This is a genomic window from Kribbella sancticallisti, from assembly GCF_039530625.1.
GTDB lineage: Bacteria > Actinomycetota > Actinomycetes > Propionibacteriales > Kribbellaceae > Kribbella > Kribbella sancticallisti.
Window position 1 is genome coordinate 170,636 of sequence record NZ_BAAAOS010000048.1, and the last position, 56,667, is coordinate 227,302.

General features: G+C 68.6%; 53 protein-coding genes, 1 tRNA gene and 2 pseudogenes (2 of these 56 only partly in view). 24 read left to right on the plus strand and 32 right to left on the minus strand.

Translation table 11 applies throughout. The features are described from left to right. Window positions 1–216: the start of a ThuA domain-containing protein gene (locus tag ABD255_RS30145; RefSeq protein ID WP_344219979.1), read on the minus strand. The gene continues 525 nt to the left of window position 1, outside the view; the window shows 216 of its 741 coding nt (coding positions 1–216); it begins with the start codon at window positions 214–216; its stop codon lies off the left edge, out of view. A gap of 102 nt (window positions 217–318) precedes the next feature. Between ABD255_RS30145 and ABD255_RS30150 the strand changes: the two genes are divergently transcribed. After that, window positions 319–1,302, plus strand: a complete 984-nt coding sequence (locus ABD255_RS30150) for a LacI family DNA-binding transcriptional regulator (protein WP_344219981.1) — start codon at window positions 319–321, stop codon at window positions 1,300–1,302. Between the two features lie 139 nt (window positions 1,303–1,441). On the opposite strand, the gene ABD255_RS30155 is transcribed toward ABD255_RS30150, so the two are convergent. Beyond that, entirely contained in the window at window positions 1,442–2,251 is an 810-nt protein-coding gene (locus ABD255_RS30155; RefSeq protein WP_344219983.1) for an SDR family NAD(P)-dependent oxidoreductase, read from the minus strand. Window positions 2,252–2,364: 113 nt separating this feature from the next. Beyond that, window positions 2,365–3,336 (minus strand): TerC/Alx family metal homeostasis membrane protein, encoded by a 972-nt coding sequence (locus ABD255_RS30160; protein WP_344219985.1) that lies wholly within the window; start codon window positions 3,334–3,336, stop codon window positions 2,365–2,367. Between the two features lie 174 nt (window positions 3,337–3,510). On the opposite strand from ABD255_RS30160, the gene ABD255_RS30165 reads away from it, so the two are divergent. The 3 genes from ABD255_RS30165 (at window position 3,511) to ABD255_RS30175 (ending at window position 7,102) form a co-directional block, all read left to right on the plus strand. Continuing rightward, window positions 3,511–3,741 (plus strand): DUF6458 family protein, encoded by a 231-nt coding sequence (locus tag ABD255_RS30165; RefSeq protein WP_344219987.1) that lies wholly within the window; start codon window positions 3,511–3,513, stop codon window positions 3,739–3,741. 121 nt (window positions 3,742–3,862) lie between these two features. Then, window positions 3,863–4,888: an NADPH:quinone reductase gene (locus tag ABD255_RS30170; RefSeq protein WP_344219989.1), complete on the plus strand. Its 1,026-nt coding sequence runs from the start codon at window positions 3,863–3,865 to the stop codon at window positions 4,886–4,888. 150 nt (window positions 4,889–5,038) lie between these two features. Further along, the gene (locus tag ABD255_RS30175; protein ID WP_344219991.1) at window positions 5,039–7,102 is read left to right on the plus strand and encodes a PQQ-dependent sugar dehydrogenase; all 2,064 of its coding nucleotides are present in this window, start codon (window positions 5,039–5,041) and stop codon (window positions 7,100–7,102) included. A gap of 93 nt (window positions 7,103–7,195) precedes the next feature. Here ABD255_RS30175 and ABD255_RS30180 read toward each other — a convergent pair whose 3' ends face one another. After that, entirely contained in the window at window positions 7,196–8,632 is a 1,437-nt protein-coding gene (locus tag ABD255_RS30180) for a GuaB1 family IMP dehydrogenase-related protein (RefSeq protein ID WP_344220397.1), read from the minus strand. 136 nt (window positions 8,633–8,768) lie between these two features. Between ABD255_RS30180 and ABD255_RS30185 the strand changes: the two genes are divergently transcribed. The 4 genes from ABD255_RS30185 (at window position 8,769) to ABD255_RS30200 (ending at window position 13,044) form a co-directional block, all read left to right on the plus strand. Next, the gene (locus ABD255_RS30185) at window positions 8,769–9,398 is read left to right on the plus strand and encodes a formylglycine-generating enzyme family protein (protein ID WP_344219993.1); all 630 of its coding nucleotides are present in this window, start codon (window positions 8,769–8,771) and stop codon (window positions 9,396–9,398) included. Between the two features lie 93 nt (window positions 9,399–9,491). Further along, window positions 9,492–9,836 carry a hypothetical protein gene (locus tag ABD255_RS30190; protein WP_344219995.1) on the plus strand — a complete coding sequence of 115 codons (345 nt, stop codon included), beginning with the start codon at window positions 9,492–9,494 and terminating at the stop codon, window positions 9,834–9,836. Between the two features lie 67 nt (window positions 9,837–9,903). Further along, window positions 9,904–12,771 carry an AfsR/SARP family transcriptional regulator gene (locus ABD255_RS30195; RefSeq protein WP_344219997.1) on the plus strand — a complete coding sequence of 956 codons (2,868 nt, stop codon included), beginning with the start codon at window positions 9,904–9,906 and terminating at the stop codon, window positions 12,769–12,771. Window positions 12,772–12,810: 39 nt separating this feature from the next. Beyond that, window positions 12,811–13,044 (plus strand): hypothetical protein, encoded by a 234-nt coding sequence (locus tag ABD255_RS30200; protein ID WP_344219999.1) that lies wholly within the window; start codon window positions 12,811–12,813, stop codon window positions 13,042–13,044. Here the strand turns inward: ABD255_RS30200 and ABD255_RS30205 are convergent. The 5 genes from ABD255_RS30205 to ABD255_RS30225 form a co-directional block, all read right to left on the minus strand. After that, the gene (locus ABD255_RS30205) at window positions 13,028–13,771 is read right to left on the minus strand and encodes an ABC transporter permease (protein WP_344220001.1); all 744 of its coding nucleotides are present in this window, start codon (window positions 13,769–13,771) and stop codon (window positions 13,028–13,030) included. The two genes, ABD255_RS30200 and ABD255_RS30205, sit on opposite strands and share 17 nt — an antisense overlap. Further along, on the minus strand, window positions 13,768–14,709 hold the full coding sequence (locus tag ABD255_RS30210; protein ID WP_344220003.1) for an ATP-binding cassette domain-containing protein: 942 nt from the start codon (window positions 14,707–14,709) through the stop codon (window positions 13,768–13,770). Before ABD255_RS30210 ends, ABD255_RS30205 begins: the two co-directional genes overlap by 4 nt. Before the next feature lie 93 nt (window positions 14,710–14,802). Further along, window positions 14,803–15,663 carry a glycosyltransferase family 2 protein gene (locus tag ABD255_RS30215; RefSeq protein WP_344220005.1) on the minus strand — a complete coding sequence of 287 codons (861 nt, stop codon included), beginning with the start codon at window positions 15,661–15,663 and terminating at the stop codon, window positions 14,803–14,805. Next, entirely contained in the window at window positions 15,660–16,673 is a 1,014-nt protein-coding gene (locus ABD255_RS30220; RefSeq protein WP_344220007.1) for an O-fucosyltransferase family protein, read from the minus strand. Before ABD255_RS30220 ends, ABD255_RS30215 begins: the two co-directional genes overlap by 4 nt. A gap of 39 nt (window positions 16,674–16,712) precedes the next feature. Continuing rightward, window positions 16,713–17,681, minus strand: coding sequence for an NAD-dependent epimerase/dehydratase family protein (locus tag ABD255_RS30225; RefSeq protein ID WP_344220009.1), 969 nt, complete (start codon window positions 17,679–17,681; stop codon window positions 16,713–16,715). Window positions 17,682–18,128: 447 nt separating this feature from the next. On the opposite strand from ABD255_RS30225, the gene qcrB reads away from it, so the two are divergent. Further along, window positions 18,129–19,550, plus strand: coding sequence for a cytochrome bc1 complex cytochrome b subunit (qcrB, locus tag ABD255_RS30230; protein ID WP_344220011.1), 1,422 nt, complete (start codon window positions 18,129–18,131; stop codon window positions 19,548–19,550). A 516-nt stretch (window positions 19,551–20,066) separates the two neighbouring features. Here the strand turns inward: qcrB and ABD255_RS30235 are convergent. From ABD255_RS30235 to ABD255_RS30260, 6 genes and pseudogenes are all read right to left on the minus strand, one after another. Further along, window positions 20,067–20,142 (minus strand) — tRNA-Ala (locus ABD255_RS30235). Window positions 20,143–20,415: 273 nt separating this feature from the next. Further along, a complete protein-coding gene (locus ABD255_RS30240) occupies window positions 20,416–21,060 on the minus strand; it encodes a histidine phosphatase family protein (protein WP_344220013.1) in 645 nt (214 codons plus the stop codon). 269 nt (window positions 21,061–21,329) lie between these two features. Then, window positions 21,330–21,692: pseudogene (gene rsfS, locus ABD255_RS43870) on the minus strand (ribosome silencing factor); the annotation flags it as partial. Between the two features lie 25 nt (window positions 21,693–21,717). Beyond that, window positions 21,718–22,338 (minus strand): nicotinate-nucleotide adenylyltransferase, encoded by a 621-nt coding sequence (gene nadD / locus ABD255_RS30250; protein ID WP_344220017.1) that lies wholly within the window; start codon window positions 22,336–22,338, stop codon window positions 21,718–21,720. A gap of 18 nt (window positions 22,339–22,356) precedes the next feature. Beyond that, a complete protein-coding gene (locus tag ABD255_RS30255; protein WP_344220019.1) occupies window positions 22,357–22,512 on the minus strand; it encodes a hypothetical protein in 156 nt (51 codons plus the stop codon). 78 nt (window positions 22,513–22,590) lie between these two features. After that, window positions 22,591–22,719 (minus strand): hypothetical protein, encoded by a 129-nt coding sequence (locus tag ABD255_RS30260; protein ID WP_344220021.1) that lies wholly within the window; start codon window positions 22,717–22,719, stop codon window positions 22,591–22,593. A 143-nt stretch (window positions 22,720–22,862) separates the two neighbouring features. Here ABD255_RS30260 and ABD255_RS30265 point away from each other — a divergent pair, with 143 nt between their 5' ends. Further along, window positions 22,863–23,312 (plus strand): Lrp/AsnC family transcriptional regulator, encoded by a 450-nt coding sequence (locus tag ABD255_RS30265; RefSeq protein WP_344220023.1) that lies wholly within the window; start codon window positions 22,863–22,865, stop codon window positions 23,310–23,312. Between the two features lie 212 nt (window positions 23,313–23,524). On the opposite strand, the gene ABD255_RS30270 is transcribed toward ABD255_RS30265, so the two are convergent. Beyond that, window positions 23,525–24,724 (minus strand): MFS transporter, encoded by a 1,200-nt coding sequence (locus ABD255_RS30270; RefSeq protein ID WP_344220025.1) that lies wholly within the window; start codon window positions 24,722–24,724, stop codon window positions 23,525–23,527. Window positions 24,725–24,780: 56 nt separating this feature from the next. On the opposite strand from ABD255_RS30270, the gene ABD255_RS30275 reads away from it, so the two are divergent. Both ABD255_RS30275 and ABD255_RS30280 read left to right on the plus strand, forming a co-directional pair. Further along, on the plus strand, window positions 24,781–25,680 hold the full coding sequence (locus tag ABD255_RS30275) for a winged helix-turn-helix transcriptional regulator (RefSeq protein WP_344220027.1): 900 nt from the start codon (window positions 24,781–24,783) through the stop codon (window positions 25,678–25,680). Then, the gene (locus ABD255_RS30280) at window positions 25,677–26,363 is read left to right on the plus strand and encodes a 4'-phosphopantetheinyl transferase family protein (protein WP_344220029.1); all 687 of its coding nucleotides are present in this window, start codon (window positions 25,677–25,679) and stop codon (window positions 26,361–26,363) included. The genes ABD255_RS30275 and ABD255_RS30280 overlap by 4 nt, the downstream gene beginning before the upstream one ends. A 27-nt stretch (window positions 26,364–26,390) precedes the next feature. Here ABD255_RS30280 and ABD255_RS30285 read toward each other — a convergent pair whose 3' ends face one another. From ABD255_RS30285 to ABD255_RS43875, 5 genes and pseudogenes are all read right to left on the minus strand, one after another. Further along, window positions 26,391–27,635, minus strand: coding sequence for a glutamate-5-semialdehyde dehydrogenase (locus tag ABD255_RS30285; RefSeq protein ID WP_344220031.1), 1,245 nt, complete (start codon window positions 27,633–27,635; stop codon window positions 26,391–26,393). Window positions 27,636–27,703: 68 nt separating this feature from the next. After that, entirely contained in the window at window positions 27,704–29,122 is a 1,419-nt protein-coding gene (locus tag ABD255_RS30290; RefSeq protein ID WP_344220033.1) for an aldehyde dehydrogenase family protein, read from the minus strand. Next, window positions 29,119–29,529: a cupin domain-containing protein gene (locus ABD255_RS30295; RefSeq protein ID WP_344220035.1), complete on the minus strand. Its 411-nt coding sequence runs from the start codon at window positions 29,527–29,529 to the stop codon at window positions 29,119–29,121. The genes ABD255_RS30290 and ABD255_RS30295 overlap by 4 nt, the downstream gene beginning before the upstream one ends. Next, window positions 29,526–29,846 (minus strand): putative quinol monooxygenase, encoded by a 321-nt coding sequence (locus ABD255_RS30300; RefSeq protein ID WP_344220037.1) that lies wholly within the window; start codon window positions 29,844–29,846, stop codon window positions 29,526–29,528. The genes ABD255_RS30295 and ABD255_RS30300 overlap by 4 nt, the downstream gene beginning before the upstream one ends. Continuing rightward, window positions 29,843–31,053, minus strand: a pseudogene (locus ABD255_RS43875) (Ldh family oxidoreductase). The gene ABD255_RS30300 and the pseudogene ABD255_RS43875 overlap by 4 nt, the downstream one beginning before the upstream one ends. Here ABD255_RS43875 and ABD255_RS30315 point away from each other — a divergent pair. Then, a complete protein-coding gene (locus tag ABD255_RS30315) occupies window positions 30,989–31,645 on the plus strand; it encodes a GntR family transcriptional regulator (protein WP_344220040.1) in 657 nt (218 codons plus the stop codon). The pseudogene ABD255_RS43875 and the gene ABD255_RS30315 sit on opposite strands and share 65 nt — an antisense overlap. Before the next feature lie 6 nt (window positions 31,646–31,651). On the opposite strand, the gene ABD255_RS30320 is transcribed toward ABD255_RS30315, so the two are convergent. Beyond that, window positions 31,652–32,329: a response regulator transcription factor gene (locus tag ABD255_RS30320; protein WP_344220042.1), complete on the minus strand. Its 678-nt coding sequence runs from the start codon at window positions 32,327–32,329 to the stop codon at window positions 31,652–31,654. After that, window positions 32,326–33,942: a sensor histidine kinase gene (locus tag ABD255_RS30325; RefSeq protein ID WP_344220044.1), complete on the minus strand. Its 1,617-nt coding sequence runs from the start codon at window positions 33,940–33,942 to the stop codon at window positions 32,326–32,328. The genes ABD255_RS30320 and ABD255_RS30325 overlap by 4 nt, the downstream gene beginning before the upstream one ends. Window positions 33,943–34,088: 146 nt before the next feature. Between ABD255_RS30325 and ABD255_RS30330 the strand changes: the two genes are divergently transcribed. From ABD255_RS30330 to ABD255_RS30345, 4 genes are read left to right on the plus strand one after another with little or no spacing between them, the layout of a single operon-like run. Then, on the plus strand, window positions 34,089–35,093 hold the full coding sequence (locus ABD255_RS30330; protein ID WP_344220046.1) for a Bug family tripartite tricarboxylate transporter substrate binding protein: 1,005 nt from the start codon (window positions 34,089–34,091) through the stop codon (window positions 35,091–35,093). Beyond that, on the plus strand, window positions 35,093–35,599 hold the full coding sequence (locus ABD255_RS30335; protein WP_344220048.1) for a tripartite tricarboxylate transporter TctB family protein: 507 nt from the start codon (window positions 35,093–35,095) through the stop codon (window positions 35,597–35,599). The genes ABD255_RS30330 and ABD255_RS30335 overlap by 1 nt, the downstream gene beginning before the upstream one ends. After that, entirely contained in the window at window positions 35,599–37,122 is a 1,524-nt protein-coding gene (locus ABD255_RS30340) for a tripartite tricarboxylate transporter permease (protein ID WP_344220050.1), read from the plus strand. The genes ABD255_RS30335 and ABD255_RS30340 overlap by 1 nt, the downstream gene beginning before the upstream one ends. Window position 37,123: 1 nt before the next feature. Continuing rightward, on the plus strand, window positions 37,124–37,531 hold the full coding sequence (locus tag ABD255_RS30345; RefSeq protein WP_344220052.1) for a universal stress protein: 408 nt from the start codon (window positions 37,124–37,126) through the stop codon (window positions 37,529–37,531). Here the strand turns inward: ABD255_RS30345 and proB are convergent. The 8 genes from proB to ABD255_RS30385 all read right to left on the minus strand — a co-directional run bounded on the left by proB (window position 37,517) and on the right by ABD255_RS30385 (window position 48,645). Continuing rightward, entirely contained in the window at window positions 37,517–38,629 is a 1,113-nt protein-coding gene (proB, locus tag ABD255_RS30350; RefSeq protein WP_344220054.1) for a glutamate 5-kinase, read from the minus strand. The two genes, ABD255_RS30345 and proB, sit on opposite strands and share 15 nt — an antisense overlap. A gap of 78 nt (window positions 38,630–38,707) precedes the next feature. Beyond that, a complete protein-coding gene (gene obgE, locus ABD255_RS30355) occupies window positions 38,708–40,351 on the minus strand; it encodes a GTPase ObgE (RefSeq protein WP_344220056.1) in 1,644 nt (547 codons plus the stop codon). Window positions 40,352–40,472: 121 nt separating this feature from the next. Next, window positions 40,473–40,733 carry a 50S ribosomal protein L27 gene (gene rpmA / locus ABD255_RS30360; RefSeq protein ID WP_020388387.1) on the minus strand — a complete coding sequence of 87 codons (261 nt, stop codon included), beginning with the start codon at window positions 40,731–40,733 and terminating at the stop codon, window positions 40,473–40,475. Window positions 40,734–40,740: 7 nt separating this feature from the next. Continuing rightward, window positions 40,741–41,106: a 50S ribosomal protein L21 gene (gene rplU / locus ABD255_RS30365; protein WP_344220399.1), complete on the minus strand. Its 366-nt coding sequence runs from the start codon at window positions 41,104–41,106 to the stop codon at window positions 40,741–40,743. A 132-nt stretch (window positions 41,107–41,238) separates the two neighbouring features. After that, the gene (locus ABD255_RS30370; RefSeq protein WP_344220058.1) at window positions 41,239–44,583 is read right to left on the minus strand and encodes an Rne/Rng family ribonuclease; all 3,345 of its coding nucleotides are present in this window, start codon (window positions 44,581–44,583) and stop codon (window positions 41,239–41,241) included. 146 nt (window positions 44,584–44,729) lie between these two features. Further along, entirely contained in the window at window positions 44,730–45,557 is an 828-nt protein-coding gene (locus ABD255_RS30375) for a TIGR03936 family radical SAM-associated protein (protein ID WP_344220060.1), read from the minus strand. Window positions 45,558–45,729: 172 nt separating this feature from the next. Beyond that, a complete protein-coding gene (locus ABD255_RS30380) occupies window positions 45,730–46,230 on the minus strand; it encodes an anthrone oxygenase family protein (RefSeq protein ID WP_344220062.1) in 501 nt (166 codons plus the stop codon). 81 nt (window positions 46,231–46,311) lie between these two features. Continuing rightward, the gene (locus tag ABD255_RS30385) at window positions 46,312–48,645 is read right to left on the minus strand and encodes a M64 family metallopeptidase (protein ID WP_344220064.1); all 2,334 of its coding nucleotides are present in this window, start codon (window positions 48,643–48,645) and stop codon (window positions 46,312–46,314) included. A gap of 188 nt (window positions 48,646–48,833) precedes the next feature. On the opposite strand from ABD255_RS30385, the gene ABD255_RS30390 reads away from it, so the two are divergent. The 3 genes from ABD255_RS30390 to ABD255_RS30400 are packed head-to-tail and all read left to right on the plus strand — an operon-like array spanning window position 48,834 to window position 51,585. Next, window positions 48,834–49,637 carry a lysophospholipid acyltransferase family protein gene (locus ABD255_RS30390; RefSeq protein WP_344220066.1) on the plus strand — a complete coding sequence of 268 codons (804 nt, stop codon included), beginning with the start codon at window positions 48,834–48,836 and terminating at the stop codon, window positions 49,635–49,637. Between the two features lie 36 nt (window positions 49,638–49,673). Beyond that, window positions 49,674–50,552: a prephenate dehydratase gene (locus ABD255_RS30395; RefSeq protein WP_344220068.1), complete on the plus strand. Its 879-nt coding sequence runs from the start codon at window positions 49,674–49,676 to the stop codon at window positions 50,550–50,552. Window positions 50,553–50,601: 49 nt separating this feature from the next. Next, window positions 50,602–51,585 carry a GNAT family N-acetyltransferase gene (locus ABD255_RS30400; RefSeq protein WP_344220070.1) on the plus strand — a complete coding sequence of 328 codons (984 nt, stop codon included), beginning with the start codon at window positions 50,602–50,604 and terminating at the stop codon, window positions 51,583–51,585. Here the strand turns inward: ABD255_RS30400 and ABD255_RS30405 are convergent. Then, a complete protein-coding gene (locus tag ABD255_RS30405) occupies window positions 51,582–52,139 on the minus strand; it encodes a hypothetical protein (protein WP_344220072.1) in 558 nt (185 codons plus the stop codon). The genes ABD255_RS30400 and ABD255_RS30405 overlap by 4 nt on opposite strands. 284 nt (window positions 52,140–52,423) lie before the next feature. Here ABD255_RS30405 and ABD255_RS30410 point away from each other — a divergent pair, with 284 nt between their 5' ends. The 4 genes in view from ABD255_RS30410 to ABD255_RS30425 are tightly spaced (at most 56 nt apart) and all read left to right on the plus strand, a layout consistent with a single transcriptional unit that may run on beyond the window. Further along, window positions 52,424–54,652, plus strand: coding sequence for a DUF8189 domain-containing protein (locus tag ABD255_RS30410; protein ID WP_344220074.1), 2,229 nt, complete (start codon window positions 52,424–52,426; stop codon window positions 54,650–54,652). A 56-nt stretch (window positions 54,653–54,708) separates the two neighbouring features. Continuing rightward, window positions 54,709–54,975, plus strand: a complete 267-nt coding sequence (locus tag ABD255_RS30415; protein WP_344220076.1) for a hypothetical protein — start codon at window positions 54,709–54,711, stop codon at window positions 54,973–54,975. Window position 54,976: 1 nt separating this feature from the next. After that, the gene (locus tag ABD255_RS30420) at window positions 54,977–56,311 is read left to right on the plus strand and encodes a M28 family metallopeptidase (protein ID WP_344220078.1); all 1,335 of its coding nucleotides are present in this window, start codon (window positions 54,977–54,979) and stop codon (window positions 56,309–56,311) included. Window positions 56,312–56,316: 5 nt separating this feature from the next. Then, window positions 56,317–56,667 carry the start of an HAD-IA family hydrolase gene (locus ABD255_RS30425; RefSeq protein ID WP_344220080.1) on the plus strand. It continues 1,029 nt past the right edge of the window, so only the first 351 of its 1,380 coding nucleotides appear in the window; its start codon is at window positions 56,317–56,319; its stop codon lies off the right edge, out of view.

The following is a 56,667-nucleotide window of genomic DNA, read 5'->3' on the forward strand; positions in this document are numbered from 1 at the left end:
GACGAGAACGTCGGTGGCCGCGAGCACCTCCTCGGTCAGACCGTGCTCCGGCTCGTCGAGGGTCGTCGTCCCGACCTCGGCCGCGGCGCCGAGATTCTCCTCGATGCCTTCCTTGATCGTCGTGTGCATGCCGTGCGGGTAGAGCTCGGCGACACTGGCGTCCCGCTGCTCGTGCCGGTTCTCGCCCCAGACGAGAACACGCAGTACATCAGCCATGAAAGGTCCGTTCGGTCGGCGCGATCGGGCGGTAAAGCGGTTAACCTGAGCCTAGCCGCGCCTGCGGCGACCATGTCAAGACGTAAACCGGGAGTACTGCGGATGGCCACGGTCCGAGATGTCGCCGAACGCGCGGGAGTGTCGATCGCCACCGTCTCGTTCGTCCTGAACGGGACCAAGCCGGTCACTCCCGCCACCCGCGAACGGGTCGAGACGGCGATGACCGAGCTCGGCTACCACCGCAACGTGCTCGCCCGCGCCCTGGCCAGCCGGCGGACCCGGATCATCGCGCTGGTCCATCCGCGGCTCGACCACCGGTTCGGCAGCGTGACGAGCGAGTTCATCACCAGCGCGTCCCGCGCCGCACGGGCCCGGGGCTATCACCTGGTGCTCTGGCCGGTCGACACCGACGGCGACGAACTCGGGGAACTCGTCAGCCAGGGGTTGGTGGACGGCGTCGTGTTGATGGAGGTGCTGCTGGACGACGCGCGGGTGGAGACACTGGCCGGCTCCGGTACGCCGTTCGCACTGATCGGGCGTACTGCGGATCCGGCCGGGCTGATCCATGTGGACATCGACTTCGACCAGAGCATGGCGGACGCGCTCGACCATCTGCAGGAGCTCGGGCATCGGGAGATCGCGCTGATCACAGCCCGCCAGCCGCTCCCGGAGTACGGGCCGAAGGTGCGGTCGGAAGCCGCCTATCACCGGTTGTGCTCGGAGCGCGGGCTGCGGCCGGTCCTGATCGACTGCGAGCCGACGGTGCCGGCGGGGCGATCGATTCAGTTGCCGGACGCAACCACCGCGGTGATCCTGATGAACGAACTGGCCGGCTTCGGCTTGCTGTCGGAACTGGCTCGGGCCGGCGTCGACGTACCGGCCGAGTTGTCGATCCTGTCCTTCGGTTCCCCTGAACTGGCCCAGATCGCGAGCCCGCCGCTGACCATCATGCGCGCCCCGGGCGCCACTCTCGGCGGCCTCGGCGTCGATGCCTTGATCGACCACCTCGAGAACCCCGAACTGACCCCACCACCCAGGCTGCACCCTTGCGTTCTGGAACCCGGCGGCTCGACCGCCAGGCGCTAACCGCCGTCAGCCGTCGCTGCGGCGTCTAGTTGGCGTTCGATCATCGGTACGTCGGAGCGGCCGGTGCGGTGGCCGGTCCAGAGTTATCCGAATGCTCTGCGTGTCCCGCACGGCGATAACCGCGAACCGACTCAGGACGCTAGTCCACGATCGCGCCGCAGGTGAGGTTGACGACGGCTCCGGTCATCGCGCCGGCGTGGTCGGAGGCGACGAAGGCGGCGGTGCCGGCCACCTCGGACAGCTTCGGCAACCGGCCTAGCGCGGTACCGGCGATCAGGGGTTTCAGGGTGTCGTCGCCGAGGTTCCACTCCGGATGGGTTTCCGGGGTGAAGTTCGGGCGCAACGCGACCACCCGTACGCCGTACCGGCCGACCTCGCCGGCCAGCGTGCGGGTCAAACACTCGATGGACGCGCAGGCGAGGCTGAAGCCGCCCATCTCGAAGCCGGACTCCCGCGCGGACGATGCCGACAGCATCAGGATCACGCCCCGGCCCTGCTCGATCATCCGGCGGGCGGCCGCGGTCGAGGTGAGGAAGTTGGTCCGCGCCGCGTCCTCGACGGGGCGGACGAAATCCTCCACCGACATCGACACCAACGCGATGTCCTGGGTCTCCCGGACGCTGACGCCGTTGAAGCAGACGTCGATCGGACCGTCGATCGATGCCAGGTGTGCCGCGATGGAATCGCTGTCATAGGCGTCGACCAGGGCTGTTGTCGCGCGACCACCATTGGTGGTGATGTCTTCGGCGACCTTCTGGAGCTTGGCGAGGGTGCGTCCGGCGAGGTGGACGGTGGCCCCTTCCCGAGCGAAGGCGCGGGCGACCGCGCCGCCCATCGCGCCACCGCCGCCGTACACGACGGCGGTCTTGTTCTCGAGCAACATGATGTTCCCTTCGTCGGCAGGTGCTTTCACCGAGACGACGAAGCCGGCGGACGGTTCTCTACACACCCGCTGACAGAAAAGACCCGACCCGACCATCACGGGGGAACGGCCGGGCCGGGCTAGTTCCGATGGTACCCCGGGGAGGGCGCCTCAACCGGAATATTCGCGGGCGGGGAGGCTCAGTCGGTCTCGGTGCGGCGGCGGTCCCAGCCGGTCTTGACCAGGCTGGCGGCCGTCGTCACCAGCAGGGTGCCGGCGATGAAGCCGAGCGAGGTGACGATGCCGATGTGCGGCAGGTGGATCGCGCCGATGTCGTCGATGTGCGAACCGTGCAGCGCCTCGATGATCAGCTTCACGCCGATGAAGGCGAGGATCACCGACAGGCCGACGTTCAGATAGATGACGCGCTCCAGCAGCCCGCCGATCAGGAAGTACAACTGGCGCAGGCCCATCAGCGCGAAGGCGTTCGCGGTCAGTACGACGTACGGGTCCTGGGTGAGACCGAAGATCGCCGGGATCGAGTCGAGCGCGAAGATCACGTTCGCCATCCCGATCGCCGCGATCACGATCACCAGTGGGGTGAGCATCGCGCGGCCGCCCGTCCTGGTGACCAGCCTCGCGCCGTCGTAGTCGTGCTGCAGCGGCAGGACGCGGCGCAGCCCACGCAGTACCGCGTTCTCCTGGAAGTCGCTCTCGTCGTTGTCGCCCTCGAGGGCGAGCCGGACCGCGGTGTAGACCAGGAAGGCGCCGAAGAGGTAGAACACCCAACTGGCCGCGGCGATCGCGGCGGCACCGGCCAGGATGAAGACCGCCCGCAACAGCATCGAGACGACGATGCCGATGTACAGCACCTTGTCCTGAGCCATCGAGGGAACGGCGAACCTCGCCATGATGATGACGAAGACGAACAGGTTGTCGACGCTGAGGCTGTACTCCGTGATGTAGCCGGCCACGAACTCCGAGCCGGAGGCGCCGGGGCTGAGGACGAACAGCAGGACGGCGAACACCGCGGCCAGGCCGACGTAGAACAGCACCCAGCGGGTGGCGTCCTTGATCGTGACCGCGTGGTCGCGCCGTGCGATCACGATCAGGTCGAAGGCGACGATCGCCAGCAGGGCGACCACGGTGACGATCCATACGTGAGCGGGCACGGCAGAGACCATGAGCTACCTCCGGGGCGTCGTGAGGCCGGCTTTCCGCCAAGCATCGCATACCGCATACAGACTTCGGTCCGAAGGTGGTGCCGTTTGCTGATTTGAGGGCTCGGGTACCCGAAGGAGGCATCGCCGGCAGGCCGGTGAGGCACAAACCTGTGGAGGTATCTGATGGGAATCGGTGCAGGAATCTTTCTGCTGGCGGTCGGCGGTGTGCTCGCGTTCGCCGTTTCCGACCGGATCAGCGGCGTCGACCTGACCATGGTCGGCTACATCCTGATGGGAGCCGGCGCGCTGGGCCTGGTCCTGGTCCTGCTGCTCAACAGCCAGCGTTCCCGCGGCACGTCCACCGTCGTCGAGGAGCACCGCGAGGTGCGCGACCCCCACGACCCGCGGTACTAGAGGTCAAGTTCCACAGCGGAGGGCCGACGGCAGTGGGCGCGCCGCCGTAGACCCAGACGGCCCCGAGATCGATCTCCTCGAGGTGGAATAAAGGCAGCACGCCGACGGGCTGTACGTCGGTATGAAGGCAATCGTGCATGACCAACTCGGCCCGGCCGACTCCGTACTTCGTCTGGTGGATCGCGAGGTCCCCGAGCCCACGACCGGCGAAGTACGGATTCGGGTGGCGGTTTCCGGTGTCAACCCGACCGACTGGAAGGCGCGTACCGGCCTCTACGGCGGCGGCGATCCGGTCGAGTCCGTGCCCAACCAGGACGGCGCCGGCGTCATCGACGCGGTCGGACCCGAGGTCGAGGGATTGGCCGTCGGGGACCGGGTGTGGGTGACGCTGGCCGCCTACGAGCGACCGGGCAGTGGGACGGCACAGGAGTACACGGTGGTCCCCGCCTCGCGCGCGTTCCCGCTCCCGGGCGACGCGTCCTTCGAGCTCGGCGCGAGCATCGGGATCCCGGCGATCACCGCGCATCGCGCGCTCACTGTCGCGGAAGGCGGACCCACCCGGCTGGCTCCGGGTGCCCTGGACGGCAAGGTCGTCCTGGTCGCCGGAGGAGCCGGCGCGGTCGGACACGCTGCGATCCAGCTCGCTCGCTGGGCCGGAGCCACCGTCATCGCGACCACCAGCCCTGCCAAGACGTCGTACGCGGAGACCGCCGGGGCGCACCACGTCGTGAGCTACCAGGACCCGGATGCCGCGGACCAGATCCGCGCGTTCGCTCCCGACGGCGTGGACATCGTCGTAGAGGTTGCCATCGGCACCAACAACGACCTCGACCTCGCCGTACTGCGTCCGCGCGGCACCATCGCCATCTACGCCAACAACGGCGACAAGCCGCTCACAGTGGACGTACGTCCGAACATGGGCCTGAACACCCGCTACCAGTTCGTCTTGCTCTACACCGTCGGCTGGGAGTTCCTGACGGCGGCCGCCGAAGACATCAACGCCGCCATCACGGCCGGCGCCCTCCCCGTCGGCGAGAACGCGGGGCTGCCGCTCCACTACTTCCCCCTCGACCAGACGGCCGCCGCCCATCAGTCCGTCGAGTCCGGCGCCACCGGGAAGGTTCTGGTCACCGTCGCCGACCTCTGAGCGGACGAACCCCCGGGGCAAGCGCATTCCTGAGGCCTTGACAGTGGTCTTCGGGCGGTGGTGTGATGCGACGGCTGGTTAGGAAAGGTTCCTAACTATCGAGTTGGTTCCCCTGCACTCCTTCCGCCCCCGGAATACCAGGAGACCCTCATGAACCCCCGAGCCCTTCGGCGTGCGCTGACCGGCGGCCTGGCGGCCATTGCCGTCACGCTCGCTCTCGCACCGCTGACTCCGACCGCGAGCGCGGCACCCACCGACTACCAGGCCGAGAACGCCACCATCTCCCAAGGCCTGGTGGAGTCCAACCACGCCGGCTACACCGGCAGCGGGTTCGTCAACTACGACAACCTGGTGGGTAGCTACGTCGAGTGGACGGTGACGGCGCCGGCCGGGCCGGCCGACGTGACGTTGCGGTACGCGAACGGGACCACCGCCTCCCGTCCGCTCGACTTCACCGTGAACGGCGTGGCCGGCGCGGTCGGGATCACCTTCCCCGGGACCGGCGCCTGGACCACCTGGCAGACGAAGACCGTCCGGCTGACGCTTGCCGCCGGCACCAACACGATCCGGGCCCGCGCGACCACCGCCGACGGCGGCCCGAACGCGGACAAGCTCACGGTCAACCCGACCAGCGACGACACCCAGCCGCCGTCGGCGCCCGGAAACCTTGCCGTCAGCAACATCAAGTCGAACGCCGCCACCTTCACCTGGACGGCCGCGTCGGACAACGTCGGCGTGGTCCGGTACGAGATCAACCGCGGCGGCAACGTGCTCAAGGTGGTCGACGGCAACACCTTGACGGCGACCGTCGACACGCTGACGGCGAACACCGGCTACGACGTGTCCATCGGCGCGTTCGATGCCGCAGGCAACGCCTCCCAGCAGAGCAACGTGGTCGCCTTCACCACGCCACCGAGCGGAGACGCCGAACCACCGACCGCACCCGGCAACCTCCGGACGACGAACGTGACGGCGAACAGCGTCAGCCTGGCCTGGAACGCGTCGACCGACAACAGCGGCAGCATCGCCGGCTACGACGTCTACCAGGGCGCCACGAGGGTGTCGACCACGAACTCCCTGACCGCCACGATCACCAACCTCGCGCCGAACACGCAGTACACGTTCACCGTCAAGGCTCGTGATCCCGACGGCAACGCGTCCGGCCCGAGCAACGCCGTGACAGTCCGTACTGCGACCACCGGCACCGGGGGCATTCCGGCGTACGAGCGGGACATCGCGAGGGTCGACCTCGGCTGGAGCGTGGCGTTCCTGCCGGACAACTCCGGATCGGCCCTTGTCACCGAGCGGGACCGGTTCGAACTGCTGCTGGTGACGGCGACTGGGCAGAAGACGACGCTGGGCAAGGTCCCGGGGGCTGCCACGACGACGGGCGAAGGCGGGCTGCTGGGGCTGGCGTTGTCGCCCAACTTCAGCGCCGACCACTGGGTGTACCTCTACCACACGGCCGCGAACGACAACCGGATCGTGCGGATGAAGTACGAGAACGGAGTCCTGGGAACCACGTCGGAGCCGGTCCTGACCGGGCTGGCGAAGAACCGGTACCACAACGGCGGGCGACTGCGGTTCGGCCCGGACGGCAAGCTCTACGCCGCCGTCGGCGATGCCAAGAACAGCGCCAACTCGCAGAACCGGAGCTCGCTGAACGGCAAGATCCTGCGGATCAACCCGGACGGTACTCCGCCCAGCGACAACCCGTTCTTCAGCACCGGTGGCAACGCGCGGTATGTGTGGGGCCTGGGCTTCCGCAACCCGCAGGGCCTGGCGTGGGACTCCCGCGGACAACTGTGGGCCGGGGAGTTCGGCGAGAACAGCCAGGACGAGCTCAATCTGATCCAGAAGGGCGGCAACTACGGCTGGCCCGCCTGTGAGGGCACCATCGGCGACTGCGGCGGCTACATCGCCCCGAAGCGCACCTGGGCGACCTCCCAGGCCGGCCCGAGCGGCGTGGAGATCGTCAACGACTGGATCTACATCGCCGGCGTTACCGGCCGCCAACTCTGGGTCACCCAGATCAACAGCACCGGCACCGGCGTAGGCACTCCCCAAGCCGTCTTCTCCGGCCGCTGGGGCCGCCTCCGCAGCGTCACCAAGACCCCCGACGGAGCCCTTTGGCTCAGCTCCACCAACAACGACATGAACGGCGGCACCCCCACCGTCCTCGACAACGTCATCGTCCGCCTGAAGTTCCAGTAGGCACCCAGCGCGGGCCCTTCCTCGATCCGGGAAGGGCCCGTCGGCCTGCACTCGCGTCTTCGGTTGCACGCCGGGCGGCGATCTCGTTGAGGTTCACCAACTGGTGTCGACCGGCTTGCCTTCCGTGTAGCCGGCCGCGCTCTGGATGCCGACCACCGCGCGCTCGTGGAACTCGCCGAGGTTGGTGGCGCCGACGTACGTGCAGGAGCTGCGGATACCGGACACGATCGAGTCGAGCACGTCCTCGACACTCGGCCGCTCGGGGTCGAGGTACATCCGGGCCGTCGAGATTCCCTCGCCGAAGAAGCTCTTGCGAGCACGCTGGAAGGGGGTGTCGTCCGCAGTACGGAGGCGTACTGCGCGGGCCGACGCCATCCCGAAGCTCTCCTTGTAGATCCGCCCCTTGCTGTCGCGATGCGGATCGCCGGGCGACTCGTAGGTGCCCGCGAACCAGGAGCCGATCATCACGCTGGAGGCCCCGGCGGCGAGCGCGAGCGCCACATCCCGCGGATGCCGCACACCGCCGTCGGCCCAGACGTGCTTGCCGAGCTGCCGGGCCCTCGTCGCGCACTCGAGAACGGCTGAGAACTGCGGCCGCCCGACGGCCGTCTGCATCCGGGTCGTGCACATCGCGCCCGGTCCGACCCCGACCTTCACGATGTCGGCACCGGCTTCCACCAGGTCTTCGACGCCCTCGGCGGTGACGACGTTACCCGCGACAACCGGCACTTGCGGGCCCAGCGCGCGGACGGTACGCAGTACTTCGAGCATGCGCTCCTGGTGACCGTGGGCGGTGTCGACCACCAGCGCGTCGATACCCGCGTCCAGCAGGGCCTTCGCCTTCTGCTCGGCGTCACCGTTGATCCCGATCGCCGCGGCGACCCGCAGCTTGCCTTGTGCATCGACGGCGGGCTCATAGAGTGTGGCGCGGAGGGCTCGCTGCCTGGTGAGGATGCCGACGATCCGGCCTTGGTCGTCAACCACGGGAGCCAGCCGGTGCCGCCCGTCGTGCAACTGGTCGAACGCCTCCTCGGCCGCGATCCCGGCCGGCAACGTGAGCAACTCGCGCGACATGATCCCGCCGAGTTGGGTGTACCGATCGACGCCCTCGCAGTCCGCGTCGGTCACCACCCCGACCGCGCGACCGTCCTCGACCACGATCACGGCGCCGTGCCCGCGCTTCGGCAGCAGGTTCAGCGCCTCACCGACCGTGCCGTTGGCGGGCATCGTGAGCGGGGTGTCGTAGATCGTGTGCCGCTCCTTGATCCACGAGACCACCTCGGCCACCACCTCGACCGGGATGTCCTGCGGGATCACCGCCAGCCCGCCACACCGCGCGATCGTCTCGGCCATCCGCCGGCCGGACACCGCGGTCATGTTCGCCGCGACGATCGGGATGGAAGCACCGGTCCCGTCACCGGCGGCAAGGTCGACGTCCAGCCGCGACGCCACCGCCGACCGGTTGGGCACCAGGAAAACGTCACTGAACGTGAGGTCCTGTTGCGGAACCAACTCTCCGAGAAAGCGCACGTCGACCACCTCACCAGCCGGACGGCGGTTGCGTCCGGCAAGGACTACGGACCCCTCGGAGCGTACGCCATCGACGGCAACGACGTGCTGGCGCGATCGTCCGGCCGTGCTCCGTACTCCGCGTACTGTCGCTGTCATGCTCGACGTTCCCGCCGCTGCGATCTTCCTCCGCGACGAAGGCACCAGAAACATCTGGAAGGCCGAGTTCCCGGCGTTTCGCTTGGCGCCGACACCCGTCACCCGCGGCCAGTACTTCGGCGCGTCGGCTGATGCCGGCCTGCCGGTGACCGATGTGTCGTGGCTGGACGCCATCAGGTTCTGCAACCAACTGTCGCTCGAGCAGGATCTGGAGCCCGTCTACACGATCGGGGACGATCCCGACGCCGAGGGCGTCGTCTGCAAGTGGGATGCGAAGGGTTACCGCCTGCCCTCCGAGGCCGAGTGGGAATACGCGTGCCGCGCGGGGAGCACCGCAGCGCAGTACGGGGAATTGGATGAGATCGCCTGGTATCGCGAGAACTCTTCGGAGCGCATCCACGAAGTCGGCGGTCGACTGCCGAACGCATGGGGTTTCCACGACATGCTCGGCAACGTGTGGGAATGGACCTGGGATCTCTACGACGCCGAGGTCTACGGCCCGTACCGGGTCTTCCGCGGCGGCGGCGCCTACGACCCGCCCCGCGCCTGCCGCGCCTCCTGCCGCCGCAAGAGCCACCCGACCTTCCACATCGACGACCTCGGCTTCCGCCTGGCGCGATCCGTCTAACCGGCCCCCCGGCGTACTGCTCGTCGTCATCCCTTGGCCCTCCTCATGGTCGGCGCCCACTCCGGGGACCACGTCTCCTGCATAGTTGCCCCCATGGGTCTCCTTCTCGGCCGCCGGCGCCACAACCCCGTCTGGTTCGCCGCGACAGCCCTACTACTCACCCTGGGGACGGCCATCACCTACCTAGCCGGCTCCCTGGCCGGTGCGAACCTCGACCCAGAAGAGTCCTGCCACGCCGCCGGTGAGCCCTACGACCGCGCCTACCGCCGAGCGAACTTCGACGAGTACACCCAGTGGTTCCCTCTCCACGACAGATGCCACGCGGGCTACGACCTGGTCCCAGCCTGGGTGAATCCAACCCTCGTCGCCCTACCGGTCCTAGCCATCGCCTGCCTCGCGTACGCAGTACGCCTGGCCGTTCTCCACCGACGCGCATGAGCGGACACCTTTTCGCGCTACGTCATCAGGCGGAGGCCTGCTGATCGCCCGTGGCAGAATGCGCCGGGTGCAGATCGGGATGCTGGGACCGTTCGAGGTTCGCACGGCCGACGGCGTCTTCGCCGATGTGCCGGGCGCCCGGCTGCGCGGGCTGTTGGTCGCCCTCGCGCTCCAACCGGGTCAGGTGGTCCCGAAGGCGACGCTGGTCGACTGGATCTGGGGCGAACAGCCGCCCGCCGACGCGGCGAATGCCTTGCAGCGCTTGGTTTCCCGGCTGCGGAAGGTGCTGCCGGAAGGGTCGGTCGAAGGGCAGCCGGACGGCTACCGGTTGAGGGTGGAACCCGACGCGGTCGACGCCGTACGGTTCGAACGCCTGGTCGCCCAGGCTCGCAACGACGCGGATCCACGGCGGGTACGGCTGCTGCGCGAGGCCCTCGCGGTGTGGCGCGGTGCGGCCCTGCAGGATGTCGGTTTGCAGGACAGCGCGGCGTTCGACGCTGCGGTCAGCCGGCTCGACCGGCTACGCCTGACAGCCATGGAGGATCGGTTCGACGCGGAGATCAGCCTCGGCCACGGCGGGCAACTGGTCACGGAACTGACCGACCTGGTGGCCGCGCATCCGGTACGGGAACGGCTGGTCGCCGCCCTGATGCGCGCCCTCGCCGCGACCGGTCGCGACAGCGAGGCGCTGCTCGTGTACCAGCGCACGAGAGAAGCCCTGGCGGACGCGCTGGGCGTCGACCCCTCACCGGAACTGTCCACGGTGCACGTCGCGCTGCTGCGAGGCGAGTTGGGACAGCGGGAGGAGACCCGGAAGACCAACCTGCGCGCCGAACTGACCAGCTTCGTCGGCAAGGACGCCGACGTCGCCGCGGTCCGCGAACTCATCGCCGACCATCGGCTCACCACCCTGATCGGGCCGGGCGGCGCCGGGAAGACCAGACTTGCCACGGAAACCGCGCGTACGCTGCTCGGCGACCTGCCGGACGGAGCCTGGCTGGTGGAGCTCGCGGCCATCGGCGCCGACGGCGACGTGGCGCAGGCGACGCTCACCGGGCTCGGCCTCCGGGATGCCCTGCTCGGCGAGACGCCGGACGCGGAGCCGACGGACCGTCTCATCGCGGCGATCCGCGAGCGGGAGGTGCTGCTGATCCTGGACAACTGCGAGCACGTGATCGAGTCGGCGGCGGCGTTCGCCCATCGAGTGCTCGGGGAGTGCCGGCGGCTGCGGATCCTGGCGACGAGCAGGGAACCGCTCGGCATCACCGGTGAGGTGCTCTGGCCGGTCGCGCCACTGGGCCTGCCGGACGCGAACGCCGGCCCCGGCGAGATCGAGTCCGCGCCGGCCGTCCGGCTGCTGCGGGACCGGGCGAGCGCGGTACGCAAGGATCTCGCGGCCGACGCCGGCACGTTGTCGACCATGGTGCGCGTCAGCCGGGCGCTGGACGGGATGCCGCTGGCGATCGAACTGGCCGCGGCCAGGTTGCGCACCATGTCCCTCGACCAGCTCGCCAACCGGCTCGACGACCGGTTCCGGCTGCTGACCGGCGGCAGCCGTACCGCGTTGCCCCGGCACCGGACGCTGCGTGCGATGGTCGACTGGAGCTGGGAGTTGCTGACCGACGCCGAGCGGGTGGTGCTGCGCAGGCTCTCGGTGTTCTCGGCCGGGGCGAGCCTGGAAGCGGCCGAGCGGGTCTGCGTCGGCGACGCGGTCGAGCCGAGCCAGGTGCTCGAGTTGCTGACCGCGCTGACCGAGAAATCGCTGCTGGTCGCCGAGGGCGACAGCGCGCCGCGGTACCGGATGCTCGGCACCATCAAGGAGTACGCCGAACAGCGTCTCGCGGAGGCGGGGGAATCGGAGCTGACCCGGCGTACGCATCTCGCGTACTTCACCGAACTCGCCGAGACCGCGGAGCCGCATCTTCGCCGCGCGGAGCAGCTGGAATGGCTTGCCGCGCTCGAGGTCGAGCACGACAACATCGCTGCCGCGATGCGCGGTGCGCTCGCGGCCGGCGAGGCGGCCGGGGCGATGCGGCTCGCCGCTGCCGCCGCCTGGTACTGGTGGCTCAGCGGGCACAAGGTGGAGGGCAACGAGCTGATCATGGCGGCCGCTGCCCTGCCCGGCGAGGTGGCCGACGACATCCAGGCCGTGGTCTACGCGTTCGTGACGGGGTTCATGACGTCTGGGCGCGGGCGTGACCAGTACCAGGCGGAAGAGTGGATCCGCGAGGCCTACGAGATCAGCCAACGTGTCCAGAGCCGTCACCCGGCGGTGAGATTGACCTCCGCACTGGAGCGCCTGTTGCAGGGTCCGGACGCGTACCTGTCCGCGTTCGAACCGTTGCTCGCCGACGAGGACCCCTGGGTTCGGGCTCTTGCCCGGCTGCAGCTCGGCAAGATGCGGATCCTGCTCGGCCACGGCAGCCCGGATGCGGACGCCAGTCTCGAGATGGCGCTCACCGAATTCCGCGCGCTCGGAGAGCGGTGGGGGATGTCGTTCGCCCTGACCGAACTGGCGGACCGCATCGCCATGCGCGGCGAGTTCGCCAGGGCGTGCGAGTACTACGAACAGGCGGTCGCAGTCGTCACCGAGGTCGGCGCCATCGAGGATGTCGTACGGATGCGGTCACGGCAGGCCCAGTTGTACTGGCTGCTGGGCGACGAGGACTCCACCGCGGCCGCGATGGCCGAGGCGCAGCAGTGCGCGGAACGGGTCGCCTGGCCGGAGGCGCTGGCCGAGCTGGCCCTGGCGAAGGCCGGGCTCGCCCGCTGGAGCGGCGATGCCGAGCAGGCACACCGGCAACTCGACATCACGACAGAGTTGCTGGGCGACGACGCCGACCGGGCCTACATCCGCGCGCTGAGACACGATGTGCTGGGCTACCTCGCCGAGGATCTCGACGAGGCCCGTGAACACCGCGTCGCGGCGTACTAGGCGGCGTGCGAGGGGGCGCCCGCGACCCAGATCGCCCAGGTGCTCGTCGGGATCGCGGATCTTGCCCTGCGCAACGAACAGTACGAGCAGGCCGCCCGGCTGCTCGCGGCGAGCGCCGGCGTACGGGGTCTGCCGGATCGTTCCCAACCGGACGTGACCCGGATCGAGGACGAAGCGCGGCGCCGCCTCGGTGACACGCGGTTCACCGAGGCGACGCAGGAGGGTGCACAGGCCAGTTGGCGGGAGTTGGTCGCGGTCACGCTCGCTTCATGAACGTCGAGGACGCCCACAGATACCCGACCAGAGCGATGCCGACGCACCAGCCGAGGGCGGGGATCACGTCGCCGGCGGCCGGCGCGCCGTTGAGCAGACCGCGCAGGGTCTCGATGATCGGCGTGAACGGCTGGTACTCCGCGAACTCCCGGAGTCCGGGCCCCATCTTGTCCGCCGGAACGATCGCGCTGCTGAAGAACGGGAGCATAACCAGCGGCACCGAGCCCATCCCGGCCGTTTCCGGGGATTTCGCCGCCAGTCCCAGGGCGACCGTGAGCCAGCCGGCCGCGACACCGAGCAGGACGACCAGGCCGATCACGCCGAGCCAGTCGAGGAAACTCGCCGAGGGACTGAATCCCAGCAGGAAGGCGACTCCGATGATCGCCGCGATGGCGATCAGGTTGGTCAGCACGCTGGCCACGACGTGGCCGGTCAGCACCGCGCTGCGCGGGACGTCCATGACCTTGAACCGGTTGATGATGCCCTTGGTCATGTCGGAGTTCACCGCCACCGCCACGGACCCCAGTCCGTAGCAGACGGCCAGCAGGAGCAGGCCCGGCGTCGCGTAGTCGACATAGTCGACACCCACGCTGAAGGCGTCTCCGAGCATGTACACGAACATCAACATGACCACGACCGGCATCAGGACCGCGTTGAACACCGACACCGGGTTCCGGGCGATGTGCTTGAGGTTGCGGCGCAGCATGACCATCGATGGGGACTTCATTTCGCGGCTACCTCCGTGCTGTGGCCCGTCAGGGCGAGGAAAACGTCGTCGAGATCAGGGGTGTGGACGGAGAACTCTTCGGCACTGATCGCGTACTCGTCGAGCCGGTCCAGCAGGGCCCGCAGCGATTTCGTGCCGCCATCGCTGGGAACCCGCAGGGCCAGTGCCTCGTCGTCCCGGGTGGCATCGGTGAGGATCCGCGCGGCCGCGTCGAGTTCCGCGGCGGTGGTGAACCGGAGCCGGACGTGCGTCCCGGGCACCAGGCGTTTGAGCTCCTCGGGAGTGCCCTGGGCGACCAGCCGGCCCTGATCGAGTACTGCGACGCGGTCGGCGAGCTGGTCGGCCTCCTCGAGGTACTGGGTGGTGAGGAAGATGGTCACGCCGTCGGCGACCAGACCGCGGATGATCGACCACATCGTGCGCCGGCTGCGCGGGTCCAGCCCCGTCGTCGGCTCGTCCAGGAAGATGATCCGCGGGTTGCCGACCAGCGTCATCGCCAGATCGAGCTTGCGGCGCATCCCACCGGAATAGGTCGACGCGGGCTTCTGCGCCGACTCCACCAGTTCGAAGCGTTCCAGCAGATCGGCGACGACCCGCCGGTCGTCGCCGGCTGAGCGCCGGTTCAGATCCACCATCAGCTGCAGGTTCTCCTGCCCCGTCAGCAGCTCGTCCACCGCCGCGAACTGACCGGTGACCCCGATCACCGAGCGCACCGCCTTGGCCTCGGTCGCCACATCATGCCCGGCAACCCGCGCCGTCCCACCATCGGCCGCCATCAACGTGGTCAGCACGTTCACCGTCGTCGTCTTACCCGCTCCGTTAGGCCCGAGCAGGGAGAAGACCGTGCCCGCGGGAACCTCCAGATCGATGCCCTCGAGCACCACCTTGTCCCCAAAAGCCTTCCGCAGCCCGGAAACCTCAATCGCAGAATCTGTCATGCGCCTACCCTCGGCGCCCGCCCTGACACCCGCCTGACACACCGCCTACACGGCCCCTGACACGGTGTCCGCCCTCGTCACGCAGGCGGAGCCTCACCCGGCAGACGGGCCCAGGGACGCGTTGGCGGCGGCCACGAGTTGGTCGATGTGGTCGGCCTGCGGGCCGTACATCGCGAAGATCGTGTCGGAGTTGCGGACCGAGTTCCTCACTCTGATCTCGTTCGAGAACAGGACGGTCCCTCCGTCGGGCTCGTAGTGTCCGGCGGGGCCCTTGAACGGGACGAACCGGTAGCCCACCTGGAAATCGTTCATCCAGGCGCGCAGGCAGAGCTCGTTGTCGAAGCAGATGCCTGGCTCGCCGACCTCGGAGAACGAGTAGTCCCAGCCGCCCAGGGTCTCGTAGCTGCGCCGGCGAACGAAGTACGGCCCGATGTTGACGTGCTGGACGAAACGGAACTCGTCGCCTCCCCAGATGCGCTTCGCCTTCGCGGGATCGGGATCGAAGCTCCCGAACCCCATGAACCCGCCGAGGATCGCCAGCCGGGGATGAGCCGCGAAGCATCCGAGCGCGGACTCCAGCCAGCCGGTCTCACGGGGTACGTGGTCGTCGTCCTGCACCAGGCAGACGATGTCCGACCGGGCGAACCTGATCGCCCGATCGAGGATCCTGATCTCGTGCAGGTCGTTCGAGTGGATCAGGAAGTCGTTCGGCCGCTCCAGATAGGACAGCCACTTCTCCTGCGAGCCGTCCAGCGAGCCGTCCTCACAGACGATCAGCTCGTGGTTGCCCAAGGCCCGCAAACCGCCGATCAGCTGCTCGATGTTGGAGATCCGGTTGAACGACTGGACGATGAACGCCAGTTGCGGCCGGTCCTGGTACTTCCACGCCGACGAGGTTCGCCGTTCCTTCTCCGCCTTGACGCGCTCGATCGTCGCCGGGTCGAGACCGGTCATGACCCACCCGCCCCAGGCCCGTCACCGAGACCGGCCGCCGCTGGTGATTCGAGGCCATCCGGCGACCTGCGGTGCGTATTGGTGTGCGCCAACTCCGGAGCGTTCAGCAGTACGGTCCTCGCCAGACTCGACCCGTTGTGGACAAGGTGGTCACACCGGCTCAGCAGCAGGTATTCGACGATCGCGTCCTCGCCGTTCTTCGCCGCCACGGCCCGGTCGGCGGCGATGTAGGCCGGCATGATCCATCCCGTCGGGCCCTGACCGGCCGCCTCACCGCCCTGATGCCGGACGCAGTCGTACGCGATGACGCGGTCCGGAAACGCCGCTGCCAATTGGTCCACCGAAGACTGCTCGTCCGACGCGACGAAGATCTTCGCCGTCGGGTGGATCTCCAGCAGCCCCTCGATCTCGGCGCAGTACCGCGACAACACGAGCGAGCCCTGGCGGAAGGTGCGCACCTCCTGCGGAGAAGTCGCATCGGTACCCCGTACGTGGACTCCGACGAGGTACTGCCCTGCCAGGTGACTCGCGAAGAAGTCGTCCACCTTCCGCGAGAGGTAAGCGCGCGGCCGGACGTACTTGTCCAGAATCGCCTTCGCCTCGCCTCTCAGCCGGTCGTCCGGATCGTCCCACTGATAGGGAATGCGCAAGGCGGCACCTTCCAGTAGCGGGTGATCGCCGAAATGGCTCGACACGAAGATGTCCTCGTCGACGAGGTAGCCGACCTCGAACGGAGACGGCGGATCAGCGGCTATGAGCGCTTTGACGGGTGCCGGGATTCGTGCCGCCGGACAGCTCGGGTCCAGAGGTTCGAAGTAGTACTCCCAGACCGTCTGCCGGCCCCGGTAGCCGTTGGGCGTCCAATAGCAGGTGCCGTCCCCGAAATGAACCACCGGAATGCGATTCTGCGCGACGGCCCAGGGAATATTGGCTATGACCTGTTGAACGAGTGAGAACAGACCCACGTCCCGTTCACAGATGATGTGGAGCCTGGGCGTCCCGTCACCCATGGTCCCGGTCCCGTCCTCGCCTTCGCCGCGTCGGCTCTGTCACTGCGCCACCTGCTTCTCTATCCATTGGTAAGTGGGCTCGAGTCCCTGGTCGAGCGTGACAACCGGCTCCCATTCCAGAACTTCCCGGAGCCGCCGATTGTCGGAATTGCGGCCCCGCACCCCCTGTGGCCCGTCGACATGCTTCAGCGTCACGCCGTGCTTGCCTGACTGGGTGATGACCAGGTGGGCCAGTTCGTTGACCGTCACCATGTCCTCGCTGCCGAGGTTGAGTGGCTCCCGGTAGTCCGACTGCATCAGCCGGTAGATTCCTTCCACGCAGTCGTCCACGTAGCAGAACGACCGTGTCTGTTCCCCGTCACCCCAGATCTCGATCTCGCCGCCTGGCTCGACAGCCGCGACCTTCCGGCACAGCGCCGCCGGCACCTTCTCGCGGCCGCCGTCGTACGTTCCATAGGGACCGTAGATGTTGTGGAAACGCACGATTCGGGTTTCGAGCCCGTGCTCCTCGGCGTACGCGAGGCAGACGCGCTCGGCGAACAGTTTCTCCCAGCCGTACGCGTCCTGCGGATTGGCGGGGTACGCGTCCTGCTCCTTGAGCGGAGTGACGTTCGCGTCGTTCTGCAGGAAATCGGGGTAGACGCAGGCCGACGAACTGAACAGGTAGCGCGAAACCCCGTTCATCCGGGCCGCTTCGAGCGTGTGGATGTTGATCAACGCGTTGTTGTGCAGAATCGTCGCGTGGTTGGCCGAGATGAATCCCATACCGCCCATGTCGGCAGCCAGCGCATAGACATGATCGATGCCCCGGGTGGCCAGGAGACATTCGTCGAAGCGCCGGAGGTCCCGCAGTTCGAATTCGTCAGCGTCCACCGCGGTGTAGTCGGGAGGGTGAAGGTCGACGCCTCGCACCCAGTACCCACGCCGCTTCAGCGACGTCACGAGGTGGTGCCCGATGAACCCGCCCGCGCCGGTCACCAGGATGCGCGCATCACTCACCGTTCTCATGTGGTCCCCTAGCTGTTGCTGGGCCTCCCCCAAGAACGGTCACCTGACGTCCCACAGCAACCGCAAACCCACGAGGAAGACCGATCGCCCACCGACGAGGCCCTCCCTGGATGGTGTCGTGCAAGTACCCCATTCTCCGACCGGTACACGGCGCTTCCTTCGCGCGTGGAGAGCTGTCGAATGCTCCGGCCGGCCACAGGGCCTGTTCCAAGCGCTTGAACGAATGCAGTGCCTCCGAGACCGCAGAACCACCGGCAGGCGTACTCAGCACGGCGTCCTTGCCTAAGGCATCAACCAGCGCGGCGCGTTGAATCCGGGCGCGTCCGATCCAGCCCTGGCGTGAGCGTGATGTGCGACACGGGACGTCACAGTCGCGATGGCTACGGGGTCATATGGATGACCGCTGATTGCGGTTCGGCGTGGAGGATGATCAAGGAGGGTCGAACCATGCACCGCCCCTGGAACAACCTGCGAGCAAGGGTATTCCCCGACCATTGGTCGCTGCTGTTCGGCCAGATCGCCTTCTACAGCTTCGTCGTGATCGTGCTCAGCGGCGTGGTCCTGACGGTCTACTACGAACCGTCGGTCGATCACGTTGTGTACAACGGACCGTACGCACCGCTGCGCGGCGCAGAGATGTCGCGGGCGCTGGAGTCGACCATGGCGATCAGCTTCGAGGTCCGCGGTGGACTGCTGATGCGCCAGGTCCATCACTGGGCGACGCTGATCATGGTGGCGGCGATCACGCTGCACTTGTTGCGGCTGTTCTTCACCGCCGGGTTCCGTCGGCCACGGCGCCTGAACTGGCTCGTCGTCTTCGGGCTGCTCATCGTCATGCTGGGCGCGGCCCTCACCGGCACCTCACTTCCGGACGACATGGCGTCCGGCACGAGCCTCGCCGTACTCGACGGTGTCCTACAGGCGACTCCGCTCGTCGGCTCTGCTCTCTCGGCCCTGCTGTTCGGGGGGCAGTTCCCCGGCGATGTGATCTCGCAGTTCTACCCGTTGCACGTCGTCGTTCTGCCCGCCGTACTTGTTGTCCTCTTCGTTGTCGGCGCGGTCCTCGCACTCAGGCACAAGCCCGCGCAGTTCGCCGGACCCGGGCGAACCGAAGACAACGTCGTGGGACGTCCGGCGACCGCGGCCGCGGTCAAGAGTGTCGGCCTGTTCTGCTTTGTCGCGGGGGTTGCGATCTTGATGGCCGCGACGGCGACCATCAACCCGGTGTGGCTGTACGGCCCCGCGGATCCGGCGAACGCCTCGGCCGGTGTCGGCCCGGCGTGGTATCTCGCCTTCCTCGACGGCTCGCTTCGGCTGGCGCCAGGCTGGGAATTCGTCTTGTGGGGCAAGACCTTCAGCTTGGCCATTCTGCTGCCGGTGACGGTCTGCACGCTGTTCCTCGCGCTCGTCGCCGTCTACCCGTTCATCGAGGAGCGGCTGACCGGCGACCGGCGGGATCACCACCTCCTCGAGCGGCCGCGCGACAACCCGACCCGAACCGGCATCGGAGCCGCCGGAATCACCTTCTACGGCGTCCTGTGGGCCGCAGCCGGCGCCGACACCATGGCCGTGCTGTTCCACCTTTCGGTCAACTCACTCCTGCACGTCTTTCAGGTCCTCTTGATCCTGGGCCCGCCCGCCGCACTGATGGTCACGCGCCGCATCTGCAGTGGGCTGCAGGAACAGGATGCGCGGATCGCGGTGCTCGGCGTCGAGACCGGCCAGATAGTTCGGCGTGCGGACGGCGGGTACGTCGAGCAGCACCGTCCAGTCGACGTATACCGGCGCTGGCAACTCGTGGGCGCATCCGCGAAAGGCCGCGCGTTGACCGCACAGACCACCGACGCAAAGCACGAGGAGGCTGAATGAGAGGCATAACGAGCGTGCTCAGCGGTGCAGTTGCCCATTGCTAGGTGGCTCGCCATCAGGCACGCGGACGTGACGGTCGAGGCGCCGGAGCAGCGACGGATGGAGGGTTGGGAAGCGATGTTCCTGCTCCAGATGTCGGGCGTTCCACGTTCTGGGAAGTCCACCGTCGCCGCCCACGTCGTAGACCCGCATGGTGCGGTTGCCGTTGACCACAACGTCATCAAGACCGCTGTCCTCGACACCGGCTACGACCTCGCCGGCAGTACTAAGGCAGCGTACGAGGATCCTCACCGAAGGCATGGAAATCGCCAGGGCGCACGATGCGACCTACAAATATGTCGAGTGCCAGGTTCGTGATCTAAAGCTCCTCGACGAGAGACTCAGCCGGCGGCCTACGCACGCGACATGGTCGACCGTCCCGAGATGCTGGCTGGTGGGAGAGAACGGTTCTCCCACTGACCCCTCCAACGAAAACAGGTCAGGGGGCGAAAGTGCCTCCTGACCTGCCGATACTGCTGGTGGAGCTTAGGGGATTCGAACCCCTGACCTCTTCCATGCCATGGAAGCGCGCTACCAACTGCGCCAAAGCCCCGCGGTGTCTTGCGACTCCGGAAGTTTAGCGGATGGGGGGCTGCAAAGAAAAATCGGGTGGGGTGGGGCTGGAGGTGAGGAGGAGCAGGTCTGGGGAGGGTGGGTTGGGGGGCGGAAATTGAGGTGGGAAGTGGTAGATGCGAGCGGCGTCGGCCGGCCCGAAGCGGGCGGCCGGAGGACGCGCGGTCGGCGTTGGGGCGGCCGAGGACGCGCGGTCGGCGTTGGGGCGGCCGGAGGACGCGCTGTTGGCGTTGGGCGGCCGGGAGATGCGTGGTCAGCGTTGGGGGTCGTCGCTCATTACTGGTTCGGGGAGGGAGCCGGCGTTCCATTCTTCGATGCGCCAGCCGCGGCGGCCGGGGAGTAGGGAGACCCAGTTGCAGTTGGCGAGGCCGCCGAAGGCGGGCCAGTGGGCCTTGGGGATGCCTAGGAAGAGGCAGATGCCTACTCGGGCGGCCAAGCCGTGGGTGGCGACAACGACCGTGTCGGAGGACTCGCCGTGTTCTATTGCGCGGGTCAAGGCCGGGGCGAAGCGTTCGGCTACCTCTTCTACGGTTTCGCCGGCGGTGCCTCGGCGTTGGGGCTCGCCAGAGCGGATGCGGGCGGCGGCTTCCGGGTGGATCGCGGCTAGCTCTTCCATGGTCATGCCGGCCCAGTCGTCGACGTTGATCTCGCGCAACGCCTCGTCGTACTCGATCTTGAGGCCGGTCAAGGTTGCCAGCTCACCGGCTGTTGCGGCGGCGCGCTGGAGGTCGCTGGAGAACAGGCGCGTGGGGGCGAGCGAGGCTAGCCGGGCTGCCGCGGCGCGTGCTTGGGCTAGGCCGACGTCGTCGAGCGGGATGTCGGCCTGGCCCTGGATCTTGTCCTGCAGGTTCCACTCGGTCCGGCCGTGGCGCCAGACGATCAGGCGGCCCGCGGTCATTCGGCCTGCGCGGACGAGCCGGTGGTACCGGTCGCGTCCGAGGAGCCGGCCGGCGAGCCGTTGGCGTCCGCTGTATCCGAGGAGCCGGCGGAGGAGCCAGCAGAGCGAGTCGCGTCGGCGGAGCCGGTGGTGCCAGCCACGTCAGCAGTGCGGGTCGCGTCGGAGGAGCCGGTGGCGCCAGCCGCCTCAGCAGAGCCTGTGGCGCCAGCCGCGTCAGCAGAGCCGGTGGTGCCAGCCGCGTCAGCAGGGCCGGTGGTGGGCATCGTGCCGTCCGGGCCCGGGAGCGGGATGATCGGGCAGTCGCGCCACAGGCGCTCGAGGGAGTAGAAGCTGCGCTCCTCGTCGTGCTGGACGTGGATGACGATCTCTAGGTAGTCGAGCAGCACCCAGCGGCCTTCGCGCGCGCCCTCCCGGCGTACCGGCTTGGCGTCGAAGTCGACCCGCAGCTTCTCCTCGACCGCGTCCACGATCGCGCGGACCTGGCGGTCGTTGGAGGCCGACGCGACCAGGAAGGCGTCGGTGATGGCGAGCTGCTCGGAGACGTCGAACGCGAGAACGTTCTCGGCCTTCTTGTCGTGGGCCGCCTCGGCTGCCGCGGTGAGCAGCTCGATGGCGCGTTCGGTGGCAGGCATGCCTGATCCTTTGATAGTTGGCCTTCTAGTGGTTGGTGTAGAGCTGGCGCTTGGCGATGTACTGGACGATGCCGTCCGGCACCAAGTACCAGGTCGGGTTGCCCTTGGCGACCCGGGCGCGGCACTCGGTGGACGAGATGGCCAGGGCCGGTACTTCGAGCAGGGTGACCCGATCCATCGGGAGCCGATCCAGCGGCAGCTCCAGCGACTCGGTCCCCGGCCGGGTACAGCCGACGAACTGGGCCAGTTTGAACATCTCGTCGACGTCGCGCCAGGTGAGGATCTGGGCCAGCGCGTCGGCACCGGTGATGAAGAACAGCTCCGCGTCCGGATACAGCTTGGCCAGGTCGCGCAGCGTGTCGATCGTGTACGTCGGCCCGGGCCGGTCGACGTCCACCCGGCTGACCGAGAACCGGGGGTTCGAGGCGGTCGCGATCACCGTCATCAGATACCGGTCCTCGGGCGGTGAGACCGCGCGCTCCAGCTTCTGCCACGGCTGCCCGGTCGGGACGAAGATCACCTCGTCCAGATCGAAGTACGACTGTACTTCGCTCGCCGCCACCAGGTGACCGTGGTGGATCGGGTCGAACGTGCCGCCCATCACGCCCAGGCGGCGGCCGGGTCGCACCCGTTCCGGGGAATCCACGTCAGCTCGTTCCGCCGCTCAGCTGTGCGGCCGGCCCTTGCCGAAGATCACGGTGATGAGGAGCAGCCCGGTCAGAGCGACCATCGTGAACCCGCCGTACCACCACGGGGAGATGTGCGAGGCCTCGGAGGCCCCTTCGACGGCCGCGAGCTGCGGCAGGAGGAGGGAAAGCATGAGGCAGAGCCTATCTCTTGCCGGCCTACGCGAGCGCGACCGGTGGGCCTGAGGCCTGCCGGTCGCGCGGGAGGTGGGTCAGCTGTGCCGCACGTAGCGGGTCAGCAGCCGGCGCCAAGCGGAGGGTCCGACATGGTCGCGATGGTAAAGCGCGGCGACACGGCGCATCTCGTCGATGTGGGCACGGGCGACTTCGGGGGTGATCATGAGTCCTTCACAAGGTTGTACCGGAGGTCGGAGCGGGCGGCTTCGACACTTGAAATTATACGATGAGTTTTGGTATTACACAAACGAATTGAAGGCAGATCAGCTGATCTCCCTACGAATCTCTGGCAAACGGAGGATTGCGCATGGATGCGATCGATCGGCAGCTGGTCGAGGCGCTGCGGGCCAACGGGCGGTCCAGCTGGGCCGAGCTCGGCCGGGTGGTCGGGCTGTCGGGGCCGAGCGTCCAGGAGCGGGTCCGGCGGCTGGAGGAGCGTGGGGTGCTGCTCGGGTACCGCGCGGTGGTCGCGCCGGATCAGGTCGGGCTGGGGACCAGTGCGCTGGTCGGGTTGTTCCAGCGGGACGACGTGGAGACGGACGACATCGTTGAAGGGGTTCGGGAGATACCGGCGGTGGAGGACTGCTGGTTCGTGGCTGGGGATCAGGAACTGGTGGTGAAGGTGCGGGTTGCCGATGTGACGCAGCTTGAGGCGGTGGTGGGGAGTCTGCGGCGGGTGAACGGGGTGGTGCGGACGCGGACGACGGTGGTGCTGTCCACGCGCTGGGAGGCGAGGCCGGCGCCGCTGCCGGAGTAGATGCCGGTACTGCGGGGAGGTGGCGCCCCTGGGCGTTGGATGGTCTGGTGGGCCGCCGGCTTGGGCTGCGGTTGCGCCCTGGCGGGCGCGGCTGTGGTTGAGGCGGCGGCTGGGGAAGGTCGCGGAGGGCTGGGCTGTGATTGCAGGGCGGTTGCTAGCTAGGCGGCGATGTGGTGCGCGCGGAGGGCTGGGCTGTGATTGCAGGGCGGGTGCTAGCTAGGCGGCGGTGTGGTGCGGGCGGAGAGTGCGGCTGGGGTTGGGGTGCGTTGGCTGGAGAAGTAGGTGGTGACGGCTGCGGTTAGGGCTAGGACGGCTGCTGCCAGAAAGAGCAGGGTGGGGATGTGTTGGTAGGCAGCGCCTCCTAAAGCCGGGGCTAGGAACATGCCGGAGATGGAGGCGGCGGCGTACAGGCTGGAGAAGCGGCCGGTCATTCCTTCGGGGGCTGCGTCGGCTACGTGGGCTGTGGCGGTGGGTTTGTAGAGCATCTCGCCGGCGGTGATGATCGCTACCGCTACAGCAGCGCCTGCTAGGGCCGGCCAGAAGCCCAGGACGGATAGGCCCAGCCCGACTAGAACGAAGCCGGTGGCGATGACCCGGGTTGAGCGATGCTCGCGTAGGCGCATCGCGAGGGGCGCCTCCAAGAGGACGATCAGCACCGAGCTCAGGCCGATCAGTACGCCGTACGCGACTGCGGGTGATCCCGCGTCGCGCAGTAGCAGCGGCAGGGTGGCGTAGAGCTGGCGGTAGACGGTGTCGACGACCACGATCGCCGCCAGCAAGACCAGCACCGAGCGGTCTTGACGCAGCGCGCGCCACACACCACCGGATGCCTGAGCCGACACCACTCGGACTGCACTCGGCACCCAGCGCCAGATGACGGCAGCAAGCACCACACTGCTCACCGCGTCGACCACGAAGACCAGAGAGAAGTCGTACGCCGCCAGCAAGCCGCCCAGCGGAGGACCGATCGTGAAGCCGGCGTTGGACGCCGAGCGCGACAGGGCAATCCCCTCGCGGCGCCGCTCAGCAGGCAAGGCAGTAGCGACGAGTGCGCTGAGGTTAGGTCGAGTCGCGCCGCCGCACAGCCCCGCAACAGCGGCAAGCCCGGCCAAGAGAGCAGTAGGCACTACCGGCATCGCTAGGCACGCCACCGCCCAACTGAGCTGACTAGCCACCGCAGCAGTACGCAGCCCGAACCGATCCCCGAACCACCCGCCACCGAGATTCCCCAGCAGCAACCCCACCCCGTACGCCGCTGCCGCGAAGCCGGCCTGCTGCGGCGACATCCCCCGGTCCTCGACCAGGTAGAGCGTCAGGTAGATCCACGCCAGCGAACCGGCCGAGCTCACCAGTTGCCCGAGCATCACCGCCTTCAACCAGCCGGGCAGTTCCGCCACTCGACGCCAGTACATCGCCACCCCGCGCTAGAGTGAGTTCCCAATGGGAACTTAGCGAGCCAGCTAGCGTGGTGGCAACCGGATTGGAGGTCGCCGTGCGGCGCAGCAGCTACTCCCCCGAGCCGGACTGCGCGATCGCCCAGTCCCTCGGCGTGATCGGTGACGGCTGGGAACTGCTGATCGTCCGGGACCTGGCGCGCGGGCTGGACCGGTTCGATCTGCTGGCGGAGTCGCTGAGGATCTCCCGCAAGGTGCTGACCGAGCGTCTGAACAGCCTCCTCGACAGCGGGCTGGTCGAGCGCGAGGCCTACCAGGAGCGTCCCGTCCGGTACGCCTACAAGCTCACGGCGCGCGGCCGCGGCCTGCTGCCGGTGCTCGTCGCGCTGCAGGACTGGGGCGACCGCTGGCTTCTCGGCGACGGCGAACTCACCGGCACCAACACTTCCGACGAAGCCCCCGCCCACCGCGTCCATGAACTCGTCGGCCACCGCATCCCCGAGGATCTGCTGCTCCCGACCGGAGCCCACGCCGTACTGCGGGATGTGGTGGACGTCGGCGCGCAGGCGACGGTGGTTTTCGGGTATCCGGCGACTGGGCGGCCGAGCAAGTTGCCGGAGGGGTGGAATGAGATCGCCGGGACCGCGGGGTGCACGTTGGAGAACAAGTTGTTCGCTGAGCGGGCCGCGGACTTCGGAAGCGCTGGGATCGCGGTGCATGGGGTGAGTACGCAGCGGCCTGATGAGCAGCGTGCGTTCGCGGAACTGGAGAACATCCCGCATCTGCTGCTCTCCGACACAGAGCTCGAGTTGGCCGCCGCGCTTCGGCTGCCGACTTTCAGGGTCGGGGGTTACGAGCGGCTGAAGAGGTTCGTGCTGGTGGTGGGCGGAGACCGAGTGATCAAGGCGGTCAAGTACCCGGTGACTGATATCCCCGAGGCAGTCGGTTGGGCCTTCAGGGTGGGGCAGCTGTGACGGTTGAGATCTGGTGGGCGCGGGTGCGGGATGCCCGGCCTGAGCTCGCCGCGGACCTGGATGACGCGGAGAAGAGCCGGCTGGCGGCCTACGCGCGGGATGAGGACAAGGCGCGCTTCCTGCTGGGGGCGGCGATGATTCGCCGAGTGCTGGGTCAGCGGTTCATCAAGGCGCCGGCCGCGGTGAAACTGGATCGGAGCTGCCCGGACTGCAGCCGGCCGCACGGGAAGGTGACGAGCGAGGGGATGCAGTTGTCGGTGTCGCATTCCGGTGACCTGATCGCCGTCGCGTTCCACCCCAGTACTGCGGTCGGCGTCGACGTGGAACTGGTGGATCCGCAGATCGACGCGGACTCGCTGGCCGGTGTCAGCCTGGGCGAATCGGAGGCGAAGTACCTCGCCACTCTCGAGCCGGGCGAACGGGCGCGCGCGTTCACGACGTACTGGACTCGGAAGGAAGCCGTCGTGAAGGCGACCGGCGACGGGATCCGCGCGGACCTGCGCAAGGTGATCGTGAGCGCGCCCGACCAGCCACCCGTGTTGGTCGAATGGCCAGGCTACGGCGGACCCGTCCAGTTGGTGGATCTGCAGGCCGGCCACGAGTACGCCGCCGCGCTCGCCGTGCTGTCGGACGAGGCGCCCGACGTACGCTCGATCGACGCCGGCCCCCTGCTCAGGTCGTAGGCAACAGCCCGCCGCTGAGGTCCTGAGTCAGCTCCTGATCTGGCCCTCGCCGATGACGACGTACTTCGTGGACGTCATCTCCGGCAGACCCATCGGCCCGCGGGCGTGCAGCTTCTGCGTCGAGATCCCGATCTCCGCGCCGAAGCCGAACTCGCCACCGTCGGTGAACCGAGTGCTCGCGTTCACCACCACAGCCGCCGAGTCGACCGCCTGCACGAACCGCCGGGCGGCGGCCTGCGACCGGGTAATGATCGCGTCGGTGTGCGCCGAGCTGTACTTCCGAATGTGCTCGACCGCGGCCTCCAGCGAGTCCACCACGGCAGCCGACAGATCCAGCGAGTTGTACTCCTTGCCGTAGTCCTCGTCGGTCACGGCAACCACATCATTGCCAGCAGCAACGATCGCGGGATCGCCGTGCACCGTCACGCCTGCCTCGGCCAGCGCCGGCAACGCCTTCGCCAAGAACTCCGAAGCCACCGATGCGTGCACCAGCAGGGATTCCGCGGCGTTGCAGACACTCGGCCGCTGCGTCTTCGCGTTCAGCAAGATGGTGAGCGCGAGATCCAGGTCGGCATCCTCGTCGACGTACACGTGGCAGTTGCCGACGCCGGTCTCGATCACCGGCACGGTCGACTCCATGACCACGGTCTGGATCAGGCCGGCGCCGCCGCGCGGAATCAGTACGTCGACCAGGCCGCGCGCCTGCATCAGTTCCTTCACGGCGGCGCGGTCCCCCGGCACGCCCTGGATCACGTCTTCGGGCAAGCCCGCCTCGGCCGCGGCGGAGCGCAGTACGGCGATGATCGCGGCGTTGGACTCGGCCGCGGAGGACGAGCCGCGCAGCAGGACGGCGTTGCCCGACTTCAGGCAGATCCCGGCCGCGTCGGCCGTCACGTTCGGGCGGGCCTCGTAGATGATGCCGACCACACCGAACGGCACGCGCACCTGGCGCAACTCCAGCCCGTTCGGAAGGGTGTAGCCGCGGACGACCTCGCCGACGGGGTCCACCAGGCCGGCGAGCTGCTCGAGCCCTGCCGCCATCGCGTCCACCCGGGCCGGGTCGAGGGCGAGCCGGTCCACGGTCGACCCCGGCGTACCGGATTCTCTCGCCGCGGCGACGTCCTTGGCGTTCGCCGCGACGATCTGGTCGGTGTTCGCACGCAGGGCCGCGGCCATGGCGTGCAGCGCCGCGTCCTTGGTCGCCCGCGAAGCCGCCGACAACGCGTAGGAGGCCTCACGGGCCTGCCGGCACAACTCGATGATCTCGCTCACAGCTCCATCGTAGGGCGATCCCCCGCCGCCCTGCCCAGGCGTCTCAGCCTGGCTATCACCTGAGAACCCTAGGCGACCCAGTAGGTCCTCGTGTTGGTGAACTCACGGATGCCTGCGGCCGACAGCTCTCGGCCGTAGCCGCTGCGCTTCGTGCCGCCGAAGGGGAGGCGCGGGTCCGACGCCACTACCGCGTTGATGAACGCGGCGCCGGAGGTGATTCGCCGAGCCACCTCGACGCCACGGTCCGGCGTACTGGTCCAGACGCTCAGCCCCAGACCGTACTGCGTGCTGTTGGCCAAGGTGATCGCCTCCTCCGCATCTGCGGCGACTGCTACCGCTGCTAGCGGGCCGAAGGTCTCCTCGTCGAAGGCTGGCATCCCGGGGCCGGTGCCGGTCAGTACTGTCGGCTCGAAGTAGTAGCCGGGGCCGTCGATGCTGTGGCCGCCTGCAGCCAGTACTGCGCCTGCTGCGACCGAGTCGTCCACCTGCTTCTGGAGGGCTGCTCGGAGGTCGTCTCTTGCTAGTGGACCGAGTGATACGGCGCGGTCTGTTGGGTCGCCTACTGCGAGTGCTTTTACGCCGAGGATGAAGTGGTCCAGGAACTCGTCGGCTATTGGTGCTTCGACGATGAAGCGTTTGGCGCAGACGCAACTTTGGCCCGAGTTGGTGAACCTTGCTCTCACTGCGGCTGCGGCGGCGGCTTCTACGTCGGCGTCGGCCAGTACGACGAACGCGTCTGAGCCGCCGAGTTCCAGGACTGAGCGTTTCGATGCTTTGCCGGCGGCTGCTCCGACTGCTGCGCCGGCTCGGTTGCTGCCGGTGAGTGTGACTGCGGCGATGCGGTCGTCCTCGATCAGCCGCTCGATGGTTTCCGGTACCTCGGGCTCGTCGATCACGAGCGTGGTGACCAGGTGCTCGGGGAAACCTGCTCTGACGAACAACCGCTCCAGCTCCAGGGCGGAACCGGTCACATTCGGGGAGTGCTTGAGCAGCACCCCGTTGCCGGCGGCAAGCGTCGGGATGGCGAACCGGAGTACCTGCCAGACCGGGAAGTTCCACGGCATGACCGCGAGGACGAGTCCGATGGGTTCGTACGACACCCAGGCCTTTGCTCCCTGAACCTCAACCTGCTCATCACCGAGGATGGCTTCGGCGTTGGCGGCGTAGTAGTCGGCGGTGAGGGCGGACTTCTCGATCTCACCTTCGGCCTCCGCGATGGGCTTCCCCATCTCGGCGGTGATCAGGCTCGCCAGGCGGTCGGAGTCGGCCCGCAACTGCCCAGCCAAGCGCGAAAGCACCTGAAGACGAACTGCGAGACTCGCACCAGCCTGCCCGACGGCGAAGGCACCCGCGGCCGCCGGCGCTGAGCCTCCCCAGGCGGCGGCTGCGGTGGCGGCCTTGGTGACTGCTTGGTCGACCTCGGTCCGAGTCATCGGGGTGTAGCGGGCGAGCACCTCGCCAGTGGCCGGGTTGACGGTGGTGGTCATGTGGTCAGGCCGCCTCGGTCGTTGGGTGAGAGGTGTTCGAAGGTTTCGCCGGTGGCGGTGATGGTGCGGGTGACGTCTCGGCCGCCGTAGACCCAGTAGATGCGCATCGGGGTGTCGCCGCGGTTGAGGAAGCGGTGGGGGATGCCGGCCTCGACCCAGGTGGCCTCGCCTGCGACCAGGTCGAAGGTCTTACCGTCGATCTCGGCGACGGCCAGGCCCTCGAGGATCAGCACGGACTCCTCGACGTTGTGGCTGTGCACGGGAAGGCCGGTGCCGGGGGCGAAGACCGTCTGGCCGGTGGTGATCCGGTTGTCGTCGGCGTTCCAGCGTCCGACGTACGGGATGGTGACGACGCCGTTGCCGCGGTCGAACGGTTCTACCTGGTCGGGGTGGATCAACAGGCTCATCGGTTGGCCTCCGGGGAGTGGTGGTGGAAGAGCCGGCTCGCCAGGGTGTTGACCTGGCTGCCGGGGACGACGTGCTCGGCGACGGCCGCGCGCCAGACCTTGAAGTGCGGCGCTTCGCGGTGTGCGTCGACCGCCGCCTCGTCGGCGTACGACTCGCGCAGGACGAAGTGGTGGTCGTCGGCGAGATCCTGGCTGACGTCGAAGAACAGGCAGCCCGGTTCGTCGGTGAACGAGCGCTCCGCGTTGGTCCGGATCGCCTCGACGAACGGTTCGAGATGCCCCGGAATCACCTGCAGGGAAACGGTCAGCGTGATCATGACGGAAGCTCCACTCCGGTCTCGGTCGCCAGCGTCGCCAGGCTTTCCCACGTCGTCGCAGCCAACGTGATCCCCTCCGCATTCCGTACTGCGTTGCGCTCCTCGAGCTCGCCTGGCACCAAAATCTCCTCCGCCCAGGACGCCTTCGGGGCCGCGCGGGTGGCGTCGACCAGCGCCTCCATCCGTACTGCGTACTCCTCGGGGTCGGCCATCGCGGCGACGTCGATGGTGAGCAGGAGATGTCCCGCTCCGCTCGTCGCGTCCGGCTGGTACGGCCCGGCCACGGCATCGCCGTACGCGCTTCCGGTCAGCACTCCGGCCAGGACGTCGAACATGAACGACATCACGTAGCCCTTGGGTCCGGCCATCGGCAGGATCAGGCCCTCGATCGCGGCCCGCGGATCCGTGGTCGGGTTGCCCTCGGCATCGGCCGCCCATCCTTCCGGGATCGCCGTGCCGCGCTCGGCCGCCAGGTAGACCTTGCCCGGGCAACCGCCGTGTTCGCCAGGTCCATCACGACGACCTTGTGACGGCCGGCCGGCGCCGCGATCGACCACGGGTTGGTGCCGATGCTCTTCTCCCGGCCGCCCCACGGAGCCATCGCGGGGCTGGCGTTGGTGCACAGGAGTGCGACGCAGCCGGCCTCGGCGGCTCGTCGGGTGAAGTACGCGGCCGTGCCGAAGTGGCCCGAGTTGCGGATGCCGATCGCACTGATGCCGTGAACCTTCGCCCTGAGAATGCCGAGAGCGACCGCCTGATCGGTGATGACCTGACCGATGCCGTGCTGACCGTCGAGGACAACCAGGGCGCCGGTGTCGCGGACGGTTTCCACCTGGGTGACTCGCCGGGTCGCCCCGCTGCGGAGCCGCGCGACGTACCAGGGCAGGCGGAGCAGACCGTGGGATGCGTGGCCCCAGAGCTCGGCCGTGACGAGAGTGTCGGCCAGGAGGTGAGCGTCGGCTGCGGGGACGCCTTCGGCGCGCAGTACGGCCTCGGTGAAGCTCAGGAGGGCAGCAGGGCGCGTCCGCTGGACGGTGTCCGGCGCTGATGGCGAAGGATGGGGCATGCCTTGCTCCGATCGGGGTGCGAGACTAGAGCTAGAGAAGCATACTTGTATACAAGTACGCAAAGGAGGGTTTCGGATGACGGACAGAGTGCGGCGGGTTTCCGGCGGCCAGGTCGTGTACGCCGAACTGAAGCGGCGCATCCTGTCGCTCGACCTGCCGCCCGGGCGACGGCTGTTCGAACCGGAGCTCTCCCAGCAACTCCAGGTGAGCCGGACACCGCTCCGGGAGGCCCTCAGGCTGTTGCTCGCGGAGGACCTGCTGGAGCAGTTGCCGACGGGCGGCATGGTGGTCCGGTCGCTGTCGGCTCAGGAGATTGACGAGCTCTACACCGTGCGGGCCTCGCTGGAGGGCCTGATGGCGGGCGAAGCCGCCGAACGCATGACGGAGGAGGCAGTCGAGGCACTGTCGCTGCTGGTCGCGCGGAACCAGAAGCTGGTCGAATTCGCCGACGACGCGATGAACGCGGGCCACGACTTCCACCTGAAGATCGCGCAGATCTCAGCCCACGGCTGGGCCGCCCGCCTGCACGAGCAGGTCGACGGCCAGATGGCCCGGTACCGGGCTTTCACCAACCAGTCCCAGTCCCGCCGCACCGCCGCCCTGCACGAACACGAGGCCATCCTCGAGGCGCTGATCGCCCGAGACAGCGCCCGCGCCCGCCACCTGGCGGAAACCCACGTCCTCGGCGCCCGAGACACCGCCCTAGCGGCCATCGGCGAGCGCCTGCCCTGAAGGGATCTACCGGCTGAGAAGCCTATAGCGGCGTTCCGGACGCCCGGCGACGCCGTAGCGGGGCCGCATCTCGGCTCGACCTATCGTCACCAGATGTTCCAGGTAGCGACGAGTGCTGCTGCGGGAAAGGCCCGTCACCTCAGCGCACTCGGTGGCGGACAGGTCGGATTCCGGTGCGTCGCCCAAGGCCCGCAGTACGAGATCGGTGGTTTCGGGGCTGATGCCTTTGGGAGCAGGAAGACGCCCGCTGGTGGTGCGGAAGACGCGGTCGACCTCCTCCTGGTGCACCTCGGTGAGGTGGTGGAGCTCGGCCTGGTGGCCGGCGTAGTCCTCCAGCCGGTTCCGCAGCGACTCGACCTCGAAGGGTTTGACGAGGTACTGGAAGACGCCGCCGCGGAGCGCAGTACGGAGGGTGTCGAGGTCGCGGGCGGCGCTGATGACGATCACGTCGACCGGGTAGTCCGCGGACGATTCGCGGAAGCGGCGCAACACCTCCAGCCCGCTCATGTCCGGCAGATAGATGTCGAGCAGGACGAGGTCCGGCCGGAGCGTCCGTACGGCGGCGAGCGCGTCGGCGCCCGTACGAGCGGCGCCCACGACCTCGTAGCCGGGTTGTGAAGCGACCACGCTCGAATGCAGCCGCGCCACCATGAAGTCGTCGTCGACGACGAGCACCTGGATCACGTTCGAGCCTCCGCCAGCACCGGCAACGTCGCCACGAACACGGCGCCGGACTCATTGTGGACGGTCACGTCGCCACCGCGCTTACGGCAGATGACCCGGACCAACGCCAACCCGATCCCCCGATCGTCCCCGGCACTGTCCTTCGTGCTGAACCCAGGCGTGAACACCCGATGCTGCATGGCGCTGTCCACTCCAGGCCCCGAATCACGAACCTCGATCCGTACTGCGCCCGCCCGCTCCAGCACCTCCACCGCGACGAACGGATCCCGAGCACCGGTGGCAGCATCCAGCGCATTGTCCACCAGATTCCCCAGCACAGTGGACACGTCGGTCGCGAGTCGCTCGTCGAGACGAGGCAGCCAAGTCCCCTGATCCACCACGAAGCTGACCCCACGCTCGGCAGCCTGGCTCGACTTCGCGATCAGCAGGGCGGCCACAGCGGGATCGGCGACCCGCGCGGTGATCCCGGCGGTCAGTTCGGTCTGGTCGGCCGCGACGCGCTGGATGTAGCGGCGGACGTCGTCGTACTCCCCCAGTTCGATCAGCCCGCTGACGATGTGCATCCGGTTGCTGAACTCGTGCGCCTGCGCCCGCAGGGTGTCGGTGGTGTTGCGGGTCAGGTCGAGTTCTCGTTGCAGTTCGAGGAGTTCGGTGCGGTCGCGGAAGGTGGCGACCCAGCCGATGTGCCGGCCGTGGCTGCGGACCGGCATCCGGTTCAGCGTGAGCACCCGGCCGTGCAAGGGCAGGATCCGGTCGGTGGCGGTGTCCGTGCCGTCGAAGATCTCCACCAGGCGCCCGGTCTCGTCCACCGCCGAGAGGGCCCGCCCGGCCGAGGTCAACGGAAGGCCCAGCAGATGCGCCGCCTCGTCGTTCACCATCGTGATCCGCCGCTCGAGATCGACCGCGAGCACGCCCTCCTTGATGCCGTGCAGCAGGGCCTCCCGCTGCTCGACCAGGCCGGTGATCTCGCGCGGCTCCAGTCCGAGCGTCTGCCGTTTGACGGTTCTTGCCAACAGCAACGACCCCAGCACGCCCAGCAGACTGGCGATGCCGAGGTAGGTGAGCAGGTTGGGCCGGGCCGCGGCCAGGTTGGCCAGCAGGGACGGGTACTGCCGGCCGACCGCGACCACGCCGTCGGTCTCCCGGGTGTTCTCGTTGATGATCGGCGCCATCGCCAGCGCCGCGCCGGTGACCTCGTCCCGCCCGATCCAGCCGCGGCCCAGGAACGCCTCGGTGTCCTGCAGCTGTGACACCGAGGTCACCGGCAACGGATCCGTGGAGACGATGATCCGGCGGTCCCGCACCACCGCGACCACGACGTAGGTCGAGTCCGACAAGACCCGGTCGGACTCCACCTGCGACTGGGCCTGGCTGATGTACCCCGGCGCCCGGGTCGCCGCCGCCTGGCGTACGCCGGTCGTCACCGCGAGCCGCTCGGCGATGGCAAGCGCCCGCCGGCCTTCGGTGTCGCGGTACCGCGCGTTCGACTGGGCCACCGACGCCGCGGCCACGCCGACCAGCACGACCAGCACGATCAGCAACTGGACGGCCAGCATCCGCCCGGCGAGGGTCCATCGACGCCGCCCGGCCAACCCAGTCCATCCAGCCTTCACGGGACCGATTGTGCTCGGCGGCGCCGGATCCCGCCATGGCGGCGTGAGCACAATGAGCACAACTGAGTTTGCGTTCGTAACGGTGACACCCCTTCGTAGCCGCGACACGCTGACGGCAATCGCACCACCCGAAGAAGGAGACCGCCGTGAAGACACGGACCTGGTTCACCAGCATCAGCGCAGTACTCGCGGTCGCCCTGGCGGCGACCGGTTGCGGCGTGAGCGCCGACGACAACACCTCCGGCGGAGCCAGCTCGGGCCCGGTCGAGGGGCTGCGCATCCTCGTCCCCAACTCCCCCGGCAGCGGCTACGACACCACCGCCCGGGCCGCCGCGAAGGCGATGCAGGACGCCAAGCTCACCGACACGGTCGAGGTGTTCAACACCGCCGGCGCCGGTGGCACGGTCGGCCTGCAGCGGCTGGTGAACGAGAAGGGCAAAGAGGACATCCTGATGCAGATGGGACTCGGCGTCGTCGGGGCCGTCTTCACGAACAAGTCGAAGGCCACCCTGAACGACACCGTGCCGATCGCGAAGATGATCGCGGAGGCCGAGGCGATCGTCGTACCGAAGGGTTCGCCGTACACCAGCCTCGACCAGTTGGTCGCCGCCTGGAAGGCGGACCCGGGCAAGGTGCCGGTCGGCGGCGCGTCCAACGCGGGCGGCCCGGACCACCTCACCCCGATGCTGCTGGCGAAGGCCGTCGGCGTGCAGCCCAAGGAGGTCAACTACGTCGCGTACGACGGCGGCGGCGAACTGCTGACCGCGATCCTCGGCAAGAAGGTGGCCTTCGCCGCGACCGGCATCGGTGAGGTCGCCGCGCAGGCCAAGTCCGGTGACGTGAAGATTCTCGCGGTCACCAGCGAGCAGCCGGTGGAAGGTGTCGACGCGCCCACGCTGAAGAGCCTGGACGTCGACCTGGTCTTCACCAACTGGCGTGGCATTGTCGCCCCGCCCGGGTTGTCGGACGAGATGAAGCGGCAGTACGTCGATCTGCTGACCAAGATGCACGAGTCCCAGCAGTGGAAGGACACTCTGGCCAAGCAGGGCTGGACCGACGCCTTCCAGTCCGGGGACGAGTTCAAGAACTTCCTCACCTCGGAGAACGACCGGGTCGCCGGCGTCCTGCGAGAGCTGGGTCTCGTCGCCTGATGAGCACCCAGTCCGTGAGCACCCTGAAGCAGGGCCGCTCCGAACTCGGAGTGGCCCTCCTGCTCCTGCTGCTCGGCGGCTGGGCCGTGATCGACGCCCTGCAACTCCAGGAACTGGACACCCGGGGCCCGGTCGGTCCGAAGACGGTGCCGATCACGGTCGGCGTGCTGCTGATCGGGACGGCCGTCCTGCTCGCGATCGACGTACTCCGCGGCGGTCGGGGCGAGCAGGAGGCCGGTGAGGACGTCGATCTCGCCCACGGCAGCGACTGGAAGACCCTGGGGCTCCTGGTGGTCGCCTTCGTCGCCAACATCCTGCTGATCGACCGGCTCGGCTGGCCGGTGTCGGGGGCGGTGCTGTTCTTCGGCACCACCTTCGCACTCGGCAGCCGGCACCTGATCCGCAACGCGATCATCTCGATCGTCTTGTCGGTCGGCACCTGGTACCTGTTCAACCTCGGCCTCGGCATCGCGCTGCCGGTCGGGATCCTCAAGGGAATCCTGTGATGGACGCGCTCAACGAACTGCTGAACGGTTTCGCCACCGCGGCCCACCCGACCAACCTGCTGTACGCCTTCGTCGGCGTCCTGCTCGGTACCGCGATCGGCGTGCTGCCGGGCATCGGCCCGGCGATGACGATCGCGCTGCTGCTGCCGATCACCTACTCGCTCGAGCCGACCCAGGCCTTCATCATGTTCGCCGGCATCTACTACGGCGGCATGTACGGCGGTTCGACCACCTCGATCCTGCTGAACACCCCGGGCGAGAGCGCGTCGGTGGTCACCGCGATCGAGGGCAACAAGATGGCCCGCAAGGGCCGAGCGGCGGCCGCGTTGGCGACGGCGGCGATCGGGTCGTTCATCGCCGGCACGATCGGCACCCTGCTGCTGGCGCTGGTTGCCCCGAGCATCGTCAAGCTGGCGGTGAAGATGGGCGCGCCGGACTACTTCGCCGTGATGGTGCTGGCCTTCATCGCCGTCACCACCGTGCTCGGATCGTCGAAGGTGCGCGGCCTGGCCGCGCTCGGGATCGGGCTGCTGATCGGCCTGATCGGGATCGACCCCACCTCCGGCCAGCAGCGACTCACCCTCGGCCTGCCGGAGCTTGCCGACGGCATCGATGTCGTGGTGGTCGCGGTCGGCCTGTTCGCGGTCGGTGAGGCGCTTTGGATCGCGGCGCACCTGCGGCGGACGCCGGCCGACATCATCAGTGTCGGCGCCGCCCGGATGTCCCGGGAGGACTGGCGCCGCTCCTGGAAGCCCTGGCTCCGCGGTACGGCGATCGGCTTCCCGTTCGGCGCGATCCCGGCCGGTGGCGCCGAGATCCCCACCTTCCTGTCGTACGTCACCGAGAAGAAGCTGAGCAAGCACCCCGAGGAGTTCGGTAAGGGTGCGATCGAGGGCGTCGCCGGTCCCGAGGCGACGAACAACGCGTCGGCCGCCGGTGGTCTGGTTCCCCTGCTCACGCTGGGGATCCCGACCACCGCGACCGCCGCGGTGATGCTCGGCGCCTTCCAGAGCTACGGGATCCAGCCCGGTCCGCGGTTGCTGGAGACCCAGTCGACCCTGGTCTGGGGACTCGTGGCCAGCCTCTTCATCGGCAACGTGATCCTGCTCGCGCTCAACCTGCCGCTGGCACCGATGTGGGCCAAGCTGTTGCGGATCCCCCGGCCCTACCTGTACGCCGGAATCCTGTTCTTCGCGAGCATCGGCGCCTACGCGGCCAACCTGTCCACCTTCGACCTGTGGCTGTTGCTGCTGCTGGGCGCGCTGGGATTCGGGATGCGCCGGTTCGGGTTGCCCGTCGTACCGGCGATCATCGGGATCATCCTCGGGCCCACCGCCGAGGAGCAGATGCGGCGCGCGCTGCAGATCAGCGACGGCCAGGTCAGCGGACTCTACAACACCTGGTTCTCGAAGCTCGTGTACGTCGTGATCCTGCTGGTGCTGGTGGTTCCGCCGATCGTCGGGCGGCTGCGGCGTCGCAGTACGGACAAGGAACTCGTGAACTCCGACCAGACGGGAGACTGAGGTGGCGATCATCGTCGGGTACGTGCCGACCCCGGAAGGCGTGGCCGCGCTGGAGAGCGCGATCGACGAGGCGCAGCGCCGGCACCAGCGGCTGGTGGTGGTGAACTCCAGCCGCGGCGAATCGCTGGTGGACAAGCGGTTCGCGTCCGGCACCGAGTGGCAGTCGGTCGAGGAACGGCTGACCGCGTCGGGCGTCGAGCACGAGTTGACCCAACTGGTGGAGAGCAAGGACGCGGCCGACCAGATCCTCAAGCTGGCGGACGAGTTGAACGCCGAACTGATCGTGATCGGCCTCCGGCGCCGTACTCCGGTGGGCAAGCTGCTGCTCGGCAGCCAGGCCCAGACCATCCTGCTCGAAGCCGAATGCCCTGTCCTGGCAGTGAAAAGCCGACTGTCAGAGCAGCACTAGATCGTCGCGGTGGACGACCTCGCGCTCGTACGCCGCGCCGAGCTCGCGCGCCAGGTCCCGGGTCGAGCGGCCGAGCAGATCCGGCAGTTCGGCGGCGTCGTAGTTGACCAGGCCGCGCGCGACGACCACTCCGGCCGGTGAGACCAGGTCCACGGGATCACCGGCGGAGAAGGTCCCCTCGACTCCGCTGATACCGGCCGGCAGGAGCGACGTACGGCGCTCGGTCACCGCGCGGACGGCGCCTTCGTCGAGCAGCAGCCGGCCTTGCCCCGAGGTCGCGTGAGCGAGCCACAGCAGCCGGGTCTTGCGGCGTCGGCCGGTCGGGTGGAAGATCGTGCCGACCGGATCGCCGCGCAGCGCCTCGCCGACGTTGCCGGCCGACGTCAGCACGACCGGAATCCCTGCCTCCGTGGCGATCGCGGCCGCTTCGACCTTCGTCTGCATGCCACCCGTACCGACGCCGGACGAGCCGGTCCGGCCTATTCTCAGCGGCGCCAGGTCGGCCGCGCCGCGGACATCGGTGATCATGGTGGTGCCGGGCTTGCGCGGATCCCCGTCGTACAGGCCGTCCACGTCCGACAGCAGCACGAGTACGTCGGTGTGGACCAGGTGGCTGGTCAGCGCGGCCAAGCGGTCGTTGTCTCCGAAACGGATCTCGGTGGTGGCGACAGTGTCGTTCTCGTTCACGATCGGGACGACGCCGAGCTCCAGCAACCGTGCGAAAGTCCTGTAGGCGTTGCGATAGTGGCTCCGCCGGGTCACGTCGTCGACAGTCAGCAAGACTTGGCCGACGCGCAGTCCGTGCGCGGCGAAAGCCTCGCTGTAGCGGGCCATCAACAAGCCCTGGCCGACGGAGGCCGCAGCCTGCTGCGTGGCGAGGTCGCGCGGGCGGGAGCGTAAACCCATCGGAGCGAGGCCGGCGGCAATCGCTCCCGACGAGACGAGGACGACCTCGGTGCCCTCGACCCGGCGGGCGGCGATCGCGTCGACGAGCAGGCGCAGCCGTTCGAGGTCGATCTTGCCGCGCTGGGTCAGTGACGACGACCCGACCTTCACCACGATCCGGCCGGCGTCGACGACCGCAGTACGCCGCTTCATGAGCTGTCCCGCATCAGTGTTTCCTGACTTCGGTGCTTCAGCGCATCACGCCCGGCCGGCTCCGTCGACGGCCGCGGATCATGCGTTCTGGTTCTTGCTCTCCGCCTCGATGTCGATGTCCTGGCCGGCGGCGAACTCCCGCTCGGCCCGCAGTTCCAGCTCGGCTTCGAGCTCGCGCGCCTGCTTGCGGGCCAGCCGCTCGGCGGCCTTCTGCGCTGCCTTCGCCTCCGCCGGGGACAGGTCGACCTCGTCCTCGACCCAGCCCTGACCGTACTCCGACAGGTCGGCCGGGCGCTCGATCTCGCCGGCCTTGAGCGCGTGGTACTGCTCGTCCTTGTTCTTGCGGCGTTGCGCGGCGGGGCGGTCCTCATCCAGCCGCTGATCCTCACCGCGCCGGGAGAGAAGCTCCGCGCCGGCCTGGACCTCGGGAGCGAAGTCGAAGACGACCGCGTTCGGGCCGTCGCCGATGATGACGTCGTCGCCGGCCATCGCCCCGAGCTCCAGCAGTTCGCGCTCGACGCCGAGCCGGTTCAGCCGGTCGGCCAGGTAACCGGTCGCCTCGGCGTTGCCGAAGTCGGTCTGCCGGACCCAGCGCTCGGGCTTCTCGCCCTGGATCAGCCAGCCGCCTTCCGGGGTCTTCTTGATCTTGAACTCCGCGCCGCCGGTCGCGTGCGGGCGGATGATGATCCGGGTGGTGTCCGGCTTCTCCATCTCGGCCCGGCGCTTGAGGACGATCTCGGCCATCGCGAACTTCAGCGCGTCCAGGCCCTCGTGGCTCGCGGTCGAGATCGGGAAGACCTTCAGGCCGCGCTGCTCGAGCTCGGCCGTCACCATCTCGGCGATCTCCTTGGCGTCCGGCACGTCGACCTTGTTCAGGGCGATCAGCCGCGGCCGATCCTCCAGGCCGCCATGGGCCTTCAACTCCGCCTCGATCGTGTCCAGGTCGCTGAGCGGGTCCCGGCCGGGCTCGTAGGTGGCGCAGTCGATCACGTGGACGAGGGCGGCGCAGCGCTCGACGTGCCGCAGGAAGTCGTGGCCGAGGCCGCGGCCCTCGCTGGCGCCCTCGATCAGGCCGGGCACGTCGGCGACGGTGAAAATCGCCTCGCCGGCCACGACGACGCCCAGGTTCGGGATCAGCGTGGTGAACGGGTAGTCCGCGATCTTCGGCCGGGCCCGGCTGATCGAGGCGACCAGCGACGACTTGCCGGCGCTCGGGAAGCCGACCAGCCCGACGTCCGCGACCACCTTGAGCTCGAGCACGACCGTGCGCTCTTCGCCGTCCTCGCCGAGCAGGGCGAAGCCGGGCGCCTTGCGGCTGGAACTGGCCAGCGCGGCGTTGCCGAGACCACCCTTGCCGCCCTGCGCCGCGACGTACTCCGCGCCGGGGCCGACGAGGTCCGCCAGCACCTCGCCGTCCGGAGTACTGATGACGGTGCCGTCGGGGACCGGCAGGATCACGTCGCCACCCTTGGATCCGGCCTGGTGGTCTCCCTTGCCCTGAGCACCGTTCGTCGCGGAGCGGTGCGAGGAGCGGTGGTAGTCGACCAGCGTGGTCAGGTCGGGATCGACGCGCAGGATGATGCTGCCGCCGTCACCGCCGTTGCCGCCGTCGGGGCCGCCCAGTGGCTTGAACTTCTCCCGGTGCACCGAGGCGCAGCCGTTTCCGCCGTTGCCACCGGTGACATGCACCGTGACCCGGTCGACAAAGCTGGGGATCGCCATCGGTTTCAACTTCCTGCTGGGAGAACTATCTCTGTACATAGCCGAAGGGCGGGTCGCGCTATTCCGCGACCCGCCCCTTCGGCAACTACTGCAAAGGCTTCGATAACTCCGGGTGGCGGTGTTACTCCGCCGGGGCCGGGACGATGTTGACGACCCGCCGTCCACGACGGACGCCGAACTCGACCTTGCCCTCGGCAAGCGCGAACAGGGTGTCGTCGCCTCCACGGCCCACCAGGGTGCCCGGGTGGAAGTGGGTGCCCCGCTGGCGAACGATGATCTCGCCGGCGTTGACCAGCTGACCGCCGAAGCGCTTCACGCCGAGCCGCTGCGCGTTGGAGTCGCGACCGTTACGGGTCGACGCTGCTCCCTTTTTGTGTGCCATTTCAGAATCAGCTCCCCTTCTTCTCACTGGAAGAAGACAGTTTCTCGCTGGAAGAAGACAGTTTCTTCGCGTCGATCGCGGTGACCTTGACCTGGGTGTAGTGCTGGCGGTGCCCCTGGCGCTTGCGGTAACCGGTCTTGTTCTTGTACTTGAGGATGTGGATCTTCGGGCCCTTGGTGCGGCCGAGAACCTCAGCGGAAACGGCCACCTTGGCCAAGGCGGCAGCATCGGCCGTCACGGTGTCGCCATCGACGACGAGGACTGCGGACAACGACACCGTGTCGCCGACCTGGTCAGTCAGGCTGTCGATCTCGATGACATCGCCGACGGCGACCTTCTGCTGGGTGCCGCCACTGCGCACGATCGCGTACACCGTGGATCTCACTCTCTGTTTGTTCGGAAGTCTTACCGGGCTGCGGTCTCACTCACCAACACGCGGCCCACATAAAGGAGGCACGCGAGACGCGCGCCGAATGACAAGAATACGGCGCGCGTCACGAGTGGGTCAAACCGGGGTGGACTCCAGCTCCGGAGCACTGGCTCCGGCGTCGGGTCCGTTGTTGCCTGCGTCACTGTCGTTACTGCCTGCCGCACCACGGTTACGGCTGCTCCGGCGGCGCCGGGCGCTGCCGTTACGACCTGATCCGTTGGGTGCGGAAGTCTCCTGCTCAGGCTCCCCCTGAGCTTCACCCTGAGCCTCGCCCGAGGCCTGCTCGCCCTGGGCCTGCTCGTCTGAGGACTGCTTGTCCTGGGCCTGCTCGCCCTGGGCGTGGTCGCCCTGGGGCACCTGAGCCTCCGAGTCGGCGTGCGCAGCAGCCGTCTCGCCGGCGGTGACCTGGGAGGCGGCGGCGATCTGGGCCAGGCGCTGGGCGGCGTCGTGGTTCTGCTGCTCCTGCTCCGGCTGCTCGTCGTCGCGTCCCTTGCCCCGGCCGCGGTTGCGGCTCCGGGAGGACTTCTTGCCGCCCTCGCCGTCGCTCTTCTGCTCACCCTGCGACTGCTGCTGACCGCGACCCCGGCCGTCGTCCTGCCGGCGGCGGGACTCCTTCGGCTCGTCGTGCAGGATCAGCCCGCGCCCACCACAGTGGTCGCAGTTCTCGCTGAACGCCTCGAGCAGCCCGGTACCGATCCGCTTGCGGGTCATCTGGACCAGGCCCAGGGACGTCACCTCGGCGACCTGGTGCTTGGTCCGGTCCCGGCCCAGGCACTCCACCAGCCGGCGCAGTACCAGGTCGCGGTTGAGCTCCAGCACCATGTCGATGAAGTCGATCACGATGATGCCGCCGATGTCGCGCAGCCGCAGCTGCCGGACGATCTCCTCGGCCGCTTCCAGGTTGTTCTTGGTGACCGTCTCCTCGAGGTTGCCCCCGGAGCCGGTGAACTTGCCGGTGTTGACGTCGACGACCGTCATCGCCTCGGTCCGGTCGATGATCAGCGAACCACCCGACGGCAGCCAGACCTTGCGGTCCAGCGCCTTCTTGATCTGCTCGTCGATCCGGTAGTTCGCGAAAACGTCAGTGTTGTCACCAGCCGCCGGACTCCATTTCTCCACCCGGTCGGCCAGGTGCGGGGCGACGTCGGAGACGTACTCCTTGACCTGGTCGAAGGCGTCGTCACCGGAGATGACCAGCTTGGTGAAGTCCTCGGTGAACAGGTCGCGGACCACCCGGATGAGCAGGTCCGGCTCGCCGTGCAGCAACTGCGGGGCCTGGCCGGACTTCGACTTCTTCTCGATGTCCTCCCAGTACGCCTGCAGCCTCCTCACGTCGGCGGTCAGCTCGTCCTCGGTCGCGCCCTCGGCAGCGGTGCGGACGATCACGCCCGCCTCGTCCGGGACGATGTCCTTGAGGATGCCCTTGAGGCGGTTCCGCTCGGTGTCGGGCAGCTTGCGGCTGATGCCGCCGTTGCCGCCGCGCGGTACGTACACGACGTACCGGCCGGGCAGGCTGATCTGGTTGGTCAGCCGGGCGCCCTTGTGGCCGATCGGGTCCTTGGTCACCTGGACCAGGACGGCCTGGCCGGACTTGAGCACCGACTCGATCTTGCGCGGTCCGTTGGCCCCGCCGAGGGTCGCCCAGTCCACCTCACCGGCGTACAGGACCGCGTTGCGGCCCTTGCCGATGTCGATGAACGCGGCCTCCATGCTCGGGAGCACGTTCTGCACCCGGCCGAGGTACACGTTGCCGATCAGCGAGACCTGCTCCTCCTGGGCGACGTAGTGCTCGACCAGGACGTTGTCCTCGGAGACGGCGATCTGGGTCAGGTCGCCGCGGGCGCGGATCACCATCGTCCGCTCGACCGACTCGCGCCGGGCCAGGAACTCGGCCTCGCTGACGATCGGCGCGCGGCGGCGACCGGCGGCCCGGCCCTCGCGGCGGCGCTGCTTCTTCGCCTCCAGCCGGGTCGAGCCCTCGACCGCGGTGATCTCGTTCGAGGTGTTCTTGCTGCGCGGCTCGCGGACCCGGACGACGGTCTCCTCGGGGTCGTCCGGCGCGGAACCGCCGTCCTCACCCTTGCGGCGGCGGCGCCGGCGACGGCGGCGGGACGAGGCACCGGAGCCCTCGTCGTCGGACTCGCCGGCCTGGTCGCTGTCGTCCGCGTCGTCGCTCTGGTCGTCGGACTCGTCGGAGTCCTCGTCGGCCTCGTCCGCGCTGTCGTCGGAACCGTCGGCGTCACCGGCCTTGCGGCGGCGACGGCCACCGCGGCGACGGCGGCGGCGCCGGGTGCCCTCGCCGCCCTCGTCGTCGCCGTTCTCGTCGGCTTCGGCGCTCTGGTCCTCGTCGGTGTCGTCGGCCTCGGTCTCGCGGGCCTGCTCGAGCACCGGCTCGGCGCGGTCCGCGGCGACCTCTTCGGCGTCCCGGCCACGACGGCTCCGGCGGCGACGGCTGCCACCGCTCGGCTGCTCGTCCGCCACTTCGGTGGTCTCGCTCGTCTGGACGTCGGCCGTCTTGGTCTCAGCCTGGACGCTCTCGGTCTCGGCAGCCTCGGCGGCGCGCTCGGCAGCCGTCGACCGACGCCGCGTACGACGCCCGCTCGGTGCCGCGGGTGCCTCGTCCTGGGTGCCGGTGGCCGGCGTGGCCTCGACCGGGCTCGTCGCCGCGGCCTGAGCAGGCACCTCAACCGGCGCCTGGAACAACACAGCAGCCGCGGCAGGAGCCCGCCGACGCGTACGCCGGGTGCTGCCCTCAGCCGGGGCATCGCCGGCTTCGCCGCCTCGCTCCGTGGAAGAGGTGCGGGCGGAGGAGCCCGCCTCCCCCGAAGCGCCTGCGGCGGCTGCCTCGGCGGCAGCGGCCTCGGCGGCGGCTAGCTCTTCCTCGGTCAGTTCTTCCTCGGCGGAGGCGACGGGGCCGTCCGTGAGGGGTGAATCCGGGGTCAGCAGGTCCGGCTGCGGCGCTGCGGCGGACTTCTTGCTGGTGCGCTTCCGGGTGGTCTTCCTCGCCGGCGCCGGGGTCTCGGCCGGGCCGTCGACCAACTGCGACTGGTCGGACAGCGAGTCGCCTGCCTGCGCGCCGTCGCCGCTGCTGTCCAGGAGGCTGTCCTGGGCGGTGTTCCGGCTCGCGGCCGCCTTCTTGGCCGGTCGCTTGGCGGCGGTCTTCTTGACCGTGCGCTTGGCGGCCGTCTTCTTCGCCGGAGCAGGCGCCGGGTCGGCGGACTCGGCGTCGGACTGAGTACTCACGGCCTGGGTGCTGACGGCGGCCTCGACCGGGGCGTCAGCGGGGGCGGCCTGCGCGGCGGACTTCTTGGTGGTGCGCTTGCGCGTGGTGGCCGTCTTCTTGGCTGCCTTCCTGGCAGTCCTGGGGGCGGTGGCAGCCGGGTCGGCTGCTTCGGTGGTGTTCGGCTCGTTTTCGAGCATGCGGTGCGGGTCTCCTCAGGCCTTCCGGCGCATCCCGGGACCCCTGTCACGGGTCCGGCGCGGCCAGAAAGCGGTCTCGGTCTCGCCGCTCCCGGCAGTGCTGCCCGGTACGGCGGAAGCCTTCTGGATCCGCTCCCCCGCGCTCGTCAGGGCGCAGATGGAGCGGCGGCGTCGCCCTCCGCTACATGCGTCTGGTGGTCGACCGCCTGGCCGGTCGCGGTCGCCTGGGTGGCGTCGCGGTCACGAGCGAGCGGATCGTCCACAGTGCCGGTGGCCGCGATGAGCGGGCCCTGGGCGAGCCTGGTCAGAAGAGCCGGGCCCGTCACCGGAAGCGTCGCTACTTCGAGCACGCCGGCGAGAACGTCGTCGGGTCTCACGGCCGGGGTTCCGTGCCGTAACACCACTTGCAGTATCGCACACGTCGCAACCGGCGCCGGTTCACTGCCGACCGCGAGTCGGAGAACGGCGTCCCGACAGTCGAACGAGCGAAGCCCCCGTTTGGTCATGCGCTCGACCATGATTTCCTCCCGGGCGAGGAACCCGGCGACGGCTTCCTCGGCCACGGCCGGATCGACGCCTGGCAACGCGATGAGCCACTCGCTCGCCTCGAGCCGGTCGGCCAGCGAGCCGGCACCCGCGGTGACCACCTCGAGGATGTCGAGGCCGGGCGGCAGCGCCTCGTCGAGGTCCGCCCGCACCTGCTCGGGGTCACGCTCGTGTGTGAGGGATATCTCCAGATACTCCGCCTCGGAGGCTGCCCCGGTCGGCGCGGCGCCGGCGTACGAGATCTTCGGGTGCGGGCTGAAGCCGTGCGAGAACGCGACCGGGAGGTCGGCGCGCCGCACGGCCCGCTCGAACGCGCGCTGGAAGTCGCGGTGCGAGGTGAACCGGAGCCGCCCGCGCTTGGCGAAGCGCACACGCAACTTCTGCACAGCCGGAAGCTGCTGGGACGGCGGAGCCTGAACTGGTGCCACCCCACCATTCTGGCAGCTAGCCCCCGCCGACCCCACATCCCCGGTCGATTAACTGGAACCGCTGTTCCGGTTAAGGCGGGAGTGGAGGCCCAGTGCTCAAGCAGTTCAGCCGGCGCGGCGGCGCGGGTGCCGGGCGGGCGGGCGCGGCGGCGCGGCGGCGCGGGACGGGTGGTTACGGTTGGGCGCTGGATTTGCCGGTCAGGACCAGGGCCCAGGCGAGCAGGCCGAAGGCGGTCGTGCTCAGGAGGACTCGGACCAGGTTGAAGGCGCGCCAGCGGCTCTCGTCGAAGGCGGCGCGGGCGGCGGTGACGTCGATCGTGTCCGGGTCGCCGGCCGCCTTGAGCGCGTCGTTCATCGGTACGTTCACCGCGATCGTGATGATCACCGTGGCCAGGTAGAGCACGAAGGCGACCGCGATCCACGGCAGCGCCTTCTCCTTCAGTTGCGCCAGGCCGGCGACCAGCGTGAAGACCAGCGCCCCGAGGAACCCGAGCAGCATGAAGAGCGGATTGACGATCGCCCGGTCGACCGCCTGGAACGCGCCGACGAAGGTCTTGTCGTCCGTCTTGGCCAGCCCGGGCATGAACGCGTTCGCATAGATCCCGAACACCCCGGCGACCAGCCCCATCGAGATCGTCGCCGCCATCAGGCTGGCGATCCGCAGTCCGTTCATCGCACCCCTCTCGAGCCGAGAGCTTCCCGCTCCCCAGGCGGAAAGCTATCCGACTCGGAGTGCCACGGACCTGTCATTTGGCTAGAGGCGCGCGCACTGCCCCGATCGTGGGCCGGTGACCTGGTTCGGCGCCTCCAGGTTCACCGGTACGGCGGCGTTCGCCGAGCAGGCCAGCGGCCCGTTCACGGTGTTCCCAGCCAGTACTACGGGCTCAGCCGTGCCGGCGCGGACCACGGAGACCGGACCGGTGATGGTGGAGCCGACCAGGACAGCGCTGCGGGTGACTCCGTCGAGCGTCACCGGGCCGTACACCGTCGTTCTGAGCAGGTGCAGATCCGCGGCCTTGGTGGCGTTCACCGGGCCGGAGATCCGGGAGTCGGTGGCAACCAACGAGGCGCCGGCGCCGATCGAGACGGGACCGTTGACCGTCGCACCCACCAGGCAGGTGACGCCGGAACCGACCACCAGCGGGGCGTTCACGGTGCCGTTGATCGTCCGGGTGCAAGCCGGGGCCGGGCGCAACAACGTGACGGCGAACTGGCTTGCGGCGCCGATGTTGCCGGAGGCATCGATACCGCGGTACTCGATCTTGTGCCGGCCGTAGCCGGGTGGGACGTCGTCCCACGGGACCACTCGGGGGACGCCCAGCTTGCCGTAGACGAGTTGGTCGATCGCGGTGCCCTCGGCGGTGAACTTGAACGGGGCGTTCGCGTCGGTGGGCCAGCCGTAGTAGTTGTACCAACCGTCACCGTTCACGCGGAACTCCGGGACGACGTAGCCGGGGCTGTCGTCGGTGGCCTTCAGGCCCATCGTGAAGGCTTCGTTGTAGATGTACTCCGGACCGGTCGGCTTCTGGATCTTCAGAAGTGGTTTGGAGAGGGTTGATTCCACTGTTGGCTCGACGCCGTCGATCTGCCAGGTGAGGGTGTCGGTGCCGACTGTGGCGGTCAGCGTGTGTGATCCGGTCAAGTTGAGCGGGGCGAGGGGGAGGTCGCGGTCGTTCCCCTGGTTGGGGACGACTGTGCCGTCAAGGCGCCACTCGACGGCCGGCTGGGCGGAGTCGGACTGGGTCGTCTCGACGTAGACCACCTCGTCGGCGTTGACCGGGTGTTCGGTGGCGGTCGAGGTGGTGAAGGTTGCCGATTCATCAGATGTCGACGCAGTCAACGCTGTGTTCACCGTCCACGTGCGGGTGGCGGTCAAGGCGGTGGAGGCTCGGACGGCCGGGTCGCGGACGAAGTCTGTGGGGTCGACGATTTTGGCTGTGAGGGTGTGGGGGCCGGGGGTGAGGGTCAGGGAGCTCAGGTCTACGAAGCGTTGGTTGGCGGTGGGGAGCGGGGTGCCGTCGAGGGTCCAGGTGACGGTCAGTTCGTGGCTGGCGGGGTGGAGGGTTTGGAGCCAGACGACCTGGTTCGCGGCGACCTCGCCGGGTGGAGTACTGGACTGGAACAACGTGGCTCGGGAGGAGATGCGCTGGGTCATCCGTTCGCGGGAGACCTGGTCGAAGTAGTAGCCGAGGACCTTCATCATCGAGTGCTTGCTCGGGCGCCAGATGCCGGTTCCGGCGTACATGCCGGCCTCGTAGCGGGCGATCGTGCCGCCGGACTCGGACGGCTCCCCCAGCCAGCGGAACCACTTCTTCTGCTGGTCGAGCATCTGCTGCTCGGTGAGCAGGGTGTGGTGGATGGAGCTCGGCTCCGGTCCCTCGTACGGCGCTCCGCGCTCGCCGCGGGCGTAGTAGTCGTACTCGTCCTGGAGCCCGCCGAGTGAGTGACCGAGCTCGTGCGGGGTGATCAGGGCGGACAGGGCGTTGCCGCCCGAGGCGGTGGCGTAGCTGCCGCCCGCGCCGCCGTACGTGTCGCTGTTGCCGATGGCAAGAATCTGCCGGTTGGCGGAGGTGGTGCCGGGGACGAGGTCGGCGTACTGCGCGGCGGCGGTCGAGCTGACTGTCAGCAGGCGCTGGACGCTGTTCGGGTTGCAGCCGCCCCAGAAGCCCATCTGGAGCGGGGTGTCGACCTTCGGCGAGGTCAGGTTCGGGTCGCAGTCGACGCCGCTCTCGGGCGAGGCGATCTCGATGGCGTAGACGTTGAGGTAGTTCCGGTACGACTTGAACGGCTCGATGCTCCAGAGCACGTTCAGGTGCTTGTCCACCTGCTCGCGGAACTTCGGCAGGTCGGCGGAGGTGTAGCCGTCACCCATCACCACGAGGTTGAACCGCGACGCCGCGGGGCCGGTCACCTGCAGAGGCACAACGGTTGCGCCGGCCGCCGCGGCCGAAGCAGCGGCGACTGCGTCGGTGGCGGCTGTGTCGGTGGCGGCTGCTGCTAGTGGTAGGCCGGTTAAGGCTGCGGCGGCGACGGCTAGCACGGCGGTCAGTCGCCGGGCTTTCGTCCTGGTCTCGAATCCCGTCCTCACAACGGTGCCCCTCCCGCGTCCAGCGCCCCCGCTGTGGCCCCGGTGGTGGGCCCCGCCGTGAGAAGCCTACGAACGACCGGGCGGAATTGTCAGCGGTTCCCGCGTGCCGACTTGCGGTGCGAGCGGCGCGCGGGCCGGGGGTCGTACGGCATCATGAGGGCTCGGGGAAACGTGAGGAAAGGACATCGATGACGGAACCGGCGCAGTCGCTGCCGCCAGAGCCGGAGCGGGTGCTCCCGGTCGACGACACCGGCGACGGTGATGGCAAGGGCATCTACTGGGTGCTGAAGAACGTGCTGATCGGTCCCCCGGTCCGGCGCGTCTTCCGGCCGAAGGTGGAGGGCGCGGAGCACCTCCCGGCGCACGGACCGGCGATCATCGCCAGCAACCACCTGTCCTACGCGGACTGGATCTTCATGCCGCTCGTAGTGCGCCGCCGGGTCACCTTCGTCGCCAAGTCCGACTACTTCACCGGTGCCGGGATCAAGGGCCGGTTCCAGCGCGGTTTCTTCAAGGGCACCGGCCAGGTCCCGATCGACCGGTCGGGCGGTTCGGCCTCCGAGGGCGCGATCCGGGCCGGCATGAAGGTGCTGGAGCGCGGCGAACTGTTCGGCATCTACCCCGAGGGCACCCGCTCACACGACGGCAAGCTCTACAAGGGCCGCACCGGCGTCGCCCGGCTGGCGCTGGAGGCGAGGGTGCCGGTGATCCCGTGCGGGGTGATCGGCACCGACGTGGTCGCGCCGCCCGGCAAGGTGGTCGCCTCGGTCGCCTCCCCGACGATCAAGTTCGGCGAGCCGCTGGACTTCAGCCGGTACGAGGGGATGGAGGGCGACCGGCTGATCCTGCGGGCCGTCACCGACGAGATCATGTACAAGATCATGGAGCTTTCCGGCCAGGAGTACGTCGACATGTACGCCACCAAGGCCAAGCAACTCGAGGGCCGGGCGACCACCGGCGCACCCAAGAAAGTCCGTAAGACGGACACCTGATCCAGGGGATGAGACGTGGCGCTAGGCTGGGAAACCGTGGACGGACCGATCGCTTACCAGGGTGAGCCCGGCGCCAATTCGGCGATGGCCTGCACCGAGATGTTCCCCGACCGCGAGCAGCTGCCCTCTACGACGTTCGAGGACGCGCTCGAGGCGGTCAGCACCGGCCGCGCCGGGCTGGCGATGATCCCGGTCGACAACTCGATCGCCGGCCGGGTCGCCGACATCCACCACCTGCTGCCGGACTCCGGGCTGCACATCATCGGCGAGTTCTTCCTGCCGATCCACTTCCAGCTGATGGCCACCCCGGGCACCTCGATCGAGGCGATCAAGACGGTCCGGAGCCACGTGCACGCGCTCGGCCAGTGCCGCAAGATCATCCGCGAGCACGGCTGGGCGACGATCGTCGCCGACGACACCGCCGGGGCCGCCCGCGAGGTGTCGGAGCTGAACGACCCCACCGTCGCCTCGCTGTCGCCGGTGGCCGCCGCCGGCCTGTACGGGCTGGACATCCTGGCCGAGGACGTCGAGGACGCGCACCACAACACCACCCGGTTCCTGGTCCTGTCCCGCGAGCCGCACGTGCCGCCGGTGGGCTCGGGGCCGGTCATCACCAGCTTCGTGTACCGCGTCCGCAACGTGCCCGCCGCGCTCTACAAGGCGATGGGCGGCTTCGCGACGAACGGCGTCAACATGACCAAGCTGGAGAGCTACCAGCTCGGCGGTTCGTTCTTCGCGACCCAGTTCTACGCCGACGTGGAGGGCCACCCGGAGGACCCGCACGTGGCTCTGGCGCTGGAGGAGCTCGCCTTCTTCTCGGTCGAGGTCCGCCTGCTCGGCGTCTACCCGGCCCACCCGTTCCGCGACCAGATCGCCGAACCGGCCGCCAACCGCGCCCTGCGCCCGCATCACTGACCCGTGAATCCACCGGCGGATCGGTGCAGCCGTGACATAGGGTCGCGAGGTGCAGATCGTGACGGTGGACGGCCGGGACAGAGCGACGTTCGAGCAGTTCTTCGAGCTCCGGGACGCGGTGCGGCGGGAGAGTGAGTTCCCCGCCGGCTTGGGACTCGAGGAGTCACTTGTGCTCTTCACCGGCGAGCACTCCGCCATGCGGGTCGACGGGCTCGGGCTGGTCGATGGTGACACCTGGCTCGGGATCGCCTGGCTCGACTGGTGGTTGCAGGAGAACACGCACGTCGTGGAGGTCGAGCTCGCCGTCGCCGCGCAGTACCGGCGTACGGGGGTGGGCAGCCGGCTGCTCGAAGCTGTCGCGGAGCTCGCCCGGAAGGACGGACGGCGGTTGCTGTCGGGCTCAGCGCTCGGTGATGCGACAACCGGAGAAAGCGCCGGTACTGCGTTCGCCGCCGCCCGCGGGTTCGTCCGCAAGCACGTTGACCTCCACCAGGTGCTCGAGCTGCCGTTGTCGGCCGAGCGGCTGGACGAGCTGGACCAGCCGGTCGCCGGGTACGAGATCATCCAGTGGCGCGAGCACGCCCCCGAGGAGTGGCTCGAGCAGTTCGCCGAGGCGCTGAGCGCGATGACCGTGGACGTGCCGACCGGGGAGCTCGACCACGACCCGATCACCTGGACCACCGAGCGGGTCCGCGAGGCCGAGGCCCTGCGGATCAAGCAGGGCCGGTTCAGCTTCACCACCGTCGCGGTCGACGCCGACGGACAGCTGGCGGCGTACACGCAGATGGGCGGCTCGGCCGCGAACCCCGACCGGCTCTACCAGTGGGACACGTTCGTCCGTCCGGAACACCGCGGCCGGCGGCTTGGGATGGCCGTCAAGGTGCCCAACTTCCGCGCGCTCCAGGCCGAACTCGACCACCCGGCGGTCCTGCACACCTGGAATGCCCCGACGAACACCCCGATGATCGCCGTGAACGTCCACCTCGGCTTCCGTCCGGTCGCCCAGCGCACCGACTGGGAGCTGGAGCTCTAGAGATAGGTCCAGTCCGGAAAGGTGGTCGACAGCACTGCCTTGAACCCGGACCAGTCGGGATCGCGGCGCTCGGGATCAAGCGGGTCGGGGTAGCCGCCGACGAGGCGGTAGCCCCACCGGAAGGCCGCGATCGGTTCGAGCACGCGGGTGTTGATGACGTCCGGCACGACCACCAGGAAGGTGTCCGCGCGCCACTCGCCGTCGGGGCGGCCCGGATCGGCCGGGGCGTGGAAGAACGTGGGCAGGTGGCCGTACGCGTACAGCGGTCCCGCATCCGCGAGAAACGGGAACCCGTCGACCACGACCGCCGTACTGCCGGTCGCCGCGTCCGTGGACGTGACCAGCTGGACCCAGCCCATGATCGCGTTGAGGCCCTGCCCGTGGTAGCGCAGCGTCGCAGTACAGATCGGGAAGCCGCGGAAGGCTTCCGCGTTCAGGTCGGGAACGACCAGTTGATGACCCGAGGCCCACGGGTCGTCGTTGGCGAGCACGCGGATGTTGACCAGGCCGCGGTGCCCCCGGGTCTCGAACGGTACGGACAGCTCTCTTCTCATCCACCCCTCCTGACGCCATTCTCCAACGTGGGCAAAGGAATCGATGGAAACCGGCTACCGGGTCCCACGGGGTTGTGCACCGGCGGTGACGAGAGGAAGGTGGAACCGAGCAGCGTCTTGGGGGCAGCCTGTTCGGTGGGGGAAGCCGGTCGACGCCGGCTTCGGCTGATACGTGGGTCTGGGGGATCTGGGAAGCGTCTCGGTCCGGGACCAGTGGCACGCGCGGGGTGCGCCGCGGTTGGTTCCGTCCTGCTTGATCGCCCCTGCACTCGCAAGGGGGAGAAATGCCGAGGAAGGCCAACGGGAGAGCGGACAAGACCCATCGGGTCACCGGCGACCAGATGCCGGGCGGCGCGATGCCGACGAGCAGCGGAGCGTCGTCGAACGGGATGCCCGGCATGCCGTCGGGAAACGCCATGTCATCAGCCTCGACCGGACCAGCGATGGGCATGGGCGGTTCGCCGGGTCCGGGAGGCTCGGCGATGACCGGCAGTGGGTCCGGGATGGGGATGGATCGGGGGGTCGAACAACCCTCGCGGCGTCAGTGCGGCGTGATGGACGTGCACCGCCGGTTGCTGTCCACCTCACCGGAGTACGTGGCGGCCAGGTCCGCCCTGGAGAACGCGACGACGCAGTACGTGGCCCGCCAGCAACGTTTTGCCGGTATCGCGCGGATCCCGGTGGTGGTCCACATCCTCTGGAACACCGCCGCGCAGAACATCTCGCAGGCGCAGATCGACAGCCAGATCGAGGTCCTGAACCGGGACTTCCGCGCCACCAACACCGACCTCGGGATCGTCCCCGCGCCGTTCACCGGCCTGGTCGCGGACTCCCGGATCGAGTTCTACCTGGCCACCGAGGACCCGGCCGGCAACCCGACGGACGGGGTCACCCGGACCCAGACGACCAGGACCTCGTTCAGTACCGATGACGCGATCAAGTCGTCGGCCAGCGGCGGGATCGACCCGTGGCCGACCGACCGGTACCTGAACATGTGGGTGGGCCAACTCAGCGGCGGACTGCTCGGCTACGCGCAGTTCCCCGGCGGTCCGGCGGAGACCGACGGCGTCGTCATCCTGCACAGCGGATTCGGTACGACGGGAACGGCCGCGGCGCCGTTCGACCTGGGCCGGACCACCACGCACGAGATCGGCCACTACCTGAACCTGTTCCACATCTGGGGCGACGACGGCACCGGGTGCAGCGGCAGTGACGAGGTCGCGGACACGCCGAACCAGGGCGGCCCGAACTTCGGCGTACCGACGTTCCCGAAACTGTCCTGCAACAACGGGCCGAACGGTGACCTGTGGGTCAACTACATGGACTACACCGACGACCGCGGCATGGTGATGTTCACGAACGACCAGGTGGCCCGGATGGAGGCCTGCCTGGACACCGTCCGCAGCAGCCTGCCCGACTTCTCCGGGTCGGGAGCCGGTACGCCGACGCCGGCCGGACCGGTGGTCTCGTGGGACTCCGGCCGGCTGGACGCGTTCGTCCTCGGGACGGACTCGGCGATGTATCACAAGTGGTGGGACGGATCCGCGTGGGGACCGTCCGCCGGCGGTTACGAATACATGGGTGGGATCTGCATGAGTGCTCCTGAAGTCGCGTCCTGGGGCCCGAACCGGCTGGACGCGTTCGTGCTCGGAACCGACCACGGGCTCTACCACAAGTGGTGGGACGGATCCGCCTGGGCGCCGTCGGACACCGGCTACGAAGCCCTCGGCGGCATCTGTATGAGCCCGCCGCGGGTGGCGACCTGGGGTCCGGACCGGCTGGACGCGTTCGTGCTCGGCACCGACCGCGCGCTCTACCACAAGTGGTGGGACGGCTCGCAGTGGAACGGGTTCGAGTACCTCGGCGGGATCTGCATGAGCGAGCCCGAAGTAGTTGCCTGGGGCCCGGATCGGCTGGACGTGTTCGTGCTCGGCACGGACAACGCGGTCTACCACAAGTGGTGGGACGGCAGCCAGTGGAACGGGTTCGAGTACCTCGGCGGGGTCTGCGCCGGGCCGCCGACCGCCGTCGCCTGGGGCCCGGACCGGCTCGACCTGTTCGTCATCGGCACCGACTCCGCGCTGTACCACAAGTGGTTCGACGGGACGTCGTGGTCGACGGACTGGGAGAACCTCGGCGGCATCTGCACCAGCGCGCCGTCGGTGGTCTCGTGGGGTCCGGACCGGCTCGACGTGTTCGTGCTCGGCACCGACTCGGCGCTCTACCACAAGTGGTGGGACGGCAGTCAGTGGAACGGGTTCGAGTACATGGGCGGCATCTGCAAGGACGAGCCACGGGTGACCTCGTGGGCGTCCGATCGGCTGGACGTCTTCGTGATCGGTACTGACGGCGGGCTCTACCACAAGTGGTGGGACGGGAGCGCCTGGGGACCTTCGATCACGGACTACGAACCGCTCGGCGGGGTGATCAGCGATTTCAAGTTGGACCAGCCGGCGCCGGACATGATGCCCGAGCAGATGCCGTCCTCGATCGAGAAGGAGATGCCGATCTGAACACGCAGGCTCCGCTGGGGCGGTGGACGCACTCCTTCGAGGAGGACCACGACGGTGTGACCGTCTACCGCCGCGACGACTTCACCTTCCCGCCGGCCCGCGGCCGGCGGGGGGTGGAGTTCCGCCCGGACGGAACCTTCGTCGAACTTCAGATCGGCCGCGGCGACGCGCCGGAACCATCAGACACCGGCCGCTGGGCCACAGCCGGAACCCTCACCCGAACCTCCCCAACGACCGACGCGGGCATGCCGGGCGGCTCGGCTGCGGTTGCCGGGAAGGTTGTGCGGGTGGAGCCGGATCGGCTCGAGATTGTGTGGGAGTGAGATGGGCTCAACACCTGTTCGATATCTGGTCGTGCCGACGGCTGACGCGGCGGACGGCGCCAAGTCGGCCCGGTTCGGCGACAAGACGATTCTCTGGGTTCCGGCCGAGCAACACCTCGGCCGGGCCTCCCGGACCGCGCCCGGCCTGCTGCTGGTGACACAGGTCGGGCGAAGCTTCCAAGACGAGTTCCCCGACGTCACGCCGCTGTTGGATCACGGACGCCACCTGGTGATCTCCACCGCGGACAAACCAGCCAGACGACGCTCGAACCACTGCTGGCGGATGGAACCGCTCCGCCCCGACACCACCGTCGTCGACATCGCCTCCGCCCCGCCGGCGCGGGTCGACCCGCAGGTGACGAATCTGCTCAGCCAGTTGTCGCCGACGTCGTACCAGGCTGATCTGACCTGGTTGGCGAGTCTGTCGACCCGGCACTCGCTGAGTGCGTCCTTCACCACCGCGGTCGACTTCGCCGCCGCCCGAATGGTTGCCCTCGGCTACGCCGTCACCCGTACTGCGATCGCGGTCGGCTCGGGCCGCTCGGAGAACCTGATCGGCGATCGTCCCGGTACCGGGACGGGGCCACGCGGGCTCGTACTGATCACCGCGCACCTGGATTCGATCAACCTCGCGGGTGGTCCCAGCGGCAGTGCACCCGGCGCCGACGACAACGGGAGCGGGTCGGCCGGAGTACTGGAACTGGGGCGAGTGCTGGCCGGGCGGACGTGGGAGCACGACGTACGGCTGATCCTGTTCGGCGGTGAGGAACAAGGCCTGTTCGGAAGCAAGCAGTACGTCGCCGCGCTGCCGGCTGCCGAGCGGGGGCGGATCCGCGCGGTGCTCAACATGGACATGATCGCCTCGAAGAACTCGGCCGTTCCGACCGTGATGCTGGAAGGCGCTTCGCTGTCCTCGGGACAGATCGCCGACCTGGCCACGGCGGCCGCGACGTACACGGGACTGAAGGTGGAGACCTCGCTGAACCCGTTCGCCAGCGACCACGTGCCGTTCATCAACGCGGGCATTCCCGCCGTGCTGACGATCGAGGGAGCCGACAGCGCCAACGGTCACATCCACTCGGCCAACGACACCCTCAACTTCCTCGACTGGTCGCTGGCGGCCGAGATCCTCCGGATGAACGCGGCTGCCCTGGCCGGCTGGCTGGGGCTGACGGCGGCGGCCGACGCCCGGCCCCGCCCGGCGGGATCGGTGGTGTCGTGGGGTCCTGGACGGTTGGACGTCTTCGTTCGCGGCACTGATGCGGCGATGCATCACAAGTCCTGGGACGGGCACGCCTGGCACGACTACGAGTCGCTCGGAGGTGTCATAAGCTAACTTCAGTGACTCATCTGGAGTGGAGTGGCTGCCTGAACGCCCGCGATCTCGGCGGATTACCGACCCGGTACGGCGTGGCGACGCGCGCCGCCACCGTGATCCGGACGGATTCCCTGCACCGACTGGATTCTGACGGCCTGGCCGCCTTCAAGGCCGTGGACGCCGGACTGGTGCTCGACCTGCGCTCGGACTGGGAGATGGACGAGCCCCATCCGCTCGACGGCCAGTCGTCGTACCGGCGGATTCCCTGGATCGACCCGGTCCGCGAGGCCGACCGGGTGCCGGCTGACGAGCCGTTGATGGCGGACATCTACCGCGGCAGCCTGGATCGGAACCAGGGGCAGATCCTGCAGGTC

Excerpts from the sequence above, each read along its gene's own strand:
- ABD255_RS30335 (WP_344220048.1), top strand. The coding sequence starts at position 35,093 with ATGAGCACCCAGTCCGTGAGCACCCTGAAGCAGGGCCGCTCCGAACTC.
- ABD255_RS30290 (WP_344220033.1), bottom strand. The coding sequence starts at position 29,122 with ATGACCACCACCGTCAACCCGGCCACTGGCGAGGTGCTCGCCCGCTAC.
- ABD255_RS30190 (WP_344219995.1), top strand. The coding sequence starts at position 9,492 with ATGGGTCTCCTTCTCGGCCGCCGGCGCCACAACCCCGTCTGGTTCGCC.
- ABD255_RS30165 (WP_344219987.1), top strand. The coding sequence starts at position 3,511 with ATGGGAATCGGTGCAGGAATCTTTCTGCTGGCGGTCGGCGGTGTGCTC.
- rpmA (WP_020388387.1), bottom strand. The coding sequence starts at position 40,733 with ATGGCACACAAAAAGGGAGCAGCGTCGACCCGTAACGGTCGCGACTCC.
- ABD255_RS30170 (WP_344219989.1), top strand. The coding sequence starts at position 3,863 with ATGAAGGCAATCGTGCATGACCAACTCGGCCCGGCCGACTCCGTACTT.
- obgE (WP_344220056.1), bottom strand. The coding sequence starts at position 40,351 with ATGGCGATCCCCAGCTTTGTCGACCGGGTCACGGTGCATGTCACCGGT.
- ABD255_RS30410 (WP_344220074.1), top strand. The coding sequence starts at position 52,424 with ATGCCGAGGAAGGCCAACGGGAGAGCGGACAAGACCCATCGGGTCACC.
- ABD255_RS30225 (WP_344220009.1), bottom strand. The coding sequence starts at position 17,681 with ATGAGAACGGTGAGTGATGCGCGCATCCTGGTGACCGGCGCGGGCGGG.
- ABD255_RS30315 (WP_344220040.1), top strand. The coding sequence starts at position 30,989 with ATGACGGACAGAGTGCGGCGGGTTTCCGGCGGCCAGGTCGTGTACGCC.
- ABD255_RS30175 (WP_344219991.1), top strand. The coding sequence starts at position 5,039 with ATGAACCCCCGAGCCCTTCGGCGTGCGCTGACCGGCGGCCTGGCGGCC.
- ABD255_RS30215 (WP_344220005.1), bottom strand. The coding sequence starts at position 15,663 with ATGACCGGTCTCGACCCGGCGACGATCGAGCGCGTCAAGGCGGAGAAG.
- ABD255_RS30240 (WP_344220013.1), bottom strand. The coding sequence starts at position 21,060 with ATGACCGCGGGCCGCCTGATCGTCTGGCGCCACGGCCGGACCGAGTGG.
- ABD255_RS30220 (WP_344220007.1), bottom strand. The coding sequence starts at position 16,673 with ATGGGTGACGGGACGCCCAGGCTCCACATCATCTGTGAACGGGACGTG.
- ABD255_RS30300 (WP_344220037.1), bottom strand. The coding sequence starts at position 29,846 with ATGATCACGCTGACCGTTTCCCTGCAGGTGATTCCGGGGCATCTCGAA.
- ABD255_RS30340 (WP_344220050.1), top strand. The coding sequence starts at position 35,599 with ATGGACGCGCTCAACGAACTGCTGAACGGTTTCGCCACCGCGGCCCAC.
- ABD255_RS30150 (WP_344219981.1), top strand. The coding sequence starts at position 319 with ATGGCCACGGTCCGAGATGTCGCCGAACGCGCGGGAGTGTCGATCGCC.
- ABD255_RS30260 (WP_344220021.1), bottom strand. The coding sequence starts at position 22,719 with ATGATCACCCCCGAAGTCGCCCGTGCCCACATCGACGAGATGCGCCGT.
- ABD255_RS30265 (WP_344220023.1), top strand. The coding sequence starts at position 22,863 with ATGGATGCGATCGATCGGCAGCTGGTCGAGGCGCTGCGGGCCAACGGG.
- qcrB (WP_344220011.1), top strand. The coding sequence starts at position 18,129 with ATGCACCGCCCCTGGAACAACCTGCGAGCAAGGGTATTCCCCGACCAT.
- ABD255_RS30210 (WP_344220003.1), bottom strand. The coding sequence starts at position 14,709 with ATGACAGATTCTGCGATTGAGGTTTCCGGGCTGCGGAAGGCTTTTGGG.
- ABD255_RS30205 (WP_344220001.1), bottom strand. The coding sequence starts at position 13,771 with ATGAAGTCCCCATCGATGGTCATGCTGCGCCGCAACCTCAAGCACATC.
- ABD255_RS30390 (WP_344220066.1), top strand. The coding sequence starts at position 48,834 with ATGACGGAACCGGCGCAGTCGCTGCCGCCAGAGCCGGAGCGGGTGCTC.
- ABD255_RS30405 (WP_344220072.1), bottom strand. The coding sequence starts at position 52,139 with ATGAGAAGAGAGCTGTCCGTACCGTTCGAGACCCGGGGGCACCGCGGC.
- ABD255_RS30370 (WP_344220058.1), bottom strand. The coding sequence starts at position 44,583 with ATGCTCGAAAACGAGCCGAACACCACCGAAGCAGCCGACCCGGCTGCC.
- ABD255_RS30270 (WP_344220025.1), bottom strand. The coding sequence starts at position 24,724 with ATGTACTGGCGTCGAGTGGCGGAACTGCCCGGCTGGTTGAAGGCGGTG.
- ABD255_RS30255 (WP_344220019.1), bottom strand. The coding sequence starts at position 22,512 with ATGCTTTCCCTCCTCCTGCCGCAGCTCGCGGCCGTCGAAGGGGCCTCC.
- ABD255_RS30185 (WP_344219993.1), top strand. The coding sequence starts at position 8,769 with ATGCTCGACGTTCCCGCCGCTGCGATCTTCCTCCGCGACGAAGGCACC.
- ABD255_RS30420 (WP_344220078.1), top strand. The coding sequence starts at position 54,977 with ATGGGCTCAACACCTGTTCGATATCTGGTCGTGCCGACGGCTGACGCG.
- ABD255_RS30295 (WP_344220035.1), bottom strand. The coding sequence starts at position 29,529 with ATGAGCCTGTTGATCCACCCCGACCAGGTAGAACCGTTCGACCGCGGC.
- proB (WP_344220054.1), bottom strand. The coding sequence starts at position 38,629 with ATGAAGCGGCGTACTGCGGTCGTCGACGCCGGCCGGATCGTGGTGAAG.
- ABD255_RS30380 (WP_344220062.1), bottom strand. The coding sequence starts at position 46,230 with ATGAACGGACTGCGGATCGCCAGCCTGATGGCGGCGACGATCTCGATG.